Annotated in this window: 61 protein-coding genes and 3 pseudogenes (1 of these 64 running past the window's edge); 52 read left to right on the top strand and 12 right to left on the bottom strand. The window is 39.9% G+C overall.

The window, feature by feature from the left end; all coding sequences use genetic code 11:
- The 13 genes from A33I_RS05530 to A33I_RS05470 form a co-directional block, all read left to right on the top strand.
- A protein-coding gene (locus A33I_RS05530; RefSeq protein ID WP_022627477.1) for a VOC family protein crosses the window boundary here: on the top strand, positions 1-210 show its 3' portion. It extends 213 nt beyond the left edge of the window; only the last 210 of its 423 coding nucleotides appear in the window; its start codon lies beyond the left edge, outside the window; it ends in the stop codon at positions 208-210.
- Between the two features lie 115 nt (positions 211-325).
- Positions 326-1,573, top strand: a complete 1,248-nt coding sequence (locus A33I_RS05525) for a hemolysin family protein (RefSeq protein ID WP_022627476.1) — start codon at positions 326-328, stop codon at positions 1,571-1,573.
- Positions 1,574-1,738: 165 nt separating this feature from the next.
- A complete protein-coding gene (locus tag A33I_RS05520) occupies positions 1,739-2,941 on the top strand; it encodes an efflux RND transporter periplasmic adaptor subunit (protein ID WP_022627475.1) in 1,203 nt (400 codons plus the stop codon).
- Positions 2,925-3,614 (top strand): ABC transporter ATP-binding protein, encoded by a 690-nt coding sequence (locus tag A33I_RS05515; RefSeq protein ID WP_022627474.1) that lies wholly within the window; start codon positions 2,925-2,927, stop codon positions 3,612-3,614. The genes A33I_RS05520 and A33I_RS05515 overlap by 17 nt, the downstream gene beginning before the upstream one ends.
- Positions 3,607-4,833, top strand: a complete 1,227-nt coding sequence (locus tag A33I_RS05510) for an ABC transporter permease (RefSeq protein ID WP_022627473.1) — start codon at positions 3,607-3,609, stop codon at positions 4,831-4,833. The genes A33I_RS05515 and A33I_RS05510 overlap by 8 nt, the downstream gene beginning before the upstream one ends.
- A 277-nt stretch (positions 4,834-5,110) precedes the next feature.
- Positions 5,111-5,365 (top strand): hypothetical protein, encoded by a 255-nt coding sequence (locus tag A33I_RS05505; protein WP_152976440.1) that lies wholly within the window; start codon positions 5,111-5,113, stop codon positions 5,363-5,365.
- Between the two features lie 276 nt (positions 5,366-5,641).
- Positions 5,642-6,448, top strand: coding sequence for a DUF368 domain-containing protein (locus A33I_RS05500; RefSeq protein ID WP_420796751.1), 807 nt, complete (start codon positions 5,642-5,644; stop codon positions 6,446-6,448).
- 39 nt (positions 6,449-6,487) lie between these two features.
- Positions 6,488-7,771: a hemolysin family protein gene (locus A33I_RS05495; RefSeq protein WP_022627470.1), complete on the top strand. Its 1,284-nt coding sequence runs from the start codon at positions 6,488-6,490 to the stop codon at positions 7,769-7,771.
- Positions 7,772-8,166: 395 nt separating this feature from the next.
- Positions 8,167-8,829, top strand: coding sequence for a hypothetical protein (locus A33I_RS05490; RefSeq protein ID WP_022627469.1), 663 nt, complete (start codon positions 8,167-8,169; stop codon positions 8,827-8,829).
- A 37-nt stretch (positions 8,830-8,866) separates the two neighbouring features.
- The gene (locus A33I_RS05485; protein WP_022627468.1) at positions 8,867-9,247 is read left to right on the top strand and encodes a hypothetical protein; all 381 of its coding nucleotides are present in this window, start codon (positions 8,867-8,869) and stop codon (positions 9,245-9,247) included.
- A 112-nt stretch (positions 9,248-9,359) separates the two neighbouring features.
- A complete protein-coding gene (locus tag A33I_RS05480; protein WP_022627467.1) occupies positions 9,360-9,617 on the top strand; it encodes a hypothetical protein in 258 nt (85 codons plus the stop codon).
- 98 nt (positions 9,618-9,715) lie between these two features.
- Complete coding sequence (locus tag A33I_RS05475; protein ID WP_022627466.1) at positions 9,716-10,048, top strand: DnaJ family domain-containing protein; 333 nt, start codon at positions 9,716-9,718, stop codon at positions 10,046-10,048.
- Between the two features lie 29 nt (positions 10,049-10,077).
- Positions 10,078-10,515: a VOC family protein gene (locus A33I_RS05470; protein ID WP_022627465.1), complete on the top strand. Its 438-nt coding sequence runs from the start codon at positions 10,078-10,080 to the stop codon at positions 10,513-10,515.
- A gap of 470 nt (positions 10,516-10,985) precedes the next feature.
- Here the strand turns inward: A33I_RS05470 and A33I_RS05460 are convergent, their stop codons facing one another.
- Positions 10,986-11,261: a hypothetical protein gene (locus A33I_RS05460; protein ID WP_022627463.1), complete on the bottom strand. Its 276-nt coding sequence runs from the start codon at positions 11,259-11,261 to the stop codon at positions 10,986-10,988.
- Between the two features lie 162 nt (positions 11,262-11,423).
- Between A33I_RS05460 and A33I_RS05455 the strand changes: the two genes are divergently transcribed.
- From A33I_RS05455 to A33I_RS21060, 6 genes are all read left to right on the top strand, one after another.
- Positions 11,424-12,152, top strand: a complete 729-nt coding sequence (locus A33I_RS05455) for a hypothetical protein (protein WP_022627462.1) — start codon at positions 11,424-11,426, stop codon at positions 12,150-12,152.
- A 1-nt stretch (position 12,153) separates the two neighbouring features.
- Positions 12,154-12,690, top strand: coding sequence for a GNAT family N-acetyltransferase (locus A33I_RS05450; RefSeq protein ID WP_022627461.1), 537 nt, complete (start codon positions 12,154-12,156; stop codon positions 12,688-12,690).
- Between the two features lie 18 nt (positions 12,691-12,708).
- A complete protein-coding gene (locus A33I_RS05445; protein WP_022627460.1) occupies positions 12,709-12,945 on the top strand; it encodes a hypothetical protein in 237 nt (78 codons plus the stop codon).
- Positions 12,946-13,196: 251 nt separating this feature from the next.
- On the top strand, positions 13,197-13,982 hold the full coding sequence (locus A33I_RS05440) for an SDR family oxidoreductase (protein WP_022627459.1): 786 nt from the start codon (positions 13,197-13,199) through the stop codon (positions 13,980-13,982).
- A 605-nt stretch (positions 13,983-14,587) separates the two neighbouring features.
- Positions 14,588-14,833 carry a hypothetical protein gene (locus tag A33I_RS05430; RefSeq protein ID WP_022627457.1) on the top strand — a complete coding sequence of 82 codons (246 nt, stop codon included), beginning with the start codon at positions 14,588-14,590 and terminating at the stop codon, positions 14,831-14,833.
- A gap of 249 nt (positions 14,834-15,082) precedes the next feature.
- Entirely contained in the window at positions 15,083-15,280 is a 198-nt protein-coding gene (locus A33I_RS21060) for a hypothetical protein (protein WP_022627456.1), read from the top strand.
- Between the two features lie 179 nt (positions 15,281-15,459).
- Here A33I_RS21060 and A33I_RS05420 read toward each other — a convergent pair whose 3' ends face one another.
- Positions 15,460-16,317 (bottom strand): manganese catalase family protein, encoded by an 858-nt coding sequence (locus tag A33I_RS05420; RefSeq protein WP_022627455.1) that lies wholly within the window; start codon positions 16,315-16,317, stop codon positions 15,460-15,462.
- A gap of 89 nt (positions 16,318-16,406) precedes the next feature.
- Here A33I_RS05420 and A33I_RS05415 point away from each other — a divergent pair, with 89 nt between their 5' ends.
- The 5 genes from A33I_RS05415 to A33I_RS05395 all read left to right on the top strand — a co-directional run bounded on the left by A33I_RS05415 (position 16,407) and on the right by A33I_RS05395 (position 21,609).
- Positions 16,407-16,850, top strand: coding sequence for a DUF4181 domain-containing protein (locus A33I_RS05415; RefSeq protein ID WP_022627454.1), 444 nt, complete (start codon positions 16,407-16,409; stop codon positions 16,848-16,850).
- A gap of 90 nt (positions 16,851-16,940) precedes the next feature.
- Positions 16,941-18,608, top strand: a complete 1,668-nt coding sequence (locus A33I_RS05410) for a ribonuclease J (RefSeq protein WP_031311438.1) — start codon at positions 16,941-16,943, stop codon at positions 18,606-18,608.
- A 351-nt stretch (positions 18,609-18,959) separates the two neighbouring features.
- Complete coding sequence (locus A33I_RS05405; RefSeq protein WP_022627452.1) at positions 18,960-19,880, top strand: cupin domain-containing protein; 921 nt, start codon at positions 18,960-18,962, stop codon at positions 19,878-19,880.
- Positions 19,881-20,012: 132 nt separating this feature from the next.
- A complete protein-coding gene (locus A33I_RS05400) occupies positions 20,013-20,840 on the top strand; it encodes an MBL fold metallo-hydrolase (RefSeq protein WP_022627451.1) in 828 nt (275 codons plus the stop codon).
- A 157-nt stretch (positions 20,841-20,997) separates the two neighbouring features.
- Positions 20,998-21,609, top strand: coding sequence for a cupin domain-containing protein (locus tag A33I_RS05395; protein ID WP_022627450.1), 612 nt, complete (start codon positions 20,998-21,000; stop codon positions 21,607-21,609).
- A gap of 98 nt (positions 21,610-21,707) precedes the next feature.
- On the opposite strand, the gene A33I_RS05390 is transcribed toward A33I_RS05395, so the two are convergent.
- Positions 21,708-22,274: a TetR/AcrR family transcriptional regulator gene (locus A33I_RS05390; RefSeq protein WP_022627449.1), complete on the bottom strand. Its 567-nt coding sequence runs from the start codon at positions 22,272-22,274 to the stop codon at positions 21,708-21,710.
- A gap of 148 nt (positions 22,275-22,422) precedes the next feature.
- Here A33I_RS05390 and A33I_RS05385 point away from each other — a divergent pair, with 148 nt between their 5' ends.
- From A33I_RS05385 to A33I_RS05375, 3 genes are all read left to right on the top strand, one after another.
- Complete coding sequence (locus A33I_RS05385; protein ID WP_022627448.1) at positions 22,423-24,483, top strand: efflux RND transporter permease subunit; 2,061 nt, start codon at positions 22,423-22,425, stop codon at positions 24,481-24,483.
- A gap of 2 nt (positions 24,484-24,485) precedes the next feature.
- Entirely contained in the window at positions 24,486-26,312 is a 1,827-nt protein-coding gene (locus tag A33I_RS05380; protein WP_041203372.1) for an X-X-X-Leu-X-X-Gly heptad repeat-containing protein, read from the top strand.
- 354 nt (positions 26,313-26,666) lie between these two features.
- The gene (locus A33I_RS05375) at positions 26,667-27,164 is read left to right on the top strand and encodes a fasciclin domain-containing protein (RefSeq protein WP_022627446.1); all 498 of its coding nucleotides are present in this window, start codon (positions 26,667-26,669) and stop codon (positions 27,162-27,164) included.
- Between the two features lie 171 nt (positions 27,165-27,335).
- Here the strand turns inward: A33I_RS05375 and A33I_RS05370 are convergent, their stop codons facing one another.
- Positions 27,336-27,767, bottom strand: a complete 432-nt coding sequence (locus A33I_RS05370; RefSeq protein ID WP_022627445.1) for a GNAT family N-acetyltransferase — start codon at positions 27,765-27,767, stop codon at positions 27,336-27,338.
- Between the two features lie 260 nt (positions 27,768-28,027).
- Here A33I_RS05370 and A33I_RS05365 point away from each other — a divergent pair, with 260 nt between their 5' ends.
- From A33I_RS05365 to A33I_RS05355, 3 genes and pseudogenes are all read left to right on the top strand, one after another.
- Positions 28,028-28,762, top strand: coding sequence for a ZIP family metal transporter (locus A33I_RS05365; RefSeq protein ID WP_022627444.1), 735 nt, complete (start codon positions 28,028-28,030; stop codon positions 28,760-28,762).
- Between the two features lie 95 nt (positions 28,763-28,857).
- Positions 28,858-29,265 (top strand): annotated as a pseudogene (locus A33I_RS20535) (DUF6143 family protein); the annotation flags it as partial.
- Positions 29,266-29,375: 110 nt separating this feature from the next.
- Complete coding sequence (locus A33I_RS05355) at positions 29,376-29,759, top strand: hypothetical protein (RefSeq protein WP_235806162.1); 384 nt, start codon at positions 29,376-29,378, stop codon at positions 29,757-29,759.
- A gap of 263 nt (positions 29,760-30,022) precedes the next feature.
- On the opposite strand, the gene A33I_RS05350 is transcribed toward A33I_RS05355, so the two are convergent.
- Entirely contained in the window at positions 30,023-30,694 is a 672-nt protein-coding gene (locus A33I_RS05350; RefSeq protein ID WP_235806161.1) for a FusB/FusC family EF-G-binding protein, read from the bottom strand.
- Between the two features lie 220 nt (positions 30,695-30,914).
- Between A33I_RS05350 and hutP the strand changes: the two genes are divergently transcribed.
- From hutP to A33I_RS05325, 5 genes are all read left to right on the top strand, one after another.
- The gene (hutP, locus tag A33I_RS05345; RefSeq protein WP_012958745.1) at positions 30,915-31,358 is read left to right on the top strand and encodes a hut operon transcriptional regulator HutP; all 444 of its coding nucleotides are present in this window, start codon (positions 30,915-30,917) and stop codon (positions 31,356-31,358) included.
- A gap of 127 nt (positions 31,359-31,485) precedes the next feature.
- Positions 31,486-33,012, top strand: coding sequence for a histidine ammonia-lyase (hutH, locus tag A33I_RS05340; RefSeq protein ID WP_022627440.1), 1,527 nt, complete (start codon positions 31,486-31,488; stop codon positions 33,010-33,012).
- A 112-nt stretch (positions 33,013-33,124) separates the two neighbouring features.
- On the top strand, positions 33,125-34,402 hold the full coding sequence (locus A33I_RS05335) for a Na+/H+ antiporter family protein (RefSeq protein ID WP_420796750.1): 1,278 nt from the start codon (positions 33,125-33,127) through the stop codon (positions 34,400-34,402).
- 488 nt (positions 34,403-34,890) lie between these two features.
- On the top strand, positions 34,891-36,351 hold the full coding sequence (locus A33I_RS05330; protein WP_022627438.1) for a response regulator transcription factor: 1,461 nt from the start codon (positions 34,891-34,893) through the stop codon (positions 36,349-36,351).
- Positions 36,352-36,399: 48 nt separating this feature from the next.
- Entirely contained in the window at positions 36,400-36,687 is a 288-nt protein-coding gene (locus tag A33I_RS05325) for a putative quinol monooxygenase (protein WP_022627437.1), read from the top strand.
- 129 nt (positions 36,688-36,816) lie between these two features.
- Here the strand turns inward: A33I_RS05325 and A33I_RS05320 are convergent, their stop codons facing one another.
- Entirely contained in the window at positions 36,817-37,491 is a 675-nt protein-coding gene (locus A33I_RS05320; protein WP_022627436.1) for a GerAB/ArcD/ProY family transporter, read from the bottom strand.
- 229 nt (positions 37,492-37,720) lie between these two features.
- Here A33I_RS05320 and A33I_RS20775 point away from each other — a divergent pair, with 229 nt between their 5' ends.
- On the top strand, positions 37,721-37,897 hold the full coding sequence (locus A33I_RS20775; RefSeq protein WP_022627435.1) for a hypothetical protein: 177 nt from the start codon (positions 37,721-37,723) through the stop codon (positions 37,895-37,897).
- A gap of 51 nt (positions 37,898-37,948) precedes the next feature.
- Here A33I_RS20775 and A33I_RS05315 read toward each other — a convergent pair whose 3' ends face one another.
- A complete protein-coding gene (locus A33I_RS05315; protein ID WP_022627434.1) occupies positions 37,949-39,868 on the bottom strand; it encodes a bifunctional metallophosphatase/5'-nucleotidase in 1,920 nt (639 codons plus the stop codon).
- A gap of 284 nt (positions 39,869-40,152) precedes the next feature.
- On the opposite strand from A33I_RS05315, the gene A33I_RS05310 reads away from it, so the two are divergent.
- The 4 genes from A33I_RS05310 (at position 40,153) to A33I_RS05295 (ending at position 42,424) form a co-directional block, all read left to right on the top strand.
- A complete protein-coding gene (locus tag A33I_RS05310) occupies positions 40,153-41,376 on the top strand; it encodes an MFS transporter (protein WP_022627433.1) in 1,224 nt (407 codons plus the stop codon).
- Between the two features lie 25 nt (positions 41,377-41,401).
- Positions 41,402-41,857: a GNAT family N-acetyltransferase gene (locus A33I_RS05305; RefSeq protein WP_022627432.1), complete on the top strand. Its 456-nt coding sequence runs from the start codon at positions 41,402-41,404 to the stop codon at positions 41,855-41,857.
- A gap of 62 nt (positions 41,858-41,919) precedes the next feature.
- The gene (locus tag A33I_RS05300) at positions 41,920-42,144 is read left to right on the top strand and encodes a hypothetical protein (protein ID WP_152976437.1); all 225 of its coding nucleotides are present in this window, start codon (positions 41,920-41,922) and stop codon (positions 42,142-42,144) included.
- A 7-nt stretch (positions 42,145-42,151) separates the two neighbouring features.
- Positions 42,152-42,424, top strand: coding sequence for a hypothetical protein (locus tag A33I_RS05295; protein ID WP_022627430.1), 273 nt, complete (start codon positions 42,152-42,154; stop codon positions 42,422-42,424).
- A gap of 63 nt (positions 42,425-42,487) precedes the next feature.
- On the opposite strand, the gene A33I_RS05290 is transcribed toward A33I_RS05295, so the two are convergent.
- The gene (locus A33I_RS05290) at positions 42,488-42,916 is read right to left on the bottom strand and encodes a hypothetical protein (RefSeq protein ID WP_022627429.1); all 429 of its coding nucleotides are present in this window, start codon (positions 42,914-42,916) and stop codon (positions 42,488-42,490) included.
- Between the two features lie 391 nt (positions 42,917-43,307).
- Between A33I_RS05290 and hutU the strand changes: the two genes are divergently transcribed.
- The 8 genes and pseudogenes from hutU to A33I_RS05255 all read left to right on the top strand — a co-directional run bounded on the left by hutU (position 43,308) and on the right by A33I_RS05255 (position 50,988).
- Positions 43,308-44,978, top strand: coding sequence for a urocanate hydratase (gene hutU, locus A33I_RS05285; protein ID WP_022627428.1), 1,671 nt, complete (start codon positions 43,308-43,310; stop codon positions 44,976-44,978).
- A gap of 13 nt (positions 44,979-44,991) precedes the next feature.
- Positions 44,992-46,266: an imidazolonepropionase gene (gene hutI / locus A33I_RS05280; protein WP_022627427.1), complete on the top strand. Its 1,275-nt coding sequence runs from the start codon at positions 44,992-44,994 to the stop codon at positions 46,264-46,266.
- Positions 46,263-47,258, top strand: coding sequence for an agmatinase family protein (locus A33I_RS05275; protein WP_022627426.1), 996 nt, complete (start codon positions 46,263-46,265; stop codon positions 47,256-47,258). The genes hutI and A33I_RS05275 overlap by 4 nt, the downstream gene beginning before the upstream one ends.
- A gap of 12 nt (positions 47,259-47,270) precedes the next feature.
- Positions 47,271-47,417: pseudogene (locus A33I_RS21245) on the top strand (YjiH family protein); the annotation flags it as partial.
- 198 nt (positions 47,418-47,615) lie between these two features.
- Positions 47,616-48,511 (top strand): annotated as a pseudogene (locus A33I_RS05270) (cation diffusion facilitator family transporter).
- Positions 48,512-48,652: 141 nt separating this feature from the next.
- Positions 48,653-50,038 (top strand): PepSY-associated TM helix domain-containing protein, encoded by a 1,386-nt coding sequence (locus A33I_RS05265; protein WP_022627425.1) that lies wholly within the window; start codon positions 48,653-48,655, stop codon positions 50,036-50,038.
- 11 nt (positions 50,039-50,049) lie between these two features.
- Entirely contained in the window at positions 50,050-50,496 is a 447-nt protein-coding gene (locus A33I_RS05260) for a hypothetical protein (protein WP_022627424.1), read from the top strand.
- Between the two features lie 78 nt (positions 50,497-50,574).
- On the top strand, positions 50,575-50,988 hold the full coding sequence (locus tag A33I_RS05255; RefSeq protein WP_022627423.1) for a hypothetical protein: 414 nt from the start codon (positions 50,575-50,577) through the stop codon (positions 50,986-50,988).
- Between the two features lie 38 nt (positions 50,989-51,026).
- Here the strand turns inward: A33I_RS05255 and A33I_RS05250 are convergent, their stop codons facing one another.
- From A33I_RS05250 to A33I_RS05240, 3 genes are read right to left on the bottom strand one after another with little or no spacing between them, the layout of a single operon-like run.
- Positions 51,027-51,755: a hypothetical protein gene (locus A33I_RS05250; protein WP_022627422.1), complete on the bottom strand. Its 729-nt coding sequence runs from the start codon at positions 51,753-51,755 to the stop codon at positions 51,027-51,029.
- A gap of 1 nt (position 51,756) precedes the next feature.
- Positions 51,757-52,629, bottom strand: a complete 873-nt coding sequence (locus tag A33I_RS05245; protein WP_022627421.1) for an ATP-binding cassette domain-containing protein — start codon at positions 52,627-52,629, stop codon at positions 51,757-51,759.
- Positions 52,619-52,999 (bottom strand): GntR family transcriptional regulator, encoded by a 381-nt coding sequence (locus tag A33I_RS05240; RefSeq protein ID WP_022627420.1) that lies wholly within the window; start codon positions 52,997-52,999, stop codon positions 52,619-52,621. The genes A33I_RS05245 and A33I_RS05240 overlap by 11 nt, the downstream gene beginning before the upstream one ends.
- Before the next feature lie 202 nt (positions 53,000-53,201).
- Between A33I_RS05240 and A33I_RS05235 the strand changes: the two genes are divergently transcribed.
- Together A33I_RS05235 and A33I_RS05230 are read left to right on the top strand one after the other, a co-directional pair.
- Positions 53,202-53,570 (top strand): ArsR/SmtB family transcription factor, encoded by a 369-nt coding sequence (locus tag A33I_RS05235; protein WP_022627419.1) that lies wholly within the window; start codon positions 53,202-53,204, stop codon positions 53,568-53,570.
- Positions 53,563-55,701 (top strand): heavy metal translocating P-type ATPase, encoded by a 2,139-nt coding sequence (locus tag A33I_RS05230; RefSeq protein ID WP_022627418.1) that lies wholly within the window; start codon positions 53,563-53,565, stop codon positions 55,699-55,701. Before A33I_RS05235 ends, A33I_RS05230 begins: the two co-directional genes overlap by 8 nt.
- A 41-nt stretch (positions 55,702-55,742) precedes the next feature.
- Here A33I_RS05230 and A33I_RS05225 read toward each other — a convergent pair whose 3' ends face one another.
- Positions 55,743-56,114, bottom strand: a complete 372-nt coding sequence (locus A33I_RS05225; protein WP_022627417.1) for a hypothetical protein — start codon at positions 56,112-56,114, stop codon at positions 55,743-55,745.
- Positions 56,115-56,280: 166 nt separating this feature from the next.
- Here A33I_RS05225 and A33I_RS05220 point away from each other — a divergent pair, with 166 nt between their 5' ends.
- Both A33I_RS05220 and A33I_RS05215 read left to right on the top strand, forming a co-directional pair.
- A complete protein-coding gene (locus tag A33I_RS05220; protein WP_022627416.1) occupies positions 56,281-57,105 on the top strand; it encodes an STAS domain-containing protein in 825 nt (274 codons plus the stop codon).
- Between the two features lie 125 nt (positions 57,106-57,230).
- Entirely contained in the window at positions 57,231-57,605 is a 375-nt protein-coding gene (locus A33I_RS05215) for a YihY/virulence factor BrkB family protein (protein ID WP_022627415.1), read from the top strand.
- Positions 57,606-57,671: the final 66 nt, after the last annotated feature.

Here is a 57,671-nt window from a genome sequence, read left to right as displayed (position 1 = left end):
ACGTTCCCAGGACAGCCTTACGAATTAGGATCACAAGTAACGATTGCGATGATTTTAACTGATGTTGAAAAATCAAAAGATGTGTTCAGCAAATTAAGTGATGGCGGTAATGTTACGATGGAGCTTCAGGAAACGTTTTGGAGTCCGTCATATGGACAAGTAACTGATAAATTCGGCGTGAGCTGGCAGATTACAACGGAAGTAGAATAACTGTAACGAAGCATGTTTAAGGAGGATTCTTCTTACGCATGCTTTTTTTATTCATGATCATTTCCTCATTGGGACAAAATAACCTTACTACTGTTTAACACGGGAGAGGTTTACCTTGTCTGAAATCCCATTACACCTAGTCCTTATCTTATTTTTCTTACTCATCCTATCTGCCTTTTTCTCATCAGCTGAGACAGCCTACTCAAGTGCGAATAAAATGAGGCTGAAAAGTTATGCTGATGAAAACAGAAGCGGCGGGGCCAAAGCTTATCATATTGCACAGCATTTTGATCATGCGCTTTCAACGATCTTAATCGGTAATAACTTAGTCAATATCGCTGCCGCGACGATTTCAGCTCAAGTGGCTACCTCGATTGTTGGCGGCAACACCGGACTTTTGATTTCAACGATTGTGATGACTATTCTTATTTTAGTATTTGGAGAAGTACTGCCAAAATCATTAGCCAAAGAAAATGCGGAATCCTTCGCTCTGAAAATATCCGTTATTTTACTTGGTTTAATGAAGCTGTTTAAACCTGTCACATGGCTGTTGGTAAAACTAAAAGAGGTCACTACCCGTTACGTATCAAAATCAGAGGCCGAGCCATCAGTAACGGAAGAAGAATTAAAAGAAATATTCACCATAAGTCATGCTGAAGGTGTCCTTGATCCAAATGAAAAGGAACTGCTTCACAATACGCTTGATTTTAACGATATTAAAGTGGTAGAAATTCAAACCCCAAGAACAGAGCTCGTTGCGATTGACATTGATATGGGCATCGAAGAGATTATTGCCCTTTTAATAAAAGAACGTTTTTCTAGAGTCCCGATCTATAAGGACACGATTGATAACATTATTGGCATCTTATCCGAACGAGATTTCTTAACTGCCCTTGTCACAAAAGGAGAAACCGACATTAGAACAATTATGCGAAAGCCGTATTTTGTCGTAGAGACATTAAGAATTGCCAAGCTCCTTCCTATGCTGCAAAAGGACCGAGCTCATATGGCAATTGTCATTGATGAATTCGGCGGCACATCTGGCATCATTACTCTTGAAGATATACTCGAGGAACTTGTCGGCGAGATTTGGGATGAGCATGATGAAAAGATTAAAGATGTTACAGAGCTAGGCCCGAATGAGTATGAATTTTTGGGTGACTATCCTCTTGATCAGTTTGCAAGAATGCTTAAAGTGGAGCTCCCTGACAGTCGAAATCATACACTAGGAGGCTGGTTAACGGAAAGGTTTCATTATGTCCCGACTATAGATGAAGAAATAATTTATGACGGATTGAAATTAACCATTACAGACAGCGAAGACCGCAGAGTGAAGAAGGTAAAGGTCAGCCCGGCAGGATAAGCTGAACGCCTCAATACTTAAATGATCAAAACCAAACAGGACGAAACTTGTTTGGTTTTTTTGTCGTTTTTTCTATTTTAAAAAAATATATTGTAAATTATTAGAATATACTAGATAATATTTCTAGTAATTTGAAATATTTTCTAATAGAACAGGGGTCATAGGATGAGAAAGAAAACAAAAATCATTGTAGGAATTTGTGCATTAGGTGTTACTTTAACCGCAGCTATTGGTGGAGGGTTATATTTCACCAATGATCGTGAAGTTAATGCGATGTTAGACGAACCTTGGGTAGAGCAAGTAAGTAATATGTCGTTCAATGAAGACTTTTCCACGTCTGCTTTTTCAGGAAAAGTAGAGCCTGAGAAGCACGAGAAGATATACTACGAACCAGAAAAAGGGAAAATTGAAGAGATCTTCGTAAAAGAGGGAGATTTAATTGAAGAGGGAGACGAGCTCTTTGTCTATGAACCACTTGAAACTTCAACCTTAGAGCTAGAGCAATTAAAAATGCAGCTTGAGATGTCTTATCTTCAAATCAACCAAACCGATAAGAAAAAGAAAAAAATAGAGAAGAGTCATAAAGAAGCGCAGGATAAAGAGGAGAAGGAATTAATTCAAGAAGAGCTTGATCAAATTTCATTTGACCTGCGTATGAGCAATCTTGAAGCTGCTCAGCTGCAAAAGCAAATTGCTAGTATGGAAGAAGAAGAGAATTCAACAACCGTCGTTAGTAAAAGCCAAGGAATAGTGCAGTCCATCAATGAAGATGTGGTGAACGGCGCTAGCCTGGAACAGGCGCCTGGTCCAATCATTCAAATCGTTTCTACAGGATCTTACTTAATCAAAAGTCAGATTAACGAATTTTTATTAGATTCAATAGAACTGGATCAAATAGTAAAAATCACCAAAAAAGCAGGCGGCGAGGAAGAATGGTTAGGTAAGGTCATTGAAATTGGTAAGCTGCCTGTGGGAAATGATCAAGGTGACCCAATGATGGATTATTACGGTGAGTCAAATCCCCAGTCATCTAATTATCCGTTCACGGTGCTGATTGAAGAGCATGACGGGTTAGAAATCGGCTTTCATGTGAATGTAGAGCCTGTTTCACAAGAGGCAAGCAGCGAGACAGATGTAATCCGTATCATGCAGGATTTCGTTGTTTATGATGAGGAAGAACCTTATGTATGGCTAGTTAATGAAGAAGAGGAAGCGACAAAACAAGTTGTTGAAACAGGGGCTGAATTTGAAGAGGATTATACAATCGAAATTGTTAGCGGGATTTCTTTAGATAATTATTTAGTCTACCCAGATCCATCTGTAACTGAAGGAAAGAAGGTTACGATCTACCATGATTCATTTGAGTAAAATCTATAAAACCTTCAAGCTAGGAAAAGAGGATGTAACGATTCTCAAAAATATCGATTTCACAGTTGAGTCTGGGGAATTTGTAGCGATAATGGGGCCCTCTGGTTCTGGTAAATCAACGTTAATGAATATTCTAGGATGTCTTGATAAACCATCATCAGGGATCTATCAACTTGATGGAGCAGATGTGTTAGCGACTCGTGAAGGGGCTCTTGCTGATATCCGTAACCAGCAAATTGGCTTTGTGTTTCAAACCTTTCACCTTCTGCCAAGGCTGAGTGCTCTGCAAAATGTTGAGCTTCCGATGATTTACAGCAAAGTAAAGAAAAAAGAAAGAAGAGAAAAGGCGTTAGAAGTACTGAGTAAAGTAGGTCTGAGTGATCGTGTCTCATTCCTGCCAACCCGATTGTCTGGCGGGCAAAAGCAGCGGGTAGCGATTGCTCGCGCCTTAGTGAACGAGCCTAAATTTATCTTAGCAGATGAGCCAACTGGAGCACTTGATTCAAAGTCCAGCGCACAAATTCTTGAGCTATTTAAAAATCTAAATGCAGAAGGCGTGACGATTATTATGATCACGCACGACCAAGAAGTCGCTGATCAAGCGGATCGAGTCGTTTATATCCGTGACGGCGAATTACTAGTAAGTGAGAAGGGAGAGATCCCAAGTGCTTGAGAATATTCGTATCTCTTTTCAATCCATTTTTGCTCATAAGCTGCGCTCCACACTTACTATGTTAGGAGTCATCATAGGGATTGCGGCCATTATTGCGATTGTGTCGATGATTGAAGGACAGAGTGAAGCGCTTAAAAGCAACTTAGTCGGAATGGGGAATAATACGATTAATGTCGTATACGAAGAGCAAAGCATGATGGGCGAAGGGTATTATAATACATCTTCCTACCTTTCTGCCCCACCTGTAAAAGAAGAAACAATCGAACAAATTAAGAGTCTCGATATCGTAAATGGGATATCTTTGTATCATGAATCATGGAATGCACCTGCCTTTCATTTAACGCAGTTTTCCTACCCGAGAGCTATTGGTGTCGATCAAGCGTATTTTGATCTCTTTCCTGTCACCATGGCAGAAGGCAGACCTCTTACAGAAGATGAATTAACCGGCACAGCCCAAGTTGTGATGATTAATGAGGATGTTCGAGCAGAATTATTTCCGGATAAAAGTCCTCTAGGGGAGTTTATTGAAGTAAAAGGAATTCCTTTTCGCGTTGTTGGGATTTTCACAGAACAGACAGAAGAAAGTATGTTTTACGGTGGATGGACTGAGCCAAAGATGTACTTCCCACGCGGAATTTGGCCGTTTATTGAAGGATTTGATGCCCCGACTCAAATTGCTGTTCAAGCAACGTCCTCTGAACATATTCAAGAAGCAGGGATGATGGCAGCTGATTTTCTAAACAATGACTTGTCTTCTGCAGACATGGAAACGGCGATGTACAATGTCATGGACTTACAAGCCATAGCAGAGGAAATTGCCGCATTTAACATGGCATTTGCCTTATTGCTCGGAGGAATCGCAAGTATATCCTTGCTTGTCGGAGGAATTGGGGTCATGAATATTATGCTCGTATCCGTCACAGAACGAACTAGAGAGATCGGCATCAAAAAAGCACTTGGTGCAAAGCGTCACATCATCCTCTTGCAATTTTTAACGGAAGCGATCGTGCTAACTAGTATAGGCGGTATCCTTGGAATTGCTGGTGGGATCGGAATTGCAAAGATCATATCAACGATTATTAATATGCCATTTATGATTTCGATTCCTGCTATTGTAGGGTCACTGATTTTCTCCATGTTAGTAGGGATTGTATTTGGAATATTACCATCATTAAAGGCGTCAAATCTACAGCCTGTAGATGCATTAAGGTATGAATAATAAACATACATTTTTTTAGCCGGCTTACTAATGGGTCGGCTTTTTTCCACTGAAAAGCTATTCTAATGGAAGGAGCAAACAGAATAGCTGTCAAAAGCGAGAGGTAAGAGCGTACTCGCCGCTCCTGAAATATACTTCGCTTTTCGTAGGGAGCTGGTGAGCTTCCTCGGGCTTTAGCCTTGTAGGATCTTACTCCTGCTCTAGTCGCCACAGGTACCTTCGCATATCATCCGCTGAGATAATGCTTTTCCAGAAATGGAGTGGAAGGTTGTAAAAGGTGAGCTTAGATCTTATGATTCCACGACCGTACCGTCTTTTAGGTTTAGAATCTTCTTATAATGAGGGAGCACTTTACTACCTCTTCGCTCTGTTGATTGGAGCGGAAGGGACTCGACCCCAGCGGGATGTGAGTGGCCAGAGAAGAAACGAGGAGACAACTGGTGCCGCCCGTGGAAAGCGAGTCCCTGCAGCAGAGATCAACAATTACTGCGGGAAACCCATTTTTCAGTATGCTTATGTCTGTTATGAGTGAAGACGATGAGAGGCTCCCGGGCTGCTCGTGGAGAGCGTGCACCAGCAGCGCAATTCAACAACTACAGTAGGTGGTGGAATGTTCAGTAGTCTCGGTCGGCTTTCTATGAGAAATCATCTGCTGTTGCAGTCTTTCAACATTCTCCACAGGTTTGAACAATTATGGACAAATAAACAAACTAGTTGTTTGTTTGAAGCCTATCGATTATGATAATCTTTATCATTATTAATAAAGGAGAAGACGATTTTGTTTGAGTGGAGAAATATTTTTAAAGGCATGACGATGGGTGTGTCTGACCTGATTCCTGGAGTCAGCGGTGGAACAATCGCCTTAGTGCTAGGCATTTATCAAAACCTTGTCGCTGCAATCAACGGCTTATTTACAAAGGATTGGAAGAAACATTTGATGTTCCTAATCCCGCTCGGAACGGGGATCGTGATTGCCTTACTAACGATCAGTCATCTAATTGAATGGCTGCTTGCGGAATACCCGCAGCCGACTTTTTTCTTTTTTCTAGGTTTAGTTATTGGGATCATTCCTTCCTTATTAAAGGAGATTGATTATAAACGGAACTTTACTAACAGACATTATGGATTATTAGCTATAGGTGCGCTTCTTGTTGCCTCAACGTTTTTCTTTAAAAGCAATGAACTGGCAGAGGTGATGACAAGTTTAAGCTTTAGTGATTATATCCTATTATTCTTAGCAGGCTGGCTCGCAAGTTCAGCAATGATTCTGCCAGGCGTGAGTGGATCGTTTATTTTCCTGCTATTTGGGGTTTATCCGACGGTCGTTAATGCATTATCTTCCTTCAATATCCCTGTCATTCTTACGGTAGGGGCAGGGATTGGAATTGGGTTAGTATTAACGAGTAAATTAATTACGTTTTTATTTGAGCGCTTCAAAACAGAAACGTATGCGATCATGATTGGCTTTATAGCAGGATCGATTGTCGTTATTTTTCCGGGGTTCACCGAAGACCATCTATTAAGTATCGGAGCCATCATTTTAGGGTGGATGGCTGCAAAGCTGTTGAGTGTTGCTGAGAACAAAAAAACAGTGGTGAAAATTCAGAATTCGTAATAAAATAGAAGTAATACTACTATGGAGTGTGATGTATAGATGGACGATGTTCCGTCGAGTTTGATTGCGTTTTTTATCATATTGTTAGGGTTATCCGCTTTTTTCTCCTCAGCGGAAACGGCATTTTCGAGTGTAAATAAAATCCGTTTGAAACATTATGAGGATGAGGGAAGGAGAGGGGCGCGAAAGGCAGTCCAGATAGCTGAGAATTTTGATAAGACGCTCTCAACACTTTTGGTCGGCAATAACCTGGTGAATATTGCGGCTGCAACGCTTTCTTCACAAATTGCGATCCAATTGTTTGGTCCAAGTCTTGGAGTGTTTATCAGTACATTTGTTGTTACAATTTTAGTGTTGATTTTTGGTGAGATTATCCCCAAATCATTGGCTAAAGAGTACGCAGAAGGCTATGCGCTGAAGACATCAGGGTTCTTATTTTTGCTCATTCAAGTGTTCTATCCAGTCACTTGGGTGTTCCTGCAAATTAAGAATGTGATCTCACTCTTTGTAAAAAGTAAAGATCAGACTCCATCTGTCACAGAAGAAGAAATTAAAATGCTCGTTCAAATAAGTGAAGACGAAGGTGTCATCGGTAAAAGCGAGAAAGAAATGGTGCACCGTTCACTAGAATTTGACGACATTATCGTTCAAGAAATCTTGAAGCCTCGTCCAGATATGATTGCGATTGAGGTGGACCAAGATATTGCATCGATTAAACATGTATTTTTGACCGAGCATTATTCAAGAATCCCTGTGTATGAAGGGACCATTGATAATGTGGTCGGCATCCTATCAGAGCGTGACTTTCTTACGGCGTATATCGAAGAAGGGGAAACACTTAATGTGCGCTCATTAATGAGACCTCCTTTATTTGTCGTGGAATCTATGAAAATTTCATCGTTATTACCTGAACTTCAAAAGAAAAAGGTTCATATGGCAATTGTTATTGATGAATTTGGAGGAACATCAGGTCTTGTTACACTCGAGGATCTTCTTGAAGAAATTGTAGGGGAAATTTGGGATGAGCATGATGTGAGTATTAATCAAGTCCGACAAATCGGTCCGTCGAGCTATGTGGTGGATGCCGATTACTCGATTGATGATTTTGCTGAGCTTGTTGACATCTCTCCTCCAGTGACTACTCATCATACTGTAGGCGGCTGGCTGATTGAAGAATTTCAGCGCATTCCTAAAGAAGGCGAAGAATTCCATTATCAAAACTTAAACTTGCGAATTGAAAAAGCAGAAGAGAAGCGAGTACGCCAAGTTCATCTAAACATTAATAAAAATTCAACCGAACCCGGCCAAATGGCTGCGATATAAATGAAAGAGAAGCTGTCCTTTGGGCAGCTTTTTTTATGTGCTTGAAGCGGGGAGGAGAGTGCGGGATGGCGAACCGGCGCAATTATTGGTTCAATCTATACAATAGTTCTCAGCACCGGCGCATATCCAGCATGAAGTGACGCAATACGAAGAGATTGACGCAAATAAACTTGCAACCGACGCTATTACATGAGAGAGCAGAACAATAACCTTTTCAAATCGACGCATAAATGAGAGGAAAAGAAACAATTGAAATGACAGCAACTATGGGCGAGGAGTCAGTAAGGGCGGCGCATCTTCATTTCCATTTGGTATTTAGTGTATATAAAACTTAATTATGGAAGGTTAATATGCTATGATGATAGAGTCATTACTCTAATAGAAGGAGAAAAGCGTTGACATTCATTATTCCAGAGTGGGTATATACCCTATTAAACATACCCTCGAAGACAATATTCACCCTACTTTGTACAGTGTTGACTGTATTATTTCTTAAAATATTTAGAATTGAACTAAACAAATGGATGGTCTCTATTGTCTTCCTAATCATTATGATCCCTACACAAATGTTCATTTCAAATCAATATTCACAAGCTTGGCTGCATGATCATATGACTGTCATTACTGGTTCAAATGAAATCTTAGAGCATTCCTACGAAAATCCTGTTCTTCTGACTACTGATGATGATTTAATCCTTTTTATTGAATTTCCCTATGAAGATGTAATTCCTTTGCAGCTAACCGACGATTACTCTACTAATATACTTTTGAAGCCCGTTACATTAGAGGCTGAGTCGATTAGACATTTACAGCAAATTCATTCAAATACAACTGATGTAGAATTTGAGTCCCAATTTTTTTCTATAGGTTATTATTTAATGGATATAATTATTCCTAAGCTGCAAAATGAGCTGGAAAACGAAGCAGCAAATCTAGAAGTCTTTCTAAATGAACAGCAATTAAATCAGAAGGAAGTCAACGAATTAGTCAAGCAGCACCTACATAAGGTTTTAGATAACACCGAAAAGGAATTATTTAATCTAGAAATTATAGACTGAAGTAATAGATAGAATGGGCTGCTTGGGAGGGATGTTATTGAAAATTAAGTTCTTCCTATACACATGTGTGGTTATTTCACTCTTAGCAGGATGTAGCACAACTACAACGCTTGACGAGTTAATTGAATTTGATAAGGGAGATGTAGATTCCATTGAAATTTGGGAACTGGACGCAAATGAACGAATTGAGGTTGAAGACAGCGAGACGAAAGAAGAGCTGTTCGATCATTTCTCAAATATGACTTTAAAGAAAACAAAGCAAGTGGCAGGGATTGAAGCTGATAAGATATACATTATTTATTTAAGAGAGCCGCGTATCGAGTTTACGATCTACAGTAACTATACGGCCAGTGTCAATTTAGAAGATTATATAGTGGAAGACTTTGATATGAAAATCTTAGAGTCATTTTTTAGATAAACTATCGTTTAAATTCATAACCATACCGAATCTGAGGGATTACTGGCTCATACATGAGTCAAGCAGCAACTACATATAAATTTAGTTAATACATTATAAGGGAGGTGGGGAAGTGAAAAGAGGTTTAAATATCCTCTGGCTGATTTTTTCGGGTGCTTTTGTTTTATTATTTTCCCTATGGATGAGCGGGCCTGGTATAGCTGAAACGGATGAACCTACCTATCGACTCTATTTTATGATTCCATTTCTAGTTTGGTTGATTGGAGTATTTATACAGTTTTATTATAAACACTTCCTATTTGGTTTTTTCGTCACCTTAGGCGCTACGTTCTTCTATGTTTCATTAGTGGTTCAAGCAGCCCTCTTATAATCGTTTATGAACAATTCTTGAAGTCTTCTTTTTAAGAAGGCTTTTTTCAATGGATTCTCGAAATATATTTTATAGGATTTTATGAAGGGAGGATTGAGATGGATCGACCGTATAACGACATTATTGGTGACATATTAGAAGAGAAAGGCGAGAAGGATACTTTAAAGGGTAAGGGGCAGCCTTTATCCTCAAACTATATGAAACGTGATACTTTTCAGCATTTTCAGAAGATCGCAAAAGATGCAGGATATGTGCCTCATTGGTTAAAGCTGCAAAAGGAGATAGCAGCTTTAATTCATACATGCAGGAGTGCAAGTGACCTTGAACTGATTAATGTAAAAATCAAGGAACATAATTTAAAATGTCCACCGCAGATGCAGCGTAATCTGATCACAGTGAACAACCTAGACAGGGCGAAAGAAGTTTGGTAGTTACATTTATTAAATGAGGAGTGTAAAAGATGAACCGAGTTAACCTGATTACTTTAGGGACAAAAGATATATCCAAAGCGCATGACTTCTATAAAAAAATTGGTTTCGAGACCACAGTAGTAGGCGATCCTGATAGCCCTGATATTGTATTTTTCAAAAATGAAGGCTCAAAAATATCACTTTATCCAATAGAACATCTTGCACAAGATATTAATAAAAAACAACCTCCTGCCTTCAACCAAGGAGGATTTCAGGGGATTACTTTTGCGTACAATACCAAATCAAAAGATGAAGTAGACAAGATACTCTCCCAAGTTAAACAAGCTGGTGCAACTGTCGTAAAAGAAGCAGCACCAACGGATTGGGGAGGGTACGGTGGTTATTTTCAAGACCTAGACGGCTATTATTGGGAAGTCGCTTACGGTGAAATGTGGGAATTCGATGAGCAGAATATGTTGAAGGTTTGATGGACCTAGAAAGAAAGCTTGGATAATCCAAGCTTTTTTAAATAGTGATTAAAATTATCTTATAAGAAAGTCAGATAAAAATAAAACAAAAGATATATGCAAATCAAAACCGATAAAAGGAACCATTTTAGAGCTTCCTTTGGTTGCTTTCTATTATGAGTCATAATCATGAAGCTAATTAAAACGAAAAAAAAGCCACTGATGACAGCATAAGGGCTCCGAATAATAAAGCCGGCATAAGCTATTGCCGAACCAATTACAAATGTAATCACCCTTGGTTGCTTTAGATCAGAAACAAATTCTTTTTTCTCCTCAGGACTTCGCTTTCTGTATTCTTTAAATGATAATATACCGATAAAACTATAGAGTATGGTGAAAAACATATAAGAAGAAATAAAAACTCCTCCAGTACAGAAGATTCCATTTCACATTACCACAAAAATCCATAATCACCAATCAAAAAAAGAAAGTTATACCCCCTCGATATAAAGCGATATTAATGGCAGGACATAAAACAACCCTAATAAACTGAACACAAACAGTGCAAATAACCATCCATTTCTTACCTTAAGAAGGACATAGGCGGATAGGATAACAAATACATCAAATATAAGAATGGCAGCGATCCACGTTTCAAACGTACGGTTAGGATCAGAAGCTGAGGGGTTGTAGATTCCTGCTATACCGATCATGGTAGCAAACAAAATAATAAGGATATGCACTGATATTACAGTTATTCTGTACATTTGCACCTCTCCTTTTACTATAAATTGTTCTCTATTTTAATTAATGACTTTCAAATCATATAAAATCAAGCAAAACCAGGTATAAATTCCCAAACCGTCATTCTAATCTGCTAATATAAAGAAAGTGAGATTATTTCATACATATTGAAGAGGTGAGCATCATTGAGGATTATTGGTTGGATTGGATTATTCCACGTAGCAGGATTCGTTACGTGGATGGTAGTAAACCTTATTTTTCAGATACAGAATCCTATTACTATTGAACAAGACTCTAGACTTTCCCTCTCTGTGCTTGACTATTATAGTCAGTTTCCAGGATATTTTGGCTTTGACCATGGCTCGAAGGCTATTATTCTTTTAATTAGTGCAGTCATACCAATCGGAATATACCACTTGTGCAGTGGGACTCGTTCTTTTCAAATGAACAATCTTATCGCTCTTATATGTGGCAGTGCTGGGTTTATCCTGTATGCCTTATCATTCATTCTACAAGCCGCTGCTGTTAGTTATGCCATCAAGTTATACAGTCAAGCAGTAGATGAAACCACTAAACAATTTGCAGCCCTTCTCATAGAGTGGTCAATGATGGAAGGTGGTTTATCGACAAGCATCTACATATTAGCTAACTTTTTGATTGGTATATGGATCATTTTACATTCTCAAGGCCTTAAAATTATAGGTTTTTCATATCGGTTTAGGCTATTTGGTTATAGTGTTGGAGGGTTACTAATTGTAGGTTATTTCTTTGCATGGTACTTCTTAATGCAAGGAAGCCAAGTGGTGCACGATATAACAGAAGTCATTGGGATTCTTTTCTTTGTCTGGCTTACGATCCTAAGTATTTCATTTATAAAGGGAAGTTCATTAATACCTAAAAGAGTGGAGGAATAGCATGTTGCGTTCAAAACGAATTTACCTCAACAAAGTAACAGAAGATGATGTTGAGTTATATCACAGCTGGCGGAATGACGTGGAGGTAATGAAAACAACGAGCCCTTATATAGATAGCTATACACTCGAGGAAACTAGGAACTTTGTTCAACATATTCTTATCGGTTCTGTTGATTCTAAAAGTTATATGATTGTTGACATTTCCAGTGGAGAGGCTATAGGTATCACTTCTTTAGTTCAACTTGATATGAAAAATAGAAACGCTGAATATATTATTGACATTGGCAATAAAGATTTTTGGGGCAAGGGTTACGCTAAAGAAGCTCTCACTGTATTGCTTGACTATGCCTTTTATGAGTTAAATCTACATCGTATTTCTCTTAAGGTTTATTCAATGAATGAAAAGGCTATTCATTTATATAAAAAGCTCGGTTTCAAAGAAGAAGGTGTGAGCCGAGAAGTTCTATTCCGGGAAGGCAAATGGCATGACCTTATACATATGGGAGTGCTGTCTTGGGAATATAGAAACAACAAATGATGTTGGGACGTGATTCAAATGAAACTCAAAACGTTCTTTGTAACCTGTGTGTTTTCTATTATGGTAGCTGGTTGTATGCAAGCAGGTGAAACACCGGAGGACGCGTTACCTACTCAACCAGATAGCGTTCTTTCTCAAGCTGCACTTAATGAAGAGACAATCGCTATCGCTTATTCAGCAAATGAGACCATCAACGTATCTACTGTCCAGAAACAAGGCGAGCTGGTTTCTATTAGAAGAATTACAATTAGGTGAAGCTTCCTTAGATAACATAGACACCGTTCAGGAAGGGCAGTTATCATTGCTGGCTTTTCGGAGCAAAATGACAATGCATCCGTTGATCAAGTTCCCCTAACATTAGGTGATGCAGGTAAAGTGAACGTATGGTTCTTAAACAAGAAAAGTAGAACGAATTAATGATAACCTAACGTATCTCATTAAACGTTTATCTCCTCCTTACCAGGGAATAGATGGGTTATAGCATCTATTTCAAGGAGGCGGTACATATGACAAAATCAATTCTTATCACAGGAGCTGGCACAGGACTTGGCAAAGGAACCGCTATCGGTCTTGCGAAAGTCGGGCACAAAGTCATGGCAGGAGTAGAGATTGATTCCCAAGTCACTTCCCTTAGAGAGGCTGCTAAAGCTGCAGGAGTGGAGCTCGATGTATTCAAAATGGACATTACTTGCCCAGAAGAAAGAGCGAAGATGGCTAGCCGAGACTTCGATATCTTTGTTGCCAATGCAGCAATTAATCAAGGGGGACCTCTAGGCGAAGTGCCAATGTCTATTTTTCGTGAAATGTTTGAGGTGAATGTATTCAGCACACTTGAAACCGCGCAAATTGCGGCGAAAAAGTTTGTAAAGAAAGGAAAAGGAAAGATCATCTTTATGTCATCCATGGCCGGATCTATGGCAGGTCCTTATGCAGGGCTTTATGCATCAACCAAGCATGCACTTGAAGCTGTCGCTAAGTCATTACAAAAGGAAATGGACTATTTTGGTGTTCAAGTAGCTACCATTAATCCAGGACCGTTTGCGACAGGATTTAATGATCGTGCGGTTGAAGCGAAATGGGACTGGCTGCGTGAAGGCATCCATTACTCGCCGTTTGATGAGATGAAAGAAAAGGATAAAGGTGTAGAAGATCAATTTGACCCTGAAGAAATGATTGCGAAAATGGTCGAGATCATACCAAAAGATTCTCATAAATTTAGAACGGTATACCCTCCGGAAACAGAAAAGCAAATGCGTGAAGAGGAAGCAGAAAATTGGACGAAAGAAATATAAGAAAGATATGACGCAACAGGATCCTGTTGCGTCTTTTAAAGTTTTCAGTTTACCTATAATAATCTCTAAAAAGAGACCAAATCTACTATGATTAGGTCTCTTTCGTCTATTACTAGTAGTCGTAAGAGAGATGGCTGCCCGTTTTGTTTATCCTTCTTTAAAACATCTATACCTTTCTCTTATGCGATGCATAGGTTAAGAGAGAGGAGGTGATAGAGTCATGTCTAAGAAAAGAAAGAGATGCTGCTGTAATAAGACTATTCGTAATCTAGTAAAACAGTTTAAGTCTCTTTTAAACATTAGAACCATCCCAATTGCAGACATTCCTGATAATTGTGAACTAATATGTAATGGACCATTTTGTATACTCGTTTGTTATGCGGAGGGTGGGGAGACGATTCACTACGACATTGTCTGTGATGATTCAGGTAATTGCCAGGTCATTTGTAATGAATGACACTTCATTCTTGAGCGGTTTTTATTTGCTCAAGAATACATAAAGTTAAAATAGCGCATTTCTTCTTAAATTTTCCACTTATTGATGGTAAACTGAAAAAGTTCATTAAAATAAAGGCTGAAAAATTCCGTTTGAAGGGGGATTGGGGATGAAGAAGATTTGGCTGTCTCTCTTTAGCGGTATCATTTTCGGTCTTGTTATTTCATTGTACGTGTACAGGGGAGAAGAGGTGTTTTTCTATATACCGTATGTGCACCCAAATGAAACTGTCTATGTTCTTGAACATAATTTCGATGTGACGGTTGGGGCCGTGAGAAAAATGGTCATATGCAGTGTAGCGGTTTATGTGGTTTTATTCCTTCGAGAAAAGGTTAGAAAGACTCCTCAGCAATAGAAAAAGAGGAGTGGTGACGCGAGTGTACACGAATTTAAAGAATCCCTAGCTACTATAAGCACCATTCTCTATTTTGACAAACGTGACTACCTTCGAGAAAAAACAACCGATGAGAGAAGAATACTAGATGAACCACTATGGTAAGCAGCACATTTTTTTCACACCTCTAGCAATAGCGGATACATCTATTATATGAGTTTATATAATATAGTATCTCTCTTTTAGGAGGTGTAAATATGTGTTACCACTATGACTGTGGATGCCATGATAGACGTGACGACCGTCGTGATGACAGGCGTGACCATCGTTGTGATAGACGCGATGATCGTCGTGATGACAGGCGTGACGACCGCCGCCATCACCATTGCTGCAAAAAGTGCTGCTGCCATAGACGTAGATGTTGCTGTAACCTTTTCTTCTGGTAGAAAAAAAGAAGCTCTCACATGATGGGAGCTTTTCCGTTGAATTCATAATAAAAATAAGAGGCGTCAATTTTGAATACATACGAAACGGTTTGGACCAATATCTTTTTTGTTTATCCTGATTATCTTGCTGGCAGTTCTGGTTTAGCAGGTTAAAATAAGCTAAAAGCACCCACATAAGCATGGGTGCTCATACATCTTACATTAATTATTTAAATCCGTTAAACCTGGTGCGTGTTCATTTGGCATATCAGGCATTTCTGGTACAGGATGCCCTTTAGGAGGCGGGGTAACAGCCAATTCGCCGTCATTTCTGCTTGGTGATGTCCCTTGGAAAATTTCTCCCATACGTGTGTCATCCAGACGGAAATTAAACTGAGCATTATGGAACCCCATCTCTACATACTTACGGCACTCCGGATACTTATTGAGATCATAATTAGGAACAGGGAAGAGCTTACCCCAATCAACACCTAATGTTTCTAGGGCTTTCGCAAAGGCATTTTGATGGGCATTATCACGAACAATCAGAAAAGCAATCGTCTCTCTTAATGTCTTATTATCGCTCATCTCATAAATTCTAGATTTTTGCAAAACCCCGGTGGATTCGAGTACCACATTATTTAAAAGGTTTGCTACTAAGTTTCCATGGTCATATACCCAAGAGCCATTCCATGGGTTACCGCCTGCATCAACAGGAAGAGAAGCTTTAGCTCCCATAATATAGTGATGAGGATTGGCTCCTGCTTGGATCACATCATCTAACGGGGCTCCATCTTGCGCTTGATTTCCTGGCATATCGCCGCCTGATTCATTTAACAGTTGATTAATTGTTGATTGAACGAGTTCTACATGACTAAGTTCCTCTAAGAATACACCTCTAATTAAATCACGGTATTGCTTCGCTTTGCCTCTAAAGTTAGCACTTTGAAATGAAAACTGCATTAATGTTCTCATTTCCCCAAACTGACCGCCAAGGGCTTCTTGCAAGACTTTTGCTGCATGTGGATCTGGCTTATCTGGAACAATCATGTTGATTAAATCTTCTCTATAGAAATACATAGGATCTACCACCTTTGAATGAAAGTCATTTCCTATTGTTCCTAAACCATTAATAACTATCCAAAGTAATTGATTATAGAAAGGATTGAATGGCATTGTATCCATACGGAATTGAACCATACTTTTGGGAAATATTTTTCATATTTATTTTGTTAACTGCACTAGTGCTTTTCTTATTTAACGAAGGGATGCGAAGACTCCTAAAGCTTGAAAAGAGAGGTTTTTTCAATAAAGCTGTCTATGTTAACAAACGGCACAAAGTGATTGATAGGACGATACGGGCTATATTTTTGGTGTTCATGATCATTGCGCTGATTGTAAATGTAACTAGTGACTCTATCGAGATGATCAGAATTTTCGATCCAGCTATTTTATTATTTTTTATGCTTTTTTTAACGGAATCTACACGCGCCGTGATGGAATATAAGTATTCAGAGGAACGCAATCGCTATCTTTTAACTGCGAGCTTCGTGCTATTTACATCGATTCTTGTCATCTCGATGTTAATGACCGATTTTTACGGGGTATTCTAATGATCACGCTTCATAATACTCATAGATTCTTCTTATAAACGGCATACTATCTGCAAAACGATTTGTAGGCTTGGAGGAATGAGAGTGGAAATGAACGGAGATCAATTGTCTGTCTATGCGTTAGGCGGACTCCATGAAGTGGGTAAGAATATGTATGTGATTGAATATGGGCAGGAGATCGTCGTCGTGGACTGTGGTAATAAGTTCCCCGATGAAACACTGCTTGGAATTGATTTAATCATTCCTGATATTCACTATTTAATTGAGAACCAAGAAAGAGTTAAAGCCCTCATTGTCACTCATGGACATGAAGATCATATCGGAAGCATTCCTTTCTTTTTAAAGAAATTAAATGTCCCTGTTTATGCGACACGTTTTACATTGGGCTTGATCGAATTAAAATTAACAGAGCATAAGATTTTACGAGAAACGGAATTAATTGAAATTCAAGCTGATTCAGTGATAACGTTTGAGGAAATTAAAATCGAATTTTTCAAGGTGAATCACAGTATCCCTGACTGTCTTGGGATTGTTTTTCGAACGCCAGAAGGGACCATTGTTCATACCGGAGACTTTAAATTTGATCTAACTCCTGTAAACCAGCAGCATTCAGACATTCACAGAATGGCCGAGATCGGCAAAGAGGGGGTCCTGCTTTTACTATCGGAAAGTACGAATGCCGAAAGACCCGGCTTAACGCCGTCCGAGCAAATGGTCGGGCATCATTTAGAAAAGGCCTTCATGGATGCACAGGGTAAAGTCTTTGTGTCTACGTTTGCCTCAAATGTCAGCCGTGTGCAGCAAGTCGTCCAAGCTGCTATACTAACCAACAGGAAATTAGCTCTGATTGGCCGCAGTATGGTAAATGTGGTGGGAGTGGCGATAGAAAGAGGGTACTTAGCGGTTCCTGACGAGATGTTGATTGATCAAAAGCAAATTAATGACTTTCCTCCAGAGAAAGTGGCCATTCTCTGTACCGGGAGCCAAGGGGAGCCGATGGCAGCTCTTTCCCGGCTCTCAACTGGAAATTTTAGAGGGGTCGATGTCCTTCACGGGGATACAGTAATATTAGCAGCGGGTCCGATCCCAGGAAACGAGCGGAGCGTGACGACGATTGTCGATAACTTATTTGCTTTAGGTGCAAATGTCATCTATGGATCAGGCGTCACAACGGGAATGCATGTTTCAGGTCACGGATATCAAGAGGACTTAAAATTAATGCTCAGCTTCATGCGGCCAAAATATTTCATCCCTATCCACGGCGAATACCGGATGTTGTACAAGCATCAACAGTTAGCTGAATCAGTCGGGGTACAACAAGGCCATACATTCATTCTGAAAAATGGAGATGTCGTTGATATCAAAAATCAAGAAGCCCGTCAAACAAGAAAAGTCCACGCAGGACATACATATGTGGACGGGATGGGCGTCGGTGATGTTGGGAACTTAATTCTTAGAGACCGCAAACAGCTTTCTGAGGATGGGATGCTCGTTGTTGTACTGACCATGAGCAAATCCAAAAAAGAATTAATCTCAGATCCAGATACGATCTCACGTGGGTTCGTGTATGTAAAAGAATCTGAAGCGCTGATGAACGAAGTGAATCAGCGTATCAAGCAAAGTCTTTCTGAACTTCGCGAAGAGAACAAAATGGAGTGGAAAGCGATTAAACAGCAGATCAAAAAGTCAGTTGGCGAGTTCCTTTTCTCCAAAACAAAGCGCAAGCCGATGATTATCCCGATTATTATTGAGATTTAATATGAAACAGCTGCCTTCCGTGAGGGCAGCTGTTATTTGGTAAGTAGGTTTGATGTGAAAGGAGCAATAGTCGGTCGAATAAATACATATCCACTTGTAAATGACGCACAAATTGTTTAAACCGGTGCAATTACGATGGAATGACACAATAATGCCGGCAACCGACGCGATAACAAGTTGAATCAGCGCAATCAACTTATGAATAGACCCATAAAGACTTTCAAAAGATACAATCGCAATAATCGCAACAGCAGAATACATACAACCAAAGAATTTCCATCAAATGATGTACGTTATCTCTCCATAGGCATATGATGATTTTGATAACTTTAGATAAAGGGGATGACCAATTTGCATTATGGAAGACAAGGTACTAATCCTTATTACCCTAATTCAAACCCATATGTAAACCAGTCGTATCATATGCCTAGAAACAGCTTCGAGAATGATCAGCAAGCAGCTGCGGATGCCTTGCTTGAGGGCATGAAAAGGGAGGCCAAGGCAGTTCAGCTTTATACACAATTAGCGAATGCGGCTCCTAATCAAGAGCACAGAGATAATCTTCTTTACGCCCTTGAAGGAAAGAAGGCGTACTTATCACAATTTACTAATCTGTATACAAATCTTACTGGCAGTCATCCTGTATATGATGTTGAACCTGTTTCTGTTAATAGCTACCAAGAAGGACTGCAGAAGGCGTATGAATTAGAAATCGAAGGGTTAAATGAGTACCATCGCTCATGCATGGTCCCGCAGCACCCGGATGTACAGCAAACACTATTATGGGCTTTAAATGGCGAACAAGAAAATGCTGCTCGTCTTGATTCATTGCGCTATGACATCGAACATCGAGCAGAGGACTATGGCGGCCAGCCGTTTGTTGTAGACATAGAGGAAGCGACAAAAGAGAACACAAATTTTAGAACAGCCCTATGGACTGGAGAACATTTTCAGCTAACGTTAATGAGTATTGATGTCGGAGATGATATCGGTCTTGAAACACATCCAAACCTTGATCAATTCCTGCGTATTGAAGAGGGGCAAGGGATTGTTCAGATGGGTGACTCTCCTTTGAACCTGTATTTCCAGCAAGAGGTTGAAGATGATTATGCGATCTTTGTTCCAGCTGGATACTATCATAATCTTATCAACACAGGAGATGAGCCGCTTAAATTGTACTCCATTTATGCACCGCCCGAGCATCCATTTGGCACAGTGCACGAAACGAAAGAAGATGCGTTGGCTGCTGAAGAAGAGCATAATCATTATTGAGATTTATCCATCCCAAGATTCAACAGGAAATCCCTGTTGAATCTTTTTTAATTTTCAAATAATAAATCGGCACCCTTGTTAAATTGTGGTAAACTACTGTTACAACCAACTTGAGAGGGGAGTCGAGCGTGTATGCTAGGGAAGAAACACTTTGAGGTGAAGACTGTAAACGGAGTGCTCATGGGGAACGGCTCAATCTCAATTAAGGGAGTCCACTTGAATGTTCATAGCTTTTTTATAGACGGGATCTTAATTGATGCAGGAGCAAGATCTCTTGAAAAGCATTTTATCCCTTTCTTTAAAGATTTGAAGATTGATCAAGCCGTGCTGACTCATTATCACGAAGATCATTCGGGCTGCGCCTCTTATTTGCAAAAGGAGCTTACTATTCCTATTTATATGAACAACTTAATGATTGAATCTTGTAAAAAGAAAGCCGATTACCCGCTCTACCGCCAGTTATTTTGGGGCAAGCGGAGGCCATTTACAGCACAGCCAATTACTGATTCTTTTCAATCAAGCCGTGCATTATGGCAAGTAATTAACACTCCAGGCCATGCAGCAGACCATCTCGCGTTTTTAAACACCGAAACAGGTCAGCTTTTTACTGGGGACCTTTATTGTCAGGAAAAAACGAAAGTCGTTCTGCGCGAGGAACATGTGCCTAACATTATTACGTCTCTTAAGAAAGTGTTAACGTATGATTTTAACGATGTATTTTGCAGTCATGCAGGCTACTTGAGTAAAGGGCGGGATGCACTTACTAGAAAATTAGAGTATTTACTCAATTTAGAGGGCACTATCTTAAAGCTTCATGAGGAAGGCAAGAGTGTAGAAGAGATCAATCATGATCTATTTCCTAAAACCTATCCTATTACTCGATTTTCATGCGGAGAATGGCATTCTATTCATATTGTCCGGTCTGTTATCGAGCATTCATATCAACCAGTAAACAGTTAAGTTTTAAATTGAGTGAACATTCATTCATTATCTACGCTTTATGCTAAACCTAAGTATACTGAATAATATTATTCTTTTTATGACACCAGCCTAATCAGTTATGCATATGATGCCAATATGTTTTTATTTCATACTAAAAGACAAAGGGTGTAGTGAAATGACTGATTTTGATTATACATCGCCTGCTGCTCAATATACTTTTGATGTTAATACGAGTCCTTTATTCATTAAAGATGATCAAAACCTTATAAACGTGATGGGTGTGAATCAATTAAATACGTTAAACAATGTTTCGTTGTTGGATATTTTCTTAAGTGAGGGAAACGTTGTTGAACCACACTATCATCAAAATGCAGCGGAATTAGTGTATTGTATTTCAGGAGCAGCTACCGTTTCAATGCTTAACCCATTTACTAAAGAGTTTCTCCATTTCTCAATTACTCCTGGTCAAGTAGCCAATGTGCCCCAGGGGTGGTGGCATTATGAAGTGGCGACCGAAGATAACACTCACTTATTAGCTATTTTTAACGCTTCAACACCTGAAGTTATTTTAGGTTCTGATTTATTAGCCTTTACTCCATCAGATATCATGGCACATACGTATTGCATTAATGAAAATACTTGGCAGCAGGCAATAGCACCAGTGAAACCGTCCACCTATATAGGCCCTTATGCTGACTGCTCTAATCGACAAGCGAATAACAACTATCAACCTGCACAACAATATCAACAATCGTATTACTATCCTTATCAAAATTATCATTACTAGGTTGCTACTGCAGAATATGAGATTAAATATATTTTCTATCAACACTTCAAAAAACTGCACCACTCGCGGTGCAGTTTTTTAATGTCTAAACACTCTCATTATCTTAATGAGCCAAGTCCGTAACTAGTAAATGAATGAATCATTTCAGCCATTTCTCTTGGAGTTTTATGCATGCCGTTATCAAGCCAGTTTTTCAAGACATGCAAGCTGCCGCTGATCACATAGAGGCTGAGGTATTCTGATACTTTCTCATCTGCATTGTGAATTTCCTTCCAATTTTTCATTGTAAAATCATAGGTCACCTTCATGACTTTATGTTGAAATTGAGGGTCCCCATGCTCACTCAAAAGCGTCTTGCACACATTCCGATTATCTGCCACATATTCGAGTATTTTCTCGGTCATCTGCAGAGCTTCATCTTCTTTATTAAAGTTGTAGCTTGAGAGTGTTTGATACATATCCACTAATATTTCTTCTTCTATTTTTGCAAGCAGGTCATACGGGTCGGCATAATGCGAGTAGAACGTGGAGCGGTTGATATCAGCGAGTTCACATAATTCTTTCACAGTGATCGATGAAATCTGCTTTTCCTTTAATAGATTAATTAAGCTTTCTTTTAATACCATTCGTGTATATTTTTTACGCCTATCTAGTTTTGCGTTCACGTTGATTCACCCTTTTGTCAAAAGTTATCCAACAGTTATTGTGAATGTGTTGGGGAAAGTACGGATCCTAAAGAACTGTTTGTTGTATAAGCAACACGGTGTTTATATAATGATAAAGTGTAAATGGTGTAATGACAAGAAAGGGTGCATGATCATAGGTTTAGCAGCACGAATAATTAAAAATAAAAAGTCCATTGTGATTGTATTTATGCTTCTTGCGGTGATCTCTGTAGCAGCGCAATTTTTTGTGTCTGTCAATTATAATATGGTTGATTACCTGCCTGATGAAGCCCAGTCCACAAGGGCGATTGAAGTAATGGAAAATGAATTCTCGTCTTCAGTACCTGATACAAGAGTGATGGTTAATAACGTCACATTACAAGAAGCTCTTCTAGTTAAAGAACAGTTAGCTTCCATTGATGGGGTAACTGATGTGATGTGGCTAGATGATGCGATTGATTTAAAAACACCGATTGAAGTCGCAGACATTGATACTGTCGAGTCTTATTACGTAGACAATAAAGCACTATTTCAACTAAGTATTCGTGCAGGTGAGGAAGTACGGATCACAGATGAGATTTATGAATTGGTCGGAGAAGAAGGGGCTATGGCCGGTGAAGCGGTCAACACAGCAACCTCTCAAAAAATGGCGGGAACTGAAACGATGTATGCTTCAGCTCTGCTCATCCCTATTATTATTTTTATTCTCGTGATATCTACAACTTCATGGGTAGAACCGTTGTTTTTCTTAACGGCGATTGGCGTATCCGTTCTGATTAACTTAGGCACGAACATTTTTATCGGAGAAGTTTCGTTTGTTACTCAATCAGTAGCGCCGATCCTCCAGCTTGCTGTATCACTTGATTATGCGATTTTCCTTCTTCACAGCTTTCAAGAATATAGGAAGAAAACAGATAATCCTGAAGAAGCGATGCAGCTTGCGATGAAAGATTCCTTTTCACCGATTTCAGCAAGTGCTGCGACCACATTTTTCGGCTTTATGGCGCTTATGTTAATGAGCTTTGAGCTCGGTGCGGACCTTGGGTTAAGCCTTGTGAAAGGAATCCTGTTAAGCTTTATCAGCGTGATGGTATTCTTACCAGCGTTAACGCTTCTATTCTATAAATGGATGGACAAAACGAAGCACAAAAATTTTGTTCCTAGCTTTGAAGGATTAGGCAGACGTGTTATGAAGGTAAGATTCCCAACACTCATTCTCATTCTAGCAATCTTAGTTCCTAGTTTCTTAGCTCAAAGCAACACTGCTTTCACATACGGCCTAGGAGAGCAGCCGGAATCAACCCGCACTGGAGCTGACTTGATTGCCATTCAAGAGACATTTGGAGAATCAACACCGATTGTTTTACTAGTGCCAGCTGGTGATTTAGTCAAAGAAGAAGAGCTTGTCAGTGAGTTAGAAGAGATGAATCATGTAACTAATATTGTTTCATATGTGAATACAGTCGGAGCAGGAATTCCCCCTGAATACTTAGACGAGTCGATCACAGAAGAGTTTTTCTCAGAGAATTACAGCCGAATCATTATTAATACGGATACTGAAAAAGAGGGAGACATTCCGTTTGGGATCGTAGAAGCCGTTCAAGCAACAGCTGCTTCCTATTATGGAGATACAACGTTAAGCCTCGGTGAGAGTGTGACGTTGTATGATATTAAGAATACGGTTCAAAAGGATAATACCTTTGTAAACACGATGACAGTTGTTACGATTGCGGTCGTGTTGTTGATCACCTTTAAATCGTTGACTCTGCCAATTATTCTGCTTGTGACGATTCAAGCGGCCGTATGGATTAACTTATCCATCCCTTATTTCACCAATACATCATTTGATTTTATTGGGTATCTGATTATTAGCACTGTACAGCTCGCTGCAACTGTTGATTATGCGATTCTTTTTTCAGAAACATATAAAGAACACCGCAGAGAAATGCCGGCGATGCAAGCAATTATTAAAACATTAGATGAAAAGACATTCTCGATTTCAATATCTGCATCGATTTTATCAAGTATTGGATTTATTTTATGGATTACATCAACAAATCCAGTTGTGCAATCAATTGGATTACTGCTTGGAAGAGGAGCGCTCTTAGCGTTCGTACTCGTTCTGTTCTTCCTGCCAGCGATGCTGTATGTACTTGATAAGGTGATCAGCAAAACGACATTAAAAGCGAATTTTTATAAGGGGAAATGATGATGAAAATGAAACGACTGCCTGTTGCTGTACTAGCTGTGTTGCTTGTCGCTCCATCTTTTTTAGTAGATGTAGCGCCTCAAACGATTGCTGCTCAGGCTGCATCAACAACTCAAACCGAAGGAGAGCTCGCTTCAAAAGAGGAAGTGATTTATGCCAATTTACTGGCTGATGGCAGCCTCGATCAAATGTATATTGTGAATACGTTAAATGTGACAGAGGCTGGGACGATTATCGATTACGGAACATATGACAACTTGAAAAACCTTACTGATTTAACAGAGCTTAAGCAAATGGATGAATACGTTCAAGTGGAGGCAGAAAAAGGGCCCTTTTATTATCAAGGGAATGTAAACACGTTAGAATTGCCATGGAAAATCAAAATCACCTACGTCCTAGACGGAAAAGAAGTATCGCCTGATGAGCTTGCCGGAGCAGACGGCCACTTAGATATAAACATTGAAACACAAGTAAATGATGCAGTAGACCCCGCATTTTTTGAGAACTATTTATTGCAGGTCTCAATGTTGCTAGAACAAGACGTGTACAATAATATTCAGGCAGAAGAAGGCATGATAGCGAATGCAGGGAAAAATAAGCAAGTGACCTTCACAGTTATGCCTGAACAAGAGGAAGTCCTTACTCTTACCGCTGATGTTGTCGACTTTGAGAGTGATGGAATTGAAATTGCTGCGGTTCCTTCTACAATGTCAATCGATCCACCTGATATCGAGGAGATTACAAGTGAATTCAACTCATTATCAAATGCTATCAAAGAAATTGACAACGGTGTAGGTGAATTAAAAAACGGAATTTCAGAGCTGAACAGCGGAGTGACAAGTCTATATGATGGTTCTGGTCAATTTAGGAATGGTATGAGCGAGCTGGCTGGTTCCTCTAGTGAATTAGTCAATGGTTCAAAAGCGATTGATCAAGCTTTATCAGAGATCAGCCGCTCTCTCCAAGTAACAGATAACATGGATTTAGGCGACTTAAACAGTCTACCCCAAGGATTAACACAAATTGCAGAGGGATTGCATGAAACATCTGCTGGATTAAGTACCTTAAGGGAAAATTACACGCTTGCCTATGGATCATTAGATGAGGCAATGAGAGCAATTCCTGATCACCAAATCAGAGAATCTGACATTCAAAGCCTGTATGAGAGCGGTGCAGATCCCGCAGTTGTCGAGAAATTAGTGGACTCGTATGCAGCTGCCCAAAAAGCGAAAGGTACGTATACTGCTGTAGGTGAGGCTTTTGCAGCTGTGGATTCTACATTACATGAGGTACGTTCGGCAACAAAAGAAATGGGTGACACGCTCACTTCCATTGCTAATGGCCTCAGTTCATCTTTAGCCAATATGGACAGCATGGATTCACTTACTCAGCTGCAGCAAGGTCTCGCGGAATTATCAGCGAATTACAGCGAATTTCACTCAGGTCTTGTCAGCTATACGAATGGCGTAGGTGAATTATCAAGCTCCTATAATGAAATTCATTCAGGGATTGGTGAGCTTTCCGGCGGTACAACTGAACTTGAAAACGGCACAAGCGAGCTGCGTTCTGGCACAACGAAGTTATACGATGCAACGAGTAATTTACCAGAGCAAATGCAAGAAGAAATTGATGCGATGATTTCAGAATATGATAAATCAGACTTCGAAGCCGTGTCCTTTGTCTCTGATAAAAACGACAATGTAAATACGGTACAATTTGTCATAAAGACTGAAGCCATTAAAAAAGAAGAACAAGAAGTAACAGTAGATGTGGAAGAAAAAGAAGAGAATTTTTGGACCCGTCTGATGGATTTGTTTAGAAGAAAGTAACGTATAAAACCGTGCATGGAGTGAAAACTCTGTGCGCGTTTTTTTGTGCTATTAAGATAGCACTGATCAATTGTATAGTTTCAAGCTTTTTTTGCGCTCGTTTGGAGAATAATTTCGTGGATCGAACCTCTAATTGTGTTAGTAAACAGCTGAAATGCGCTAGTCTGTTGTTATTGCGTTGATTGAACAGATTTATGCGTCAAAGAAATCTAGAATTGTATCCGTAATAAGGATTATTGCGTCAATTTCACAACGAAGAAAAAAATTTACCTCAAATTCGGATTATATGGTAAATACAGCAAATACTACTCAGGAGCTACAACATTAAACCAATGATCATAGGAGGCTTTTCAAATGAAGAAGACAAAATTTGCATTAGTATTACTTGCATTGTTGATGGTTGTCTCGTTTACAGCGAACGCATTGGCTGCAGAACAGACAGAGGCAAAGGATATTGTGGAAACTGCAGTTGCTGCAGGTGAATTTAACACATTAGCAGCAGCTCTTGAGAAAGCTGATCTTGTTGATGCACTTAAAGGAGAAGGGCCTTTCACTGTATTTGCTCCAACAGATGAAGCATTCGACAAACTTTTAAAGGAACTTGGGGTAACAGCTGACCAACTTCTAGCTCGTGAAGACCTAGCAACAATCCTTCAGTACCACGTAATACCAGGAAAAGTATTATCTAGTGACTTGAAAGATGGAATGAAAGTAAAAACACTTGCTGATAAAGAAGTGACCATTTCACTAAACCCTACACGAGTAAACAATGCGAATGTCACTACTGCAGACATCGAGGCATCAAACGGCGTGATTCACGTGATTGACGCTGTATTGATTCCGGCTGAGTAGTAAGTGGAAGAGAAAAAGGCTGAATGCTTGTCTATTCAGCCTTTTTCTTATTGTTTAGAGAATTGGCGGAGGATGTAATTGTATCTTTTGAGATGATTTATCCGTCATTCATAAGCATTATTGTATTACTTCACTAGATGATTGCACCAATTCCCAGCACTACTCCATCCTCTAAAGTTCCTTCGTCATCACCACATGGGGAATGCCGTCTTCCATAAATTCATCTGAAGCAGTTTCATATCCCAACTTGTGATAAAACCCTTCTGCTTGAGTTTGACCATGCAGTTTCACTTTCGCCAATTTTTTTCCCGCTGCAACTTCTTCAAGCGCTTGAATGATTAACTTACCTAAACCAAATGCACGAAAAGGCTCGAGCACACAGATTCTTTCTAGCTTGCCAATCCCCTCAACAACTCGGATTCTTCCCGTTCCTACAGCCATTCCATCGTAAAAAGCTAAAATGTGATCACAATCTCCATCAAGATGATCATATTCATCGAATTCATCTTCAAGCGGAACACCTTGCTCAGCCACAAACACTTTTTCTCGTATATGAAAGGCTTTTTCTAGATCATGTATGTCAACAATCTGTTTCGTTTTCACTATTCGTGCCTCCAATAATGTTTTAATATCTATTAAGTATAAATCATTAGTAGTTAATCATGCATTTCACATGCTTTATGTATTCATGCTTGTGAACTATACCTTTTCCTTACTTCTTAAGGTTTAAACCTTCAATGCGGGTAATTTCCTAGAATCTGAAGATAAAGTGAATTATAATAAGTTTACCTCATTTTTTCAAACGATTGGGATTCAGTTATTTCGCATCGTTAATTCGTATCGTAAAATAGAAAGGAACATCCATGGAATCTTTATTAATTGGCAGCTTGCTGGCCTCTCTTGCAACGGGGGCTGGAGCCATCCCGATCTTATTTTTTCGTGACCTGAATCATAGAAAGCGTGATATATTACTTGCTTTTGCTGCTGGTATTATGGTGGCAGCCGCAACATTTGAATTAATACCTGAGGCAATGGAATATTCCAGTTCAGTGTGGACGGTCGTTATAGGAGTGCTGCTTGGTACGGTGGCCCTTATGATCTTAGAGAAAAATGTGCCGCATATTGACCTTGAGCATAAAGCACAAAGAATTGAAATCGACCGAAAAGCAATGCTTGTCATTTCAGCCATCATTCTTCATAACTTGCCAGAAGGATTGGCGGTAGGTGTGAGCTATGCAAGTGATAACGAAGCTTTAGGACCCCTGATTGCACTCGCTGTTGGATTGCAAAATGCTCCTGAGGGACTGCTCGTTGCACTATACCTTGTCAATCAAAGGATCAGCCGCATCAAAGCTTTCCTTATTGCCACTGCTACGGGTTTAGTGGAAGTCGTAACGGCCATTATTGGTTATTTACTTGCCTCTAGAGTAGAATTTTTACTTCCTTATGGGCTCGCATTTGCCGCTGGTGCGATGTTATTTATTGTGTACAAAGAGCTGATCCCTGAAAGTCATGGTGACGGTAACGAAACCGTTGCAACTTATGCCTTCATTTTTGGACTGCTCTCAATGCTCGTTTTAGTTTTTTATTTTGGATAATGTTCAGCTAGAAGCCGTTTGTTTTCTTGTACGGCTTCTTTTTCGTTTGTTAGTAAGGAGATAGTCCAGACACCCTCCAAGGGAAGCATGCATGGGGAGGTTTGTTTAATCCAACTCGTTCGGATATCGATTTATTCGTCAATGCGTTTACCATTACCAATTATTCAAGTCAGCCTATCGTTGCAGAAATATGGTTTAACCCCAAACTGCCAGGGAGGCCCTCTATCTCAAATCTAGTAACTCCCGCTAACACTGCTCGCACACCTCTAGAAGACCCAGAAGTGAAGATTGCTTCAGCAGATCTAGTAAAAGGCAATCCAAAAAAGGGGGTCAATGCGTTTAAACGAATTGTTCCGCCGATGAGTACTTTAGCTAGTGATGAAGACGGGAAATATATTTTCCCTCCATGCGGGGCATTTGTTCTTTTTTTACGTACCTTAGATGGCGGCCCAGCAGAGGCAGAGCTCGCATTTGGCTGGTTTGAAAAGGACATTTACGAATAGAATGTCGAGTCTTGTCATCATTTTTTAATAAAATTGAAACATTAATAGAAGGAGATACAGGGAACCTAAGAGAATATAAAAATCAAATACATTTAATTAGTGGAGGGGTTATGATGAAAACATCTACAAAAGGTATCATCTTAGGTTCCGTACTATCAGCTGGAGGCGCAGTACTAGCAACAACCGCCCTCAGAAAAAAGAAAAATGGACAAGCAAATGAGTCGAATGCAAATGAAGCAAGCGACCAACTGATGAACGAACTAGAAACAGAATTAGGGGATACACCTGAAAATAAGATAGAAGATAAAGATGTATGGGAAGCCGATAAAGAGGAAAGTTCCGACGCACCCATTGCATCAGAGGAAGAAGGATTGACTCAGCTCGACAAAGCCCACAAAGACGACTGGGTCGCTAACGGATTCCCGCAGACTCATCAAGAGATGAGAGAACTTGAAGAAGAAGCTGCCGAGGAACGAGAGGAAAAAGCGAAGTAATGAAAAAAGAGCTGTCCTGCGGGGCAGCTCTTTTTTGTGTGGATGTTGAAGGGGCGCAATAAACAGATGGAATCAATACAATCCCATAGTAGACTGATGCATATACCCGCTAAATTGACGCAATAGCAGTCGAATGACGCAATCCTGCCTGCAACCGACACAATTAGCCGTTCGAAAGACGCAATGATCACATAAACAGGCGCATAAATTGACTGAAAACATACAATTCCAAGCTCTCGCAAGGTAAGGCTCCTGACCCATCATCACACTCTATAAAGACCAATAAACGTTTCTAGCTTAGCTAAACTCATCATATTTCGGTTGCACTTCTCACTGTCTTTACAAATATAATTGCCTCTATTTGTGTATTGTTCCTGGCTTGTTTTTACGTTTGCCATGAACAATCCAAGCTCTTCATGACCGTTGCAAATGGAACATATTCCTTTTTTGCTCTCCGTAAAGGTTCCTTGAATGCCTTTTAACACATCTTGATCACGGACAATTAAAAACTTTCGCTCCGAACGTATATCATACCAGCCAAAATAAGAGAGCTCTCTATAATCGAGCTCATCAAGAGATGGGGCTTTTAGTTTCTTAGCTTTAGGAAATAGCTTTGCAATCGTTTTATCCGTTATATGAGGAAAGGGGATCACATATTGCTTCAATTCTCTAAGCTCAAATTCTGCATTAGCAAAATCTTCTGCAGTGATGACCTGTTCGAGTAGCTCTAGTTGACCAGGAGTCGCATCTGTCAGCATATCTGTAATTTTATCTAAAGCACTGCCTTTTAATGCATGCAATACTCCAGCATCTTTAACCGTTGTATGAGCATGAACGAGAGTGCCGATTTGATACCTGATAAAGTTGTACTGGTCGCTTCTCAAAAAAGGGACAATCATTTCGACTACATCATATTTACTTCTCAATTTATCCACCTCCCAATCCTTTATCTCTATTGGCTCATTATACAAGAACAACTAGGCTTGATAAAGAAATAATACCTTATACATCACAGTACGTATACACATGCCCAATTATCCTGAATCGCCTGTATAATTAGAAATTTCTGTTGACAGTGGCAATTAAAGCGCTTACACTAATTTTAGTAGATATTAGATGGCGAGCGCCAAGTTGATAAGTGAAAGAGTTGTTTGTATGGCTTTAAATAAGGAACGACGCATCGGCCGGCATGCCGTTTTACTCCTTCTTTCAGATGAGTCAGAAGGGGAATTAGAGAGGCTTCGGCAGCTGGATTGGATTGGCTGTAAAGGGAAAGTAGGATCAATGGAAGCACATAAAGTCGTTGCAGCCATTGAAACAGCAGCGAAGAAAAATGGGATTATACAACCAGATTTATATCGTGAGTCGCATGCGTTGTATCATGCGATTATGGAAGCCTTGCATGGTGTCACGCGAGGGCAGGTCCAGTTAGGTTCGGTGCACAGAACCGTTGGACTGACATTTGCAGTGCTCCGTGGAAATCCGTATGAAAACGCGCAAGAAGGAGATTGGATTGCCGTTTCTCTTTACGGAACGATTGGAGCGCCTGTTAAGGGATCCGAGCATGAGGCGATCGGCCTTGGAGTAAACCACATATAATATGCCCATAGTATTTTAGCAAATAGGGGGCTATATCTTAGGAATCTTTTCAAGAGATTTCTTTGATATAGTCCCCTTTTCTGTTGATCCTTTACTTACCTAAAGTAAAAAGATAGGGGAGAAGAACATGGTGTTGTTAAACGGACAGACATTAACATTTGAAGAAGTAAATCGTGTGTTATTTGATGAGGTTAAAGTAAGTTTTTCAGATGAGAGTCTTAGAAAAGTAGAAGAAAGTCGAAAAGCGGTTGAGAAGATAGTGGAAGAAGAACGAATCGTCTATGGCATTACAACTGGCTTTGGAAAATTTAGTGATGTGTATATCGGCAAGGAAGATGTTGAGACACTCCAGCTTAACTTAATTCGCTCTCACGCATGTGGAATAGGAGAGCCATTTCCAGAAGTTGTATCACGAGCTATGCTTTTGCTTCGCGCAAATGCGCTACTTAAGGGATTTTCAGGCGTCAGACCTGTTGTCATAGAGAGATTGCTTGATTTAGTAAACGCGAAAATTCATCCAGTGATTCCGCAGCAAGGATCCCTTGGGGCAAGCGGAGACTTAGCGCCGCTTTCGCATTTAGCATTAGCTCTAATTGGCGAAGGAGACGTGCTGTATAAAGGAGAGAAAGTGCCTGCTCTAACAGCCTTAACAAAAGAAGGGCTCTTTCCTATTACATTAACTGCTAAAGAAGGTCTCGCTTTAATTAACGGTACTCAGGCGATGACTGCAATGGGAGTGGTTGCCTATTTAGAAGCGGAGAAACTTGCTTATCAATCAGAGTACATTGCTGGAATGACAATTGAGGGATTAAGAGGTATTATTGATGCTTTTGATGAGGACATTCACCTCGCTCGCGGTTATAAGGAACAGGTAGAGGTAGCTAGACGAATCCGCGATCACTTAGCTGACAGCCAGTTGACAACAAGACCAGGCGAGCTTCGCGTGCAGGATGCCTATTCGATCCGCTGCATCCCGCAGGTGCACGGGGCGACTTGGCAGGCGTTAAATTATGTAAAAGAAAAGCTTGAGATTGAAATAAATGCTGCAACGGATAATCCGCTAATTTTCAATAACGGCGAAAAAGTTCTCTCAGGCGGCAATTTTCACGGACAGCCAATTGCGTTTGCGATGGACTTCTTAGCGATTGCTATGGCTGAGCTTGCTAATATTTCAGAACGCCGGATTGAGCGGCTGGTTAATCCGCAATTAAATGATTTGCCGCCATTTTTAAGTCCAGAGCCTGGCCTGCAATCAGGGGCAATGATTATGCAGTATGCAGCGGCCTCACTTGTTTCTGAAAATAAGACGCTTGCGCATCCGGCGAGTGTAGATTCTATCCCGTCATCAGCGAATCAAGAGGACCATGTCAGCATGGGAACGATCGGTTCACGCCATGCTCATCAAGTGATCACCAACGCCCGCCGTGTCTTAGCAATTGAGACAATTTGCGCGATGCAGGCTGCTGAGATCCGTGGCACTGATTTAATGGCACAAGCTACAAAGCAATTTTTAGAAGAAGGAAGAGAGGTCGCTCCATTTATTGCTAAAGATCGCATCTTTTCAAATGATATTGAAGCCGTAGCTTCATGGTTAAAAGGGGCTAGTTTACCTGCGGGGCAGTCTTCAAAAGATCACAGCCGTACAAAAGCATAAGGTGTCATTCACCTAGATTTCTCTAGGTGAGTGCTGCTTCATTAGATTTAGATAAGGTAACTAAAAGGGGGCAGGACATTTGTTCAATGCAGTCGTTATATCAGTTATCGTCATGGTCGTACTCAGTTTACTTAGGGTGAATGTAGTGCTGGCGATCTTATTCGCTGCACTCACTGCAGGACTCGTATCAGGGCTTGGGGTTGTTTCATCTATTGATATGCTCATATCGGGGATGGGAGGGCAGGCAAGCACCGCCTTGAGCTATATTTTACTTGGTGCCTTCGCCGTCATGATTGGACACACCGGCATTACAGGTTTCTTAGTTCGTTTATTAATCAACTCGTTAAAAGGGAAGAAAGCCTTTATGCTGCTTGCTATAGCAGGAGTGGCTTCTCTTTCACAAAATGTCGTACCGGTTCACATTGCGTTTATTCCAATTCTTATCCCGCCGCTTTTACATTTGTTTGATAAGATGAAATTAGATCGCAGAGGGGTGGCAACCTCTTTAACGTTTGGTTTAAAAGCACCTTATGTGATGATTCCAGCAGGTTACGGCCTGATCTTTCACGGGATTATATCAGGGGAAATGCAAGCGAACGGAATGGAGATTGCAACAAGCCAAATTCCGCTCGCCATGCTGTTACCTGGACTTGGAATGGTAGCAGGGTTGCTTATTGCCATTTTCATTACATACAAAAAAGATCGAGTCATCTATCCTAATACAGAGACTGATTCTGAAATTGCCGCGGCATATGAGCAGGAAAATGTATCATTTACAACGAAGCATGTATTTACACTGATTGCGATCATGGCAACATTAGTTGTACAGCTGACGTTTGGATCATTAATCTTAGGAGCATTAACCGGTATAGTATTGATGTTTGCTTTTAGAGTAGTGCCTTTCAAATACGGGGATCAGTTTGTTAATGACGGAATTAAGATGATGGGAATGATCGCTTTTGTTATGCTGATTGCTTCAGGTTATGCGACCATTTTAAAAGAAACTGGGGCAGTGGAGTTGTTAGTAGAAACCTCGTCAGCTTACCTCGGTAACAGCATGCTGCTTGCTGCCATCCTAATGCTATTTGTCGGGATGTTCATCACGATGGGGATCGGCTCTTCCTTTGGAACAATTCCGATCCTGGCTGCATTATTCGTTCCGCTTTGCCTAGCTTTAGGTTTCTCTCCGCTAGCAACAGCTGCACTAATTGGTACAGCAGGAGCAATTGGCGATGCCGGCTCTCCTGCATCAGACAGTACACTCGGACCAACTGCAGGACTGAATGCAGACGGCAGACATAATCATATTTGGGATACATGTGTTCCGACATTTATCCACTTTAATATACCGCTGTTTTTATTTGGTCTTGCAGCGGCGATGATTTTATAAATATCAATTCGACCCGCATGAACTGCGGGTCCTACATAATTTAAGAGTTTTTGGCTCAAAAAACTAAATGAAAGACTTATCAACTGAATGAAACATACTGTGGGAGCTACAGTATCTCACGAAAAAGCCCCTAAAGTTGTTGATTTCCGCTGCAATCAACAGAACGAGAATGTTGTAACGTGCTCCCTTAATATAAGTAGCACTTAGTGAATAGAACTGAGCCTATGAACTACATCAATCTACTCGATTCGGGGAAAAGCAATAACTCAGCGGATGAAATATGCGTAGACTCCAGCGGTGCCTAGAGCAGGGCTGAGATCCCACAGGGCTAAAGCCCGAGGAAGCTCAGCAGCTCACCGCGGAAAGCGAAGCATATTTCAGGAGCGGCGGACTCAAGTACCTACCATGTTTACCAACTTTTCAATTCTGTAATGTTCAGATTCCCATAAGTTAAACCGGCCTCTTAATATAGTTAGAAGGTGTATACGATGCACGTTTATTTAGTAGCGAAAGACGAACTAGAAGCTCAAGGAATTCGGTGGATGATTGAGAGTCACTTTACCGGAGTAACCCTTACCTTGCTGACAAAAGTTCAAGAAGTAAAAGAGAGAATAGAAACAGAAAGAGTAGATTTGGTTATCTTAGATATGGACCGCTACCGTGAAGAGGGAGAATATTTTGATCGTCTTATGAGCTTAAGAAACGTACGCTGGCTTTTTCTATCATCTGAACGCATGTTTCAAATTGCATATCGAGCACTCCAATTTCGTGCAGAGGATATATTATTCCGGCCATTTGCACCAGAAGACTTAATGAAGCACCTTCAGCAGATACGTTTCTACGTAAGAAACCAGGAAGATTCAGAACACATCATTGACTATAAATCTGATAAGAACATTGATTACCCCGATCTATTCATGCAAGAGCACATCTCGGACCAATCTATAACTATGGCTGCCTTTTTAACCCCAGATCCAAATAACCTAACACTCGTGCATGAGGCCGTTAAGCGATTCTCGTTTACAGGGCAGCCCTATGTGTTTGCGTTGTCTAATCTTATTTTGTGCGTGCAAGAGACGGGGGAACGATTAAATACACAAGAAGAGTATCAAGCTTTTTTGACTGATTGGAAGAAAAAGATGGATGAACCGCTTGCGATTGTTGTAAAATCCAGCGGTAAAAACAGCTCGATTAAACAGTTATATCAAGAATTAGTTGAGCTTTCGAGCCGTATCTTTTATGAAGGCTATGATATTATTATCGACGATACATCTAGGAATACACCCCAAGATTTAGATCCCTTTTTAACTCCCCTTGAGCAGAGACAATGGATTGAAATGCTTGAAAAACGTGATTTAGCATCTATTCGTGAATGGCTTTGGAAACAGTTTTTAACGTTTAAACAGCCATACCCTGACCCTGAGATTATTCGAATTCGTTTAACCAGTGTCTTAGCGCAAATCAGGCGTCATATGAAGTCCTATCAGATTGCATCGGGAGCGATTGAATCTTTTTATCATAGAGTGTTTCAAGACATCATTCACCAGCCAGTTGTCTATCAAATTGTTCAGCAGCTGCTTACCTTTACAACTGAGCTTCTTGAAGAAAGTCATGAAATCACAGATAGCCGGCGCACTTTTTTTGAAAAAGCTAGGGAGTTAATGGAATCAAATTACTGGGATCCACAGTGGAGCCTTGAGCAATGTGCAGAGGCTCTCCGTATGAATAAGAGCACGCTGAGCCGCAAGTTTAAAGCTGAATGTGGTAAGACATTTAGAGATACACTGCATGAAATTCGAATTAGAGAAGCGAAACGGATGCTGCTTGAGACTGACCTCTCCTTAGAAGAGATCTCAAGTCTTACCGGTTATTCACACCAGACGTATTTTAATGCAAAATTTAAATTATTGGAGAGGTGCACTCCTACGAGTTTTAGAAGCGGGGCATAAAGGGTACATTGATGTCATACACAAAAAAACGAGTTGGAGTTGATAAATTTGGATTCTATTGTTATTATGGCTGTCTTAACTTCTAAGCCAGGAATGAAAGATAATTTAAATAAAGTATTACAGCAAATGGTTGCCCCTTCACGTAAAGAAGAGGGATGTATCACATATGACCTACATCAATCCCTCGATGATCCAGGTACATTTACATTTTATGAGGTATGGGAAAGTGATAAGGCTATCCAAGCTCATATCGTATCCGAACATTATAAAGCCTATAAAGAGCACGTCGATGAGTTAGTTGAAATGAGACATGTGTATCGCTTACGAAAAGTATAGTGGAAGGAGCCCCTGTTTAGCTGGCAGGGTCTTTTTTTATCTAATCAGCCTCTTCCACAATTTTATTTTTAAATGCTCCCGTATGTCGTAATTTAATTTTTAGGTCTACATTTGTTAGAGTCTTATCGTCTAATACCAGCTTCTTTCCCGACTGTTTCCATAATTTATTGTGGTTACGGTCACAGGTTTGTTGAAATAATGATGCAATAAAAAGAGAACAAGTAAATCGACACTTCCGCCCAAAATAATGAGTACACCTTGAATAATAGAAGCTTGCTCATCTGCAAAAATCGGGAACAAAAAGGAATATCTTTTGCTCTCTATCGTGGTAAATGCAACAAAATGTCCAAGTATCCATACAAGCGGCAGCAATATTATTGAAGTGTAAACAATCATTTTCAAGCCCTTTAACGCTGCCCATACGCTTAATACAAGAAAAGGGATTACAACCACCCAGGTCGGGGTCATAGGCATAAAATAGATTTTGACTGAGGCAGTTAAATCAAAGAATGAGATGAATCCTATTACCACGATATACAAGAAAAAAAGGGTTATAAGGACATAAGGGATGTGTCGCCCGGTCCGTTCTTTTAGCCAGAGGAAAAGGGGCAGCCGTTGTTTATTTTTAGAGAGAATATAAGTAATAAGCCCACCCCATGCAAGCAATATCACATAGGAAATGAGCACACAAACCCAAGCATCACGTTTAGCAGCGCCAAGCAAGTGAGGAACAATTAACACATGGTTTGAAATCCCGATAAATAAGATAAGTACAAAAAGAAGCTGCACCCGAGAAAAGGTCATAACCTAACCACCTACTACATCCGTTTATGGTAGGTTTTGATTGATTTTGTTAAATTATGCTTATAAGATTTGAAAGATATTTAAAAAAGGGGTTACTTCAGTTAAGTTATAATGAGAGATAAACTGAGAAAAAGAAGGGAAGGCAAATGGTTGAATTTACATATGAGCGTAAGAAAAAAGAGAAAAAGTTCAAGATCTACCCCAGATTACATACAAAGGAGGGGGAAGTGTGACCCAATTAGTAGATATTCTAATGGCCTTACTCATCCCTATTTTACTTATCATTCTCATCGTTTTAATCGTAAAGTGGATAGGTTCTATCAAGCACCAAAAGTCGGATTCAGAACTAGAAGATATCAAAAAGCAGCTTGATCGAATAGAGAAGAAAGTTGATAAATCAGGGTAAGAAAATAACGCACAGAAGCGGAAAACTTCTGTGCGTTTTGCGTCTCACATTTTACTTTACTTGAATTCTGCCTTCAACGTCTGGAATGTCCTGACCTGACTGAAGCGCATTAATTAAGATCGTACTTAGTAATTCTCCGCTGTCAAATTCAATGTTCTCTACGCTGAACATATCAAATCCGTCTCCGCCTGCTGCTGTAAAGTTATTAGTCGCAACCGAATACGACTCACTTACATTAAGTTCTTCACCATTTACAAATACTTCATCAACACGGTTTCCTGCAGGCTGGATTGGATTAAATGTAAATGTTAATCCTGACACATGCAGAAATCCACCATTTTCCTCTGGATAGACTCGTACAGAATGCTCTAAGGCAGCTATTATTTCTTCACCTGTTAGCGTTGTTCTTACAAGAGTGTTATCGAATGGAAGGGTAGTAAACACATGATTCCTAGTCACTTCACCTGCTGGAATGGACGCACGGATCCCGCCGCCATTAGTTACGGCGATATCTGTTTCGATTTCATTGCGCATTGCATCTGTAAGAAGGTTGCCAAGGTTCGTCTCTCTTGTTCGAACATTCGCTCGTTCCCCGTCTAAACGAACAGTGGTTGATGCAATAACCTCATTCATTTCACGATCCACTTCTTCTTTATAAGATTGAAGAATGGAAGAGATCTCTGGATCTTCTGCTTTCTCAGCATCATCTCTATACAAGAATCCATTCACACCAACTAACTGATCGTCATAGAAAATAAGGTTTGTATGGCCTAGTGCTTTGCCGTATTCAAATGCTTGAGTCACATAACCATGCTCGTATTTAACTGGCGTTTCAATCGTATCGTGACTATGACCGCCAAATATCACATCAATACCGTCGACTTCATTTGCGATATTACGCTCTGTATCTAGGCCTGAATGAGAAATAGCAAGAATGGAGTCTACCTGACCTTCAAGTTCGGCGACAGCTTCTTTTGCTGCCGCAACTTCATCCTCAAACGTAATGCCTTCAATACCTGCAGGATTTGTTTTCTCCGCTGTGTCTGTAGCCGTTAAGCCAACAAGAGCAATTTTCTTTCCATCTATCTCAATAATTGTATAACCATCTAGATAAGAGTTACCATCCTTTAGAATATTGGCACTTACTAGGGGGAAGTCTAGTTTATCTTTCAATTCAAGAAGGTAATCTTGTCCGTAGTTAAAGTCGTGATTTCCCGGAACCATCGCATCATAGCTCATGGCATTCATCGCTTCCACAGCCGCTAAGCCTTTGTTAAAGTTAACGTAGTTTGTGCCGTGGAAAGTATCTCCTAAATCAACTAGAAGAGTAGGGTTCTGGCTTCGAACTTGGTTTGTCAACTCGCTGATTTTTGCTAATCCTAATTCACCATTTTCCACGTTATGCATGATTCTGCCATGCAAATCATTCGTATGAATCACGCTCACAAAATCAAGCTCATTTTCTAAGCTGTCAAAGATGCTTTTCATTTCCTTTTGATTTAAAGGCTTTTTCGGCTTTAATACATTCGTTGCATCAATAAGACCTAATGCCTCTGCAGCTGCAAGATCCGCGTAATAAGAAGAGTCGATTGCCTTGAAGTCTCTATAAGACTCAAGTAACTCTTGAGAATACGAATCTCGTAAATTAAGTGCGCGAATTAAGAATACATACGCCTGTTCACGAGTTACTTTTTCATTGACACTAAATGGCGATTCGCTTACCTCATCCTCAGATACAATATTCGTGCGGATTGCCGCCTCGAAATAAGGTTTTAATTCATCATTAACATCTGTAAAAGGAACCTCTCCATCTTGTAAATCAATCCCGAGATTCGTTACTAATTCCTCTACAAAATCGCCTTTTGACACTGGCTCATTCGAAGATTTGGCATCAGCCATACTCGGCAAAAAGCCGGAGAATGCTAGCAATACAGCTAGCAGAGAAATAAGTATACTCTTACGATTCTTCATTTAATCACTCCTTATCTAGTAATGTGTAAACACTTATTAGTATAAGGGAGAAAAGAATTCAAAAGATTTATTGATTTTAAAATGGTAAGAAATAGACTTTAAGTCACGGATTATTTCTAGTAACAAAGAATGTCATAGTGTACATATTAGGGTAATCGCAAATATTAAGTTAAAGATTCATTGTTTAATAAAGCTCATTCGATTATAATCTAATTAGATAACCATCTAATCATTTAGGTTCTAAAAACAACACCACTTTTTTTCGATTGAAAGGAGGGGAGACATTGTCATTATTTAAATCGTGGAGAAAAGAAACTAATTATCAATTTCTGTTTTGGGCGGGGATAATTAATGGGATAGGCAGCAGAATAAGCCAGATCGCCATATTTGGGCTTCTATATCAATTGACAGGTTCAGGAATGGCCATCGGTTTTGTTCTTGCCATTCGAATGATTCCTTTTCTTATCCTTGCACCGATTGGAGGGATGCTCGCAGATCGTTTTTCCAAAAAGAACTTGTTATTTACCGTAGATCTCATTCGAATTCCAGTGATCATGTCCTTCCTGCTGGTTCAAGACCCTTCTGACATATGGCTTATCTATGTGATTACCTTTTTTCTTGCATGCTTAGAAGCAGTGTATGTGCCTACTAGAATGTCTGCCATCCCTGCCTTAGTTAAGCAAGATCGACTCATCGATATTAACTCCTTAGAGCAAGCAATGGTTGGAATTGTTTTGGTAATAGGGGCAGCATCAGGCGGGGTCATCGCTTATTATTTCGGACTTTCTACATCGTTTATTATTAATGGTATAACGTTTTTGTTGTCAGCTTTGCTCATAGCGAAAGTTAACCTCCCTTTTGTTACCCCTAATGAAAAAGGAAATGCGCCTTTGATTATATCAAGAAGGAAATTATGGTCATCAGCTGCCCTTCTCACGTTCTTTTTTATCGCTGTCACGATGCCACTCGCAAACGGTATCGACAATGTCCTTGTCAGTGTATATGCCCTTGAAGTATTTGAAATGGGGGAGTTAGGAGTAGGGATTTTGTATGCTGCTCTCGGGTTAGGGTTTATTTTCAGCTCCATGTGCTCTAAATTATTAAAACGCTCCTTATTGGCACTAACTGTTCTTTTTATTGCCTTTGAAGGCCTTGGACATTTATTATTAAGTATAGTTCCATCTTTTTCCACAGCTATATGCGTAATCATATTCATCACATTTGTAGGCGGCTTAAGTAATATTTGTATCGATACGGTGATGATGAAAGTGATTCCACGCCGAAAGCAAGGGACCATATTTGGCTTTATGCAAGCTATATCTAATACGGCACTCGGCTTATCAATGGCGTCCGCCGGATTCCTTTTAGAAGTTTTTCCCCCTAGAGAGTTGAGTTTAATTGTAGGAGTAGCATACATTGCCTTCACTATCTTATATTCTATTCTGTTTTCGAAATTGAATCTTGTAAAAGAAAAAAGAGAGTTGTTGAGAGGTATGAAATCTGCGTAAAAATTAAAAAAGGAGTACGGAAGATATGAAAATTAGATTGTTAAATGCGAATGAGAACCCACCTATGGACCTGCTGTTGTTGGCAGACCCCTCTGAAAAATTAATAGCGGACTACATTGAGCGAGGGGAATGTTTTATTGCTGAGGAGTCCGGTGAAATAATTGGTGTGTTGGTATTATTGCCTACAAGGCCTGACACTGTTGAACTAGTGAATGTAGCTGTATGTAAAGACATGCAAGGCCGGGGGATTGGCAGGAGATTAGTAGAGTTTGCTGTAGATTCAGCTAAAAAGCAGGGATTTAAAGCAATTGAAGTAGGAACAGGTAATTCAAGTATTGGCCAGATCGCACTTTATCAAAAATGCGGGTTTCGAATGATAGGAATAGATGTGGACTTTTTCATCAGACATTACGAGGAAGAAATTTATGAAAATGGGATTCAGTGCAGGGATATGGTCCGATTATCGCAAGACTTGTTGTAAAAAAGTGCTGAAGCGAGGTGGAATAAATTGGTATTGTACATATGGAAGAGCAGTCACTAATAATGGTATACAATATTGCGTTGATGCCAATGAGAGGTGAACAAATGCTGGATTTCTTCTTTTCGAATTTATTTTACATTGCTTTGATTATATTAGTTTTGCTGTTCATACGTATAAACTCTTCCTATTCAAAGCGCAGGGCTAAAGTAAATGAAGATATGAAACAGCTGCAGCAGCGAGTGAACGAGCTTGAACGAAAGCAGGATAGTCCTTATAAGGAGAAGTGAGGATCGCATGGATAAAGAAACATTTAAGAGTCTTATGACATTCGGTGCTATAGTTGGCGCGTCAGGTTTAATTATATTATTATTCAGTGTTAACATTGGTCTCGGACTATCTCATTCTTGGTTAAACTCACAAGGCGGAATGGCCGATACTCATCTTTTTGAAACGGTTACGAAAAGCTATACAACCGCCATTATCATTATTGGCGGTGTACTATTTGCCTTAGGTTCTGCTGTTATTACCGCGGTTCAATTTATGGATAGGTTGAAACCTCACGAATAATAGATTACTTGAGTAAAATGGAAGTAAAAGACGCTTCCTCAAATGGAAGCGCCTTTTTAAAATTTATACTTCAAAAACCTTTCCTAATTGATTAACCCACGACTTTAACGCGTGATGTGTTGTCACTATTTTAATAGACGCCCCGGTTTCTGTTCCCATCTGACTGTTCATTTGTCCGCCGTCTAATGTTATGTAAAGAGTTATTTCTTCTTTATTATGTTCATCAATTACATAAAACATAGTAAGCTCTGGTTCTTGCGGTGTAATATAACCCGAACCTGGCTGCAAATTGAGATTGCTAATTTGTTCTTTTAACGTAGCAATATCTCCTTGTGTCCAGCTAATCGTTCTGCTTACAACCGCATAGCCGAAAGAAAAGGAAAGCATAAAATCCACTTTATAGTTGCTGTCTCCAATATTTTCTTTCTTCATAAGTTCCATTTTAAATTCTGTTTTACTTTCATCATAAAATACATCTTTTAGTGAGACCATTGCTAAGAACCCCTTTATTTTTTATTTTACCAGTTTTGTCGCTGCCATATTAAACAACATAATCTTCCAGTCACACAACCTTAATTAGGAAACTAAGGTATTTTTATGTATTTGTAGATACTCTTCCACACATTCTTTATCTCTTATTTATAGATAACAACGTAAACTTTTTACTTACTTTATAATTTTGTGTTTAATCAAATTTAGTTAAGCTTTATCACAGAATAGGCTATTTATATACGGTTGAAGCTTAATAATGGTCAACTATCCATAAACATGACAATATGACCAAAAACTTATGCAACAAATCATAAAATCAGCATGAATCTATAAATAATTTCAAGAATAATCTGTATACAATTGAATTAATACAACTAGGGGGTAGGTAAAAATGAATACGGTTACAAACGGTAAAGTAAAACGTTATACGGGATCAAAGCTCAACACAAAAGGCTGGCAGCAAGAAGCGGTATTGCGCATGTTAATGAACAACTTAGATGCGGATGTAGCGGAACGACCGGAAGATCTTGTCGTGTATGGCGGGATCGGAAAGGCCGCTCGTAACTGGGAGAGCTTTGATGCGATCGTTGACAGCTTGAAGAAATTAGAGGCTGACGAGACCTTGCTTGTGCAGTCGGGTAAGCCGGTTGTTGTATTTAAAACACATACGGATGCCCCGCGTGTATTGCTTGCTAATTCAAACATCGTACCAGCGTATGCAAACTGGGAGACCTTCCACGACTTAGATAAGAAAGGCTTAATGATGTACGGGCAAATGACAGCGGGGAGCTGGATCTACATCGGCTCGCAAGGAATTGTTCAAGGAACGTATGAAACGTTTGCCGAACTTGCTAAGCAGACATTTAATAACACTCTTCAAGGAACGATTACACTAACTGCCGGCCTTGGCGGCATGGGTGGGGCTCAACCGTTAGCTGTAACAATGAACGGTGGCGTTTGTATTGCCATCGAAGTTGACGAAAAACGAATTGATCGCCGTATTGAGACTCGTTACACGGATGTGAAAGCGACTACTTTAGATGAAGCAATCAAACTGGCGGAGAAAGCCAAACTTAAAGGCAAGGCACTATCAATAGGATTGTTAGGAAATGCAGCCGATCTGCTTCCTGAAATGATTAACAGAGGGTTTATTCCAGATGTGCTAACCGACCAAACCTCTGCTCATGATCCATTAAATGGCTATATTCCATCTCAGATGTCATTAGAAGAAGCGGCAGAACTACGTACAACGGATGAGAAAGAATACGTAAAGCGTTCAAAAGCGTCAATGGCTCAGCATGTTCGAGCGATGCTTGAGATGATGAAACGCGGGGCAGTGACGTTTGATTATGGTAATAACATCCGTCAGGTAGCTAAAGATGAAGGGGTAGAAAATGCGTTTGATTTCCCAGGCTTCGTACCGGCGTATATCCGACCACAGTTCTGTGAAGGGAAAGGGCCGTTCCGCTGGGTAGCGTTATCCGGTGACCCTGAAGATATTTACAAAACTGATCAAGCGATTCTTCGTGAGTTCAGTGATAATGAACATCTTTGTAACTGGATCCGCATGGCGCAGGACAAAATTCAATTCCAAGGGCTGCCTTCTCGTATTTGCTGGCTAGGGTACGGAGAGCGTGCACGATTCGGAAAGATTTTAAACGACATGGTCGCAAGCGGCGAGTTAAAAGCACCAATCGTTATTGGGCGTGACCACCTTGATTCAGGTTCGGTTGCATCACCTAACCGTGAAACAGAGGGAATGAAGGATGGGTCAGATGTAGTCTCTGACTGGCCTATTTTAAATGCGATGGTTAATGCAGTCGGCGGTGCAACATGGGTTTCTGTTCATCACGGAGGCGGAGTAGGAATGGGGTATTCTCTGCATGCGGGCGTCGTTATCGTAGCAGATGGTACGAAGGAAGCTGAAGCTCGCATTGAACGCGTTCTGACAACAGATCCTGGAATGGGTGTCGTTCGTCATGCGGATGCGGGATATGACCTTGCGAAGAAAACAGCACGTGAGAAGGGTATCAATATGCCAATGCTAAAAGACGAGAACTAAGAGGAGAGATAACATGAGTAAAGCTATATTTATAAGAAATGCAAATGAAGTGATTACGATAAAAGGAGGCTCAGATGCGCCTCTTACAAAAGAAAGAATGGAAGAGCTTCATATCATAAAAGGCGGAAGTATGTGGCTTGAGGACGGTAACATTCAAGCGGTAGGAACAGACGAAGAGATCCTAGCAGACTATCAAAATCGTTTGGATGAAGCTGAAGTAATCGATGCACGCGGAAAAGTGGTCGCTCCAGGTTTTGTAGACCCGCACACTCATCTTGTTTTTGCTGGCAGCCGTGAAAATGAATTTAACATGCGCCTAGAAGGGTCCTCTTATATGGAGATTATGAATGCAGGGGGCGGCATTCATGCTACTACGCGCGCCACAAGAGAAGCAGATCATGAGCAGCTTTTTACAGAAAGCAAACGACGTTTGGATAAATTTTTAATGCATGGTGTGACTACAGTCGAAGCAAAGAGCGGCTACGGGTTATCACTTGAACATGAAATGAAGCAGCTTGAAGTAGCCAAAAAACTAAATAACTCTCATTGTATTGATATCGTTTCTACCTTTATGGGAGCTCATGCGGTCCCTATTGATTATAAAGAAAATCCAGATCAATTTGTCGATATCGTGATTAATGAAATGATCCCAAAAGTCGCTGAAGCAGGGCTAGCTGAATTTAATGATGTGTTTTGTGAACATGGGGTGTTTACACCTGATCAATCAAAACGCATTTTAGAAGCTGGTCTGAAGCATGGACTGAAGCCTAAGATTCATGCGGATGAAATTGAACCTTACGGCGGGGCGGAAACAGCAGCAGAAGTCGGGGCAGTGTCTGCCGATCACCTTTTAAAAGCATCTGATGAAGGGATGAAAATGATGGCTGATAAAGGAGTCATCGGTGTTCTCCTGCCTGGTACAGCCTTCTTTTTAATGGCCGAGTCAGCTAATGGACGCAAAATGATTGATACCGGCGTTCCTGTTGCACTCTCTACAGATTGTAACCCAGGGTCATCGCCAACGGTTTCCTTGCCGCTCATTATGAATCTCGGATGCTTGAAAATGGGGATGACACCGGCAGAAGTCATTACAGCAACAACGATTAATGCGGCTCATGCGATTAACCGCGGTCATGAAGTTGGAAGTATTGAAGTCGGGAAAAAAGCAGACGTTGTGATCCTTGATGTTCCGAATTACATGCAGCTTCAATACCATTACGGCGTCAACCATACCGAAACTGTTATTAAAGGCGGCAAGGTCGTAGTAAATGGGGGAAGGCTGGTATGAGCAGCTATCCATACCCTCTCTTAAATCCGCCGCCATTCAGCTGGACTAGAGGAGAAAACGTACAAGAACCTAAAGTGCATCAGTGGATTGAGCCCATTGATGCACATCATCAAGAAGAATGGGGAGCTTATGATGCTGTCATATTAGGAGTTCCGCTTTCACGCTCCTCTATTTCTGCATCAAGTGCAAGTGAGAATCCTGAAGCTTTTAGAAGAGCGTGGAAGTCATTTACTACGTATAACTTAGATGAAGATCTCGATTTATCAGAACTTAGAGTCGCTGATTTGGGTGATGTGAGAGAGCATGTGACAGACATTTCAATCTGCCATAAAAATATCCGTGAAGCGATGAAAGCCATACAGACAAATCATCCAAATGCTCTTCCCATCATGATCGGAGGCGATCACTCGATTACGGCACAGCTCATCAAAGGCTATAAAGATATTCACCCAAATGAGCGAGTGGGCATCCTGCAGCTCGATACTCATTTTGACTTACGAGATCTTACAGATAACGGTCCTTCTAACGGCACCCCGATACGTAACCTGCTTGAGAATCAAGTGATTCGAGGTGAGGATGTTTACAATATTGGTTTGCACGGCTTCTTTAACGCACGTTCGCTCAAAACGTATGCTGATGAAGCCGGTGTGAATTATGTGACGATGAAGCAAGCACGTAAGAAGGGGATGGAACAAGTAATCGGTGAAGCCCTCAGCAAGCTTGAAGCGAAGGTCGATAAAATCTATTTCACGGTTGATATGGATGTATTAGATATTAGCGCAGGACCAGGTGCCCCTGCTGCGACCCCAGGCGGAATGTATGTACACGAATTACTAGAAGCCGTTCAAATAGCCGGTGCTTCACAAAAAGTATGTGCGATGGACATCGTCTGCCTTGACCCGACAAAAGATGTGGCACAAGCAACCGTCAAGACAGGGGTCCATGTGATGCTTTCCTTTTTAACTGGTTTTATGCAACGAAAAGAGCAGTAGCTGCTGCACTTTTCATCTATTCTCTTTTTCTCAGCTTTAATTCCTTGTATTCTATCAACTGACATTCCAATCAGCATTCCTAAGCTGTTGATCATTTGGGTACAGCGAACCATTCTATCAATTCTAATTGCTGCGCCGATTGCTTATTTATTTTTATAAGTAATATTTGCCTCCTGGAGCGAGATGCTCTAGGAGGTTTTGTCTTGAGGCAACTTTTTTGGACAAGTTTAGAACTTTTAGCTTTCTATAATAAGTGTTCTCTTTAACAAAAAGATTGCTATAGACCCACATGAAGGTCGTTTGGTAGGATATACTAGCATGTTTAAATGAGAGAGAAAGAGTTATAGAGGTGGTTGTATGAGTAGCAATTTTAAACAAGCAGAAACAGCTACTTGGATTGGTATTATTGTAAATGCGCTATTAGCTATTATAAAAGGAGTTGCTGGCTGGATGTCAGGTAGTCGTGCATTGATTGCAGATGCAGCACATTCAGCATCAGATATTGCAGGATCATTTGCAGCTTTGTTCGGTCTTCGCAAGCACAGAAGCCTCCAGATGAAGACCATCCATACGGTCATGGGAAGGCTGAGAACATCGCAACCATTGTTGTCGCCATTTTATTAATCATCGTAGGGGTAGAAATTGCTTTTTCCTCAGCAAAAGGATTTTTAGGAGAAGCCCCAAGTTCACCTGGCTGGATCGCACTGATTGTCATTCTATTTTCGATCGGTGTAAAAGAAGTGATGTTCCAATATAAATATAGACTTGCTAAAAAGATCGACAGTCCTGTGTTATTAGCAGAAGCATGGCATCACCGCTCAGACGCCTTATCATCTATTGCTGCATTTATCGGGGTGCTTGGATCAATTATTGGTACATACAGCAATAACCCGGCACTCCTTTATTTAGATCCGTTAGCTGGCATTTTCGTCTCTTTACTTGTCGTTAAAGTAGGATTCACGATAGGAAAAGAATCAAGCTTGATTATGATGGAACAAGTATTAGACAAAGAGAAAACAAAGCCATTTATAGAAACGATCTTAAGTGTCAAAGGCGTCAAACGAGTAGACGAGCTGCTAGCAAGAAACCACGGTCATTACGTGGTCATTGATCTAAAAGTAAGTGTTGAACCTCATATAAGTGTAGAAGACGGACATTTGATTTCAAAAAAAGTGAAATCTAACCTTTTAAGCACCCATCAAAATGTAAAGAAAGTGATGATTCATATTAATCCTTATAGAAAAGATGATTAATATAATATGACAAATTATTTTAAGGTTCCAAGCTGAGTGCTTGGAATCTTTTTTATAAAATCTATGTACATTTCATTATTATCTCACATCTGCTTGCTATCTTTACTCTAGACCGGTCAATATTATATAAGGAGAGGGAAGATGACAAAGTCAGATACCAAGCAGTCTAAAACACACACTAAGCAGAAAAAATCATTTTACCAAGCGGTTTGGAGGTGGCATTTTTATGCAGGAGTTATTTTTGCCCCCTTTTTACTCATACTCGCCATAAGCGGTGGCGTTTATTTATTTAAGCCTCAGCTTGAATCGTTAATGTACAGCGATTTATATTATGTTAAACAACTGAAAGAAGAAGTCGTCAATCCATCGTTACAGATAGGTTCGGTGGAAGAGACTTTTGACGGTAGTACTGTTCTATCTCTCCGTTTTAACGATTCCGCGGATCGAACAAACGAAGTGAACTTTATTCAAGACGGCGTATCAAAAACGGCATACATAAATCCGTATGATGGGACGATACAAGGATCGTTGGTAAATAGTGAAAAATTCATGGAAGTTTTCAAAAAGATTCATAGCGAGTTATTAATTGGCGGAACGGTTGCCAACAGATTAGTAGAACTGGCAGCTTGCTGGGCCATTGTATTATTAATTACCGGCCTTTTCTTATGGTGGCCAAGGAATAAAGCTTCCATTTGGGGCACGATTTTACCTCGTTTCCGTAAAAGAGGAAGACTTTTTTGGCGAGACATGCACGCAGTGCCTGCTTTTTGGCTTTCTTTATTTATTTTAGTTTTAATTCTTACAGGACTACCATGGTCAGGAGTAATGGGAGATCAAATTAACCGTCTAGCCACTTCTACCAACACAGGATACCCTCCATTTGCCTTAAGTTTTATGGAAAAACCTGAATCTGTGGTAAAAGCGGGGGACGTTGCTGATGACATTCCTTGGGCTCAAGAGAACGTACCTGTACCTGAATCAAGAGCAGCTGCTGGATACCTCCCCCTAACGGTAGATGAGATTAATGAAATTGCTCATACCAACGGAGTTCATGTACCTTATACCATCTCGATGCCACAAGGGGAAACAGGTGTTTTTACAATTGCTACTTCGCATTCAAAACCTGGAGATAATGCCACGCTGCATATTGATCAATATGATGGAAGAGTGCTAACGGACGTTAGATATCAGGACTATGGCATACTAGCTAAAGTTATCACATTAGGTATTGCTCTTCATGAAGGAAGACTGTTCGGCCTGGCAAATCAACTGCTAGGATTAATAACTTGTGTAGGATTAGTTTTGATCATAATCAGTTCGTTTATTATGTGGAGAAAACGAAAACCACAGCACAGTGCGGGGGCACCACCAAAACCTTCTAATAAAAGAACAAGCAAAATTGTCTTTTTCATCATGTTAACTCTAGGAATCTTAATGCCTTTAGTAGGATTATCTATCATTGTTGTCTATCTACTGGATCGTTTTCTATTATCAAAAATAAAGAGATTGCACTCATGGTACGCATAGGGAGGATAATCATGAAACAACATTTGATAATTTTGCTTTTATGTTTAATCGTTATTACAGGGTGCAAGGCAAATACTATTTCATCAGATATAGATCAGCCAATTAATGTAGATCTCTTAGTTCCTGATGCGTTAGAAAAAGAGGAAGAGATTCCATTTCAGATTCAAGCAGTCAAAGCAGGAGAGGAGATCCTGATTGAGAAGCTTGAAATAAAAATCTGGAGGGATGATGAAGCTCAAAGAACCTTTATTTCTAAAGGTAGGGACCAGATTAAACACGGGATTTTCTATCATCAATTTGATAAGGAGGGGGTATACATCCTCCAAGTAAATCTAACTGCAAGCGGACAACAACGGATAGTAAAGACAGCCCTTGCAGTGGGCGAAGCTGCAAAAGAGGATTTAAAGAATATGACTGACGATAATAGTGATCTCTCAACTGATCATTCACATCATTAAATCATTTTATTAGCTCACTATTAGTAAAAAGCATTGGAAAATAATAGAAAAACAGTAGAACTGGGTGTAATATGAAATATGTATCTTCTAATTAAGGAGGCGACCACAATCGACCTAACCATTATTGCAGCCATGCTCGTCACCATTATTTTTACAGTTATAGCTATTTTCCAAGTTCTACTTTCTTTAGGCTTCCCTTTAGGAGAAGCAGCTATGGGAGGTTTTCATAAAGTCCTGCCTCCCCCGCTTAGAATTGTCAGTGCGTTTAATGCTCTTATTCTTTTATTTATGGGGTATGTCTTTCTAGTACATGCTGGTGTGCTCACTAACACTATTTTTAGTTTGCCAACAAATGCATTAGTTTGGGTGTTTACGGTGTTCCTTGGATTGAACACTCTTGCAAACCTAGTTTCAAAAAGTAAAAAAGAGCGGATTATTATGACCCCGCTCTCTGGAATTGCTTTTCTATTGTGTGTATTCATTATTTTCTAATAAAGAGTAAGACAGCCTGAAAAATTCAGGCTGTCTTTTTACTGTAATTTAATCCTTACACTTTTTGTCAATTGGCGAACGAGATAAAGGCTAGCTGCAATCACTACAATCGTACCAACAATTGAAGTAATAAAAGATAATTGCGGAAAGGTGATATTGATTGAGTCTGCGATTGAATGAGCAATCTCTGCTTCCCAAAATGAATCAGTCAGTGCAAATAGTACGACTCCAATAGCAATAAACGCCATCCCAATAAGCCAGCCATAGCGATAAAAGCCAACAGAGATTACCCACCCTCCAATATAATAAGAGAAGATGATCAAGCTAGTGGAGAGAGTAAAAGTTAACAGGTTCTGCTCAGCACCTAAAAATTCTAATTGCCCCATTCCTGGTGAAAAAGGTGTAAAAGAGCCTATAAGCATTAAAATCGCTGATAATAAAACGGAGATAATCATAATACTTACAGCCAAAAGTGCTGCAGCTATTGATGTACCTAAAAACACATCCTTTCTTGTTACGCCATTTCTTACATAAAAGTTAAAGAAAACAAAGCAGGCCATAATTCCGCAAATAAGCATAAAGACTTTAGATGGTTGATACATAAACGCATGAAACACAAGATCTAAGTCTACGCTGTCTCTTATAAAGCGGCCAAGGAGTAAATAGGCTGCTAACACACACGGGATAAACCAAGCCACCCACTTCAGTTGCATTAAATAGAAATCGATTGTCACTTTTTTGTACCTAGAATTATTATCAGTCCCCATTTTAATCCTCCTCACCTGTTAAATGGATAAATAAGTTTTGAAGAGTAACCGTGCTTATTTCAACACCTGATTGTTCAGCTTCTAATAAAAGACTTTCACTTACTTCACCGTAGACCATCACTGCTTTAGTTCGACCAAGCTGTTCACTGTGAATACGGTTTAGCTCCCGAGTTAGCACATCAACCATTGCATCCTCGCCAGTAAAGGTAACCCCGCGGCTTACTACCTCGTCATATGGTTCATTGATCAATAGTTTCCCATCATCAATAATTAGAACATGATCAAATAAATATTCCATCTCAGAAACTAAATGAGTAGAGAGGATCATCACTCTCGGATGACGCTCTTGATCATTTAACAGTTCCTTATAGAACAGTTCACGAGTTGGCGCATCCATTCCTCGATATGCTTCATCAAAGATCGTTATTCTCGATCTGCTTGCAAGCCCAAGGATGACATTTAAAGCCGATTGTTTTCCGTCTGAAAGTTTATAGATTGATTTATCGAGCGGCAGCTTAAATTTTGCGGCAAGTTCTTTCGCATAAGGCATGTCAAAGTTAGGACGATATCGTTCCTGGAATTCAAAGTAATCCAAAGGTGAATCATGTTCTTCTTTATAATCCGCTTCAAAAATAAAATTCACCTCTGACATGATCCGGGCATTTTCAAACGGGTTCTCACCATCTATTTTTATTGTCCCTGATGAAGGCTCTACAAAAGAGGCGATGAGGGAGAGAAGAGTGGTTTTACCAGCACCATTGCGGCCAACTAAACCATATATTCCTTCTTTTCCAATCATAAAGGAAATATCCTTCAATGCCTCAAACTGCTTATACCTTAGAGACACATTATTTATCTCTAGTTTAAATGCCATTCGTATCACGCCCCTTTAATTTTTTTATAATTTCAGCTAGCTCATACTCAGTCAGCCCCAGCTTATCAGCTTCTTCGACCATCGGTTGAGCAAAGTTTTCAATAAATACATCTCTTCGTTTTTGAACAAGTTTTTCTTTAGCGCCTTCCGCTACAAACATTCCAACACCTCGTTTTTTATAGATAATTTCCTCATCAACGAGCAGGTTGATTCCTTTAGAAATCGTAATGTGGTTCACCTTGTAAAATTGAACCATCTGCGTAGTAGAAGGGATTTGGTCATGTTCTTTTAATTGATCTTTAAAAATTTGATCCTCAATTTTTTCTTTGATTTGCAAGAAGATTGGTTTCTTTTCATTAAATTGACTCAAAAGCCACACCACCTTAATTTAACTCAACAAACGCTCAGTGTTATATGGTTATATAGTTATGTATATAACTATAATTGCATAGAGGTGTATATGTCAACTAAAGTTATAAAATACCATTTCATTCAAATATTCATTTGATTAATTAAGCCCACACCTGCTATACTATATTCAAACGAACATTTGATTGATTAGGAGGGCATATATGAGCAGCAACGATTCATGCGAAATTTATAGCTTTGATGCAGAAAAGGTAACACGTCTAAAAGGGGTAATAGAGCGGGAAGAACTAGGCGGGGTTGCACAGCTATTCAAAGCGATAGCTGATGAAAACCGGGCAAAGATCACATACTCGCTTTGTGAAGAAGAGGAATTATGTGTATGTGATATAGCCAATATTATTGGCTCCTCCGTAGCAACAGCCTCCCATCACCTGCGGACTCTGCATAAGCAAGGTATTGTAAAGTACCGTAAAGAAGGGAAGCTTGCTTTTTACTCACTAGATGATCATCATATTAAACAATTATTATTGATTGCACTAGAACATAAGAAGGAAGGGAAGGCACATGACTGAGGCACGTGCTAGACTGATAGAGGAAGAAAGTAAAACCTATCGTGTTCAGGGATTTTCTTGTGCAGGCTGTGCCAAAACATTTGAAGAAAACGTGAAGCATTTGGATGGAGTTTCTGATGCACAAGTGAATTTTGGTGCGTCAAAGATTACGGTGATAGGAACAGTTAGTAAGAAAGAACTTGAGAAAGCAGGAGCATTTGAAAACCTCCATCTTAGAGATGAACACGAAAAAGCTGCACCTCGCATTCCGTTTTGGAAGCAGAAAACAACGATGAAAGTATATATTGCCATTGCATTATTACTAATGAGTTTTCTTGCAGATTATAAGGTGGGAGAAGGAAGTACTCTACCTTTGATGTTGATTATCCTCTCTATCTTAATTGGCGGATATACATTATTCATAAAAGGGTTGAACAACTTAATTCGATTGAAATTTGATATGAGCACCTTAATGACGATTGCCATTATTGGTGCAGCATTTATTGGTGAGTGGATTGAAGGCGCTGTCGTTGTCATTTTATTCGCGATTAGTGAAGCACTTGAGCGGTATTCGATGGACAAAGCACGCCAATCGATTGCCTCACTCATGGACATTGCGCCTAATGAAGCGCTCATTCGCCGCGCAGGCAAAGAAATGTTGGTCAATGTAGATGAAATCGAGATTGGTGACATTATGATTGTGAAGCCTGGTCAAAAGCTTGCGATGGACGGGGTTGTTATTAAAGGCATGTCTACCATTAACCAAGCAGCCATTACTGGAGAAAGTGTACCTGTGACGCGATCGGTGGATGATGAAGTATTTGCCGGGACATTGAACGAAGAAGGTCTGCTTGAAGTTAAAGTAACGAAGCGGGTAGAAGACACAACGATTGCTAAGATTATTCATTTAGTTGAAGAAGCTCAAGCAGAAAAGGCTCCATCTCAAGCATTTGTCGACAAATTTGCCAAATACTATACACCAGCTATTATCCTGCTCGCGGCACTTATCGTTGTCATTCCGCCGACATTGCTTGGCGGGGAGTGGAGCGAGTGGATTTACCTTGGCCTTGCGACACTTGTTGTCGGATGCCCTTGTGCACTTGTTGTTTCAACGCCGATTGCAGTCGTTACAGCAATCGGAAATGCTGCTCGTAACGGCGTATTAATTAAAGGCGGCGTTTATCTAGAAGAAGCTGGCGCATTACGTGCGATTGCTTTTGATAAAACCGGGACATTAACAAAAGGGGTCCCAACTGTCACAGACTTTATTACTTTAAAAGGTGAAGAATTAGAGACTTTAAAGATCACTGCAGCAATTGAAAAAGGCTCCCAGCACCCGCTTGCTTCAGCTATTATGCGTAAAGCAGAGGATTCCGGGTTAGACTTTCATTCGGTGCAGGTTGAAGAATTCCAATCCCTTACAGGTAAAGGACTTAAAGCTCAAGTAGATGGTGTACAGTATTACGTAGGAAGCCCTGCCTTATTTCAGGATCTTCATAAAGAAATCGAATCAACTATACACGACCTCATTATCCAGCTGCAAAACGAAGGTAAAACAGTGATGGTCGGAGGGACAGAAAATGAGATTCTTTCCTTAATAGCTGTGGCAGACGAAGTAAGAGAATCATCTAAAGAGGTCATTCAAAAGCTTAATCAAATAGGTATCGATACAGTGATGCTGACGGGAGATAATAGAAGAACAGCTGAGGCAATCGGCCATCAGGTAGGTGTTAAGAACATTGAAGCAGATCTCCTGCCAGAAGATAAGTTAACCTATATAAAAGGGCTTAACGATAAGCACCAGCGTGTTGCAATGGTTGGTGACGGGGTAAATGATGCACCGGCGCTTGCTGCATCTACTGTCGGAGTGGCGATGGGCGGTGCAGGAACAGATACTGCGCTTGAAACTGCAGATATCGCTCTTATGTCAGACGACCTTAGCAAACTTCCTTATACGATTCAATTAAGCCGCAAAGCACTCAAAATTATTAAGCAGAACATTACCTTTTCCCTTGCTATAAAAGCATTTGCTCTACTCTTAATCGTCCCAGGCTGGTTGACGTTATGGATGGCTATATTTGCTGATATGGGAGCGACGCTGTTAGTTACACTGAACAGCTTACGGTTAATGAAAAAGAATGATGATGAATAAACAAGATGAGTAAACAGACCGAACAACGCTTATGCATGTGCTTAAGCGTTGTTTTTCTTTTTCGTAGAATGAATGCTCAAACTTAAATATCGCACGACCCATATTCCCGCTATAAAGAATAAGGCAGTAAATGCGATGGCTAGATCTCTGCCAACAGGATTAAACCAGCTCGTTTCAGTTGGTAAGAAGAACATCGCTAGAACAATCGCTAGAACAAAATGAACTAGATTAGCAGCCAATAAGAACTTAACCTCTAATTTAGTTGAGAGAATACCTGCTGTAACGACATACAATAAGGACCCTATAAACAAAAAGTCCGCATCCTCTTGCGTAAGGTGTTGCCCGTACTCATAAAAATGAAACAAAAAAGCGGCTGGTATTATACTAAACACTATACCTATTGTTCTTATCATTTTTTCTCCTCTTCTACTAATCCCGGATATTGGTTTATACTACTATATATTAACATAATTAGTTTTTGTGTTTACAAATGTTAATAAACAGGTAATACATAAAAGCTTGCTTATTTTAAATCTACATAGCAAAATAGAATTAATGATAAAAAAAGGGGTAATAGGAATGCTAAGCATGTATGAATTTTTTAAAGAAAGAACTTGGGATCTGACAGAACAATGGTATGCGAACCTAGATAAATCACTTGAAGGTGTGTATGGTTCGAAAAGTGAAAAAGAAATTAACCAGTTAAAGGAACAAAATCATCAATTTCACGTTAATTTTTGTGAATTATATAATGAAAATGCCACGGATACACACGCAAGGTTTAATGAATGGTTAGATGAAATTGCAAAAGATCAATCTCATCTCAATACTCCATTAGACCAAATTATTGGCGAATTTTTTAATGTGAAATTTCTATACCATGATTTAATTCAAGATTACGTAGAGTATCTAGATAAAAACCCTTCTCACGAAGAAGTGAATGAATGGCATCAAGTTGTTCGAAAAGCCTTTAAAGCGCTTATTCAAGAGTTCAGTAAACGTCATTTACAAGAGCAGGAACGACTATTGCAATCACAGCAGGAAATGATTACAGAGCTTAGCTCACCTGTTATTCTTATTAAAGACCAAATTGCCATTCTGCCATTAGTCGGAGATATTGATACATACCGGGCTAAAATCATATTCGATAAAACATTGAAGCAATGTAATGACTTACAAGTGGAACATCTTGTTATTGATTTATCTGGTGTGCCGATTATCGATACAATGGTTGCCAATCAAATTTTCCATGTCATTAGTGGTCTAGAATTGATCGGTACAGAGACAAGCTTATCTGGAATGCGACCAGAAATCGCGCAAACAGCGGTCCAGCTAGGCATCCGATTTAATGAAGTGAAATCTTTTTCGTCCTTATCCCAAGCCCTAGCTAGATTAATAAATTAATTGTAAGAGATGGTTGTCATTACTGACATCCATCTCTTATTTGTATTTGTGCACAAATTAAACTTTAGGGTTATGAAGGATAAAAGAGGGAAAGTAAAGAGAAACAACCTTTCTAGGAGGACTTTATGAAAAAGATCATCTCATATGGCAAAGCATTGGGTACGGAGTTTTCCAATGATAATGTACCACTGCTCGCAGCCGCACAAGCCTATTATTATATTTTATCTTTCATACCAATGCTTATCCTTATCTTCTCTATCATCCCTTATTTAAACTTTGATCCTGACCAAGCAATGGACGTGATCTCTAGCATTATGCCTGATGATACGTTTCTTGTATTTGAAGAACAAATCCTCAGCATCCTTACAGAACAGAGAGGAGGGCTTCTTACAGTAGGGATAATCGGAACCATTTGGTCTGCTTCAAACGGAATGAATGCATTTATTCAAGCTCAAAACGAGGCATACAACGTAAAAGAAACCCGCTCTTTCGTATTATAAGGTCAGCCAGATAAGAAAATATTTCTGGTTGACCATTTGTTATATGGTTTTATTATAACGGTAGCC

The sequence above is a fragment of the Alkalihalophilus marmarensis DSM 21297 genome, from assembly GCF_000474275.2.
Classification (GTDB): Bacteria; Bacillota; Bacilli; order Bacillales; family Bacillaceae_D; genus Alkalihalophilus; species Alkalihalophilus marmarensis.
This window is presented reverse-complemented; position numbering and strand designations above follow the sequence as displayed.

Excerpts from the sequence above, each read along its gene's own strand:
- A33I_RS05520 (WP_022627475.1), top strand. The coding sequence starts at position 1,739 with ATGAGAAAGAAAACAAAAATCATTGTAGGAATTTGTGCATTAGGTGTT.
- A33I_RS05515 (WP_022627474.1), top strand. The coding sequence starts at position 2,925 with ATGATTCATTTGAGTAAAATCTATAAAACCTTCAAGCTAGGAAAAGAG.
- A33I_RS05500 (WP_420796751.1), top strand. The coding sequence starts at position 5,642 with ATGACGATGGGTGTGTCTGACCTGATTCCTGGAGTCAGCGGTGGAACA.
- A33I_RS05495 (WP_022627470.1), top strand. The coding sequence starts at position 6,488 with ATGGACGATGTTCCGTCGAGTTTGATTGCGTTTTTTATCATATTGTTA.
- A33I_RS05475 (WP_022627466.1), top strand. The coding sequence starts at position 9,716 with ATGGATCGACCGTATAACGACATTATTGGTGACATATTAGAAGAGAAA.
- A33I_RS05470 (WP_022627465.1), top strand. The coding sequence starts at position 10,078 with ATGAACCGAGTTAACCTGATTACTTTAGGGACAAAAGATATATCCAAA.
- A33I_RS05460 (WP_022627463.1), bottom strand. The coding sequence starts at position 11,261 with ATGTACAGAATAACTGTAATATCAGTGCATATCCTTATTATTTTGTTT.
- A33I_RS05450 (WP_022627461.1), top strand. The coding sequence starts at position 12,154 with ATGTTGCGTTCAAAACGAATTTACCTCAACAAAGTAACAGAAGATGAT.
- A33I_RS05445 (WP_022627460.1), top strand. The coding sequence starts at position 12,709 with ATGAAACTCAAAACGTTCTTTGTAACCTGTGTGTTTTCTATTATGGTA.
- A33I_RS05440 (WP_022627459.1), top strand. The coding sequence starts at position 13,197 with ATGACAAAATCAATTCTTATCACAGGAGCTGGCACAGGACTTGGCAAA.
- A33I_RS05430 (WP_022627457.1), top strand. The coding sequence starts at position 14,588 with ATGAAGAAGATTTGGCTGTCTCTCTTTAGCGGTATCATTTTCGGTCTT.
- A33I_RS21060 (WP_022627456.1), top strand. The coding sequence starts at position 15,083 with ATGACTGTGGATGCCATGATAGACGTGACGACCGTCGTGATGACAGGC.
- A33I_RS05420 (WP_022627455.1), bottom strand. The coding sequence starts at position 16,317 with ATGTATTTCTATAGAGAAGATTTAATCAACATGATTGTTCCAGATAAG.
- A33I_RS05415 (WP_022627454.1), top strand. The coding sequence starts at position 16,407 with ATGGCATTGTATCCATACGGAATTGAACCATACTTTTGGGAAATATTT.
- A33I_RS05410 (WP_031311438.1), top strand. The coding sequence starts at position 16,941 with ATGAACGGAGATCAATTGTCTGTCTATGCGTTAGGCGGACTCCATGAA.
- A33I_RS05400 (WP_022627451.1), top strand. The coding sequence starts at position 20,013 with ATGCTAGGGAAGAAACACTTTGAGGTGAAGACTGTAAACGGAGTGCTC.
- A33I_RS05395 (WP_022627450.1), top strand. The coding sequence starts at position 20,998 with ATGACTGATTTTGATTATACATCGCCTGCTGCTCAATATACTTTTGAT.
- A33I_RS05385 (WP_022627448.1), top strand. The coding sequence starts at position 22,423 with ATGATCATAGGTTTAGCAGCACGAATAATTAAAAATAAAAAGTCCATT.
- A33I_RS05380 (WP_041203372.1), top strand. The coding sequence starts at position 24,486 with ATGAAAATGAAACGACTGCCTGTTGCTGTACTAGCTGTGTTGCTTGTC.
- A33I_RS05375 (WP_022627446.1), top strand. The coding sequence starts at position 26,667 with ATGAAGAAGACAAAATTTGCATTAGTATTACTTGCATTGTTGATGGTT.
- A33I_RS05365 (WP_022627444.1), top strand. The coding sequence starts at position 28,028 with ATGGAATCTTTATTAATTGGCAGCTTGCTGGCCTCTCTTGCAACGGGG.
- A33I_RS05355 (WP_235806162.1), top strand. The coding sequence starts at position 29,376 with ATGATGAAAACATCTACAAAAGGTATCATCTTAGGTTCCGTACTATCA.
- hutP (WP_012958745.1), top strand. The coding sequence starts at position 30,915 with ATGGCTTTAAATAAGGAACGACGCATCGGCCGGCATGCCGTTTTACTC.
- hutH (WP_022627440.1), top strand. The coding sequence starts at position 31,486 with ATGGTGTTGTTAAACGGACAGACATTAACATTTGAAGAAGTAAATCGT.
- A33I_RS05335 (WP_420796750.1), top strand. The coding sequence starts at position 33,125 with ATGGTCGTACTCAGTTTACTTAGGGTGAATGTAGTGCTGGCGATCTTA.
- A33I_RS05330 (WP_022627438.1), top strand. The coding sequence starts at position 34,891 with ATGCACGTTTATTTAGTAGCGAAAGACGAACTAGAAGCTCAAGGAATT.
- A33I_RS05320 (WP_022627436.1), bottom strand. The coding sequence starts at position 37,491 with ATGACCTTTTCTCGGGTGCAGCTTCTTTTTGTACTTATCTTATTTATC.
- A33I_RS05315 (WP_022627434.1), bottom strand. The coding sequence starts at position 39,868 with ATGAAGAATCGTAAGAGTATACTTATTTCTCTGCTAGCTGTATTGCTA.
- A33I_RS05305 (WP_022627432.1), top strand. The coding sequence starts at position 41,402 with ATGAAAATTAGATTGTTAAATGCGAATGAGAACCCACCTATGGACCTG.
- A33I_RS05300 (WP_152976437.1), top strand. The coding sequence starts at position 41,920 with ATGGTATACAATATTGCGTTGATGCCAATGAGAGGTGAACAAATGCTG.
- A33I_RS05295 (WP_022627430.1), top strand. The coding sequence starts at position 42,152 with ATGGATAAAGAAACATTTAAGAGTCTTATGACATTCGGTGCTATAGTT.
- A33I_RS05290 (WP_022627429.1), bottom strand. The coding sequence starts at position 42,916 with ATGGTCTCACTAAAAGATGTATTTTATGATGAAAGTAAAACAGAATTT.
- hutU (WP_022627428.1), top strand. The coding sequence starts at position 43,308 with ATGAATACGGTTACAAACGGTAAAGTAAAACGTTATACGGGATCAAAG.
- hutI (WP_022627427.1), top strand. The coding sequence starts at position 44,992 with ATGAGTAAAGCTATATTTATAAGAAATGCAAATGAAGTGATTACGATA.
- A33I_RS05275 (WP_022627426.1), top strand. The coding sequence starts at position 46,263 with ATGAGCAGCTATCCATACCCTCTCTTAAATCCGCCGCCATTCAGCTGG.
- A33I_RS05265 (WP_022627425.1), top strand. The coding sequence starts at position 48,653 with ATGACAAAGTCAGATACCAAGCAGTCTAAAACACACACTAAGCAGAAA.
- A33I_RS05260 (WP_022627424.1), top strand. The coding sequence starts at position 50,050 with ATGAAACAACATTTGATAATTTTGCTTTTATGTTTAATCGTTATTACA.
- A33I_RS05255 (WP_022627423.1), top strand. The coding sequence starts at position 50,575 with ATGTATCTTCTAATTAAGGAGGCGACCACAATCGACCTAACCATTATT.
- A33I_RS05250 (WP_022627422.1), bottom strand. The coding sequence starts at position 51,755 with ATGGGGACTGATAATAATTCTAGGTACAAAAAAGTGACAATCGATTTC.
- A33I_RS05245 (WP_022627421.1), bottom strand. The coding sequence starts at position 52,629 with ATGGCATTTAAACTAGAGATAAATAATGTGTCTCTAAGGTATAAGCAG.
- A33I_RS05235 (WP_022627419.1), top strand. The coding sequence starts at position 53,202 with ATGAGCAGCAACGATTCATGCGAAATTTATAGCTTTGATGCAGAAAAG.
- A33I_RS05230 (WP_022627418.1), top strand. The coding sequence starts at position 53,563 with ATGACTGAGGCACGTGCTAGACTGATAGAGGAAGAAAGTAAAACCTAT.
- A33I_RS05225 (WP_022627417.1), bottom strand. The coding sequence starts at position 56,114 with ATGATAAGAACAATAGGTATAGTGTTTAGTATAATACCAGCCGCTTTT.
- A33I_RS05220 (WP_022627416.1), top strand. The coding sequence starts at position 56,281 with ATGCTAAGCATGTATGAATTTTTTAAAGAAAGAACTTGGGATCTGACA.
- A33I_RS05215 (WP_022627415.1), top strand. The coding sequence starts at position 57,231 with ATGAAAAAGATCATCTCATATGGCAAAGCATTGGGTACGGAGTTTTCC.